The following is a 56,799-nucleotide window of genomic DNA, read 5'->3' on the forward strand; positions in this document are numbered from 1 at the left end:
ACGCTGGCCGAACGCAGGCTTTGGAGCGTGGGTAACCCGGCAGGACGCCGGGTTAGCCGCGCTGGGCCAAGGATGGCCCATCGCGGCGGCCCACGGTCCAAAGCCGGAGTGCGGGCACACCGAGCCCTAGCGAGGTGCCGAGTGGTGGGGCAAGAGCGTTTTGCTTACTTTTGCGCTCTTCAAAAGTGAGCCGCTGTAAGAGCGGAACCATAAGCGGCCATAACAAAAATAACGGATATACACCCCACCCCAAACCATTGGCACAGACACACAACCACTTGGCAGCCACAACAATTCTTGCAATCCCCCCACAAGGCAGAATCCACTTGCAAGAATCTGCCAAAGCACCCGCGATTAGCAAAACACAATAATTCAGGGAGTGCCCCTAATGCGAAGCAACAGGATCAACGTACAGTCAGCGCTGGGTCTGGGCCTGCTTGTACTCGGCTTGAACAGCGCCCAAGCGGACCTACCGCCAGACACCATCGGCCAGACCACCCTGGCCTTCCCGCCGGAAGCCCACCGCGCCTTCGTAGTAGACGTCGAATTCGAAAGCTTCGTCGTAGGCCGCGTCACCGTCGTCGACCCCGACAAAAAACGCGTCCTCGGCATGGTCCCCACAGGCTTCGCCGCCCCCTCGGCCCTGAGCCACGACCAAAAGACCCTGTACAGCGCCGATATCTACTATTCCCGCGGCACCCGTGGCGATCGCACCGACGTGCTCACCGCCTGGGACAGCTCCAGCCTGTCGCCGTCGTGGGAAGTACTGATCCCGAACAAACGCGCCGAATCCCTGACCCAACGCTACGGCCTGAAAACCAGCGGCGACGACCGTTTCGTCTACGTCTACAACTTCACCCCGTCCACCTCGGTCACCGTGGTCGACACCCAGTCCCGCGCCGTCACCGCCGAAATCGCGATCCCCGGCTGCGTGCTCAACTACCCGGTCGGCACCCGCCGTTTCGCCTCCCTGTGCGGCGACGGCAGTCTGCAAGTGGTCACCCTGAATGACCAAGGCCAGGAAACCTCGCGCAACCGCACCCACTTCTTCGACCCCAACGCCGAGAAGCTCAACGAGCGCGCCGTGAACGTGGGCGACACCTACTACTTCACCACCACCACCGGCACCATACGCCCCGTCGACTTCTCCGGCGATGCCCCGAAAATCCTGCCATCGTGGTCACTCACCACCGATGCAGAAAAGAAAACCGGCTGGGCCCCGGGTGGCTGGCAACTGATGGCCGTGGCACCAAAGCTCAACCGTATGTACGTGCTGATGCATGACAACCACGAACCCATGAAGTGGGAAGACCCAAGCACCATCATTTGGGCCTACGACCTCAAGACCCAGAAAAAGATAGCCACCCTGGAAGCCCCGACGCCGGTCTGGAGCATGCAGGCCACCGGCGACGACAAGCCCCTGTTGCTGGGCGCAGACGTCGAAGGCGGCTTGCAGATCTTCGACCTGAAGACCAACAAACTCACCGGTAGCATGGCCAAGGTGGCGAAGACCGCCACCCAGATCATGAGCTACTAAAGAGGTTCGGCCATGCATATCGACCCGATCTTCATCATTGCCAGCGCCCTCGCCATTGCGGTGTTGCTGGCCAGTGCCGCAACCCACGAGTTGCGCGCACCGGCACGTTTCGCCCGGCAACTGGCGGACTACCAGTTGCTGCCCGAGGCATTGACCCGTCCCGGCGCCCGGGTGATCCCGCTACTGGAGTTGGTGATTGCCTTTGCCCTGCTGGTGCCGGCCACTCGTTCCTGGGCAGCCTTCAGTGCCGCCGGCCTGATTGCGCTGTACGCCGCCGCCATCGGCATCAACCTGTGGCGCGGTCGCCGGGACATCGACTGCGGTTGCGCAGGCCCCGACCAGGCGCAGCCGTTGCGGCCGATCCTGCTGCTGCGCAACGGCGCACTGGTGGCCGTGGCCTTGCTGGCCTGCGTGTCGCCGATTGCCCGTGACCTGGGTTTTTTCGACGGTTTCGTCACCGTCGCCGCCAGCGCCGTCGCGCTGCTGATTTACGCCGCCGCCGATGGCTTGCTGGCGAACTCCCCTCTTCTGCTCAAACTGATTGGTAGGTGATCAATGGAAGGCCTGATTGTTTCTAACGTACTGCTGTGGGTCCTGCTGCTGGCGCTGGCGTTCGCCGTGATGGGCCTGGTGCGCCAGATTGGCGTGCTGCACGGGCGCATCGCCCCGGCTGGCGCGCTGATGGTGGACAAGGGCGTGGCGGTGAATGAGCCGGCACCGCAAGTCACTGCTTCCGACCGCAAGGGTCGCCCGGTGAACTTCGGCTATGCCGGTGAGAAGAACCAGTTGCTGTTCTTCCTCTCGCCGACCTGCCCGATCTGCAAGTCCCTGTTGCCAGCGATCAAATCCATCGCCAAGGAACAGGCCGACCGTCTCGATGTGGTGTTTATCAGCGACGGTGACATGGAAGCCCAGCAAGCACTGATCACCGAGCACAAGCTGGACGACGTCACCTACGTGGTCGGTCCGGAAGTCGGCATGACCTACCAGATCGGCAAGCTGCCGTACGCTGCACTGATCGACAAGAGCGGCACCTTGCGCGCCAAGGGCCTGGTCAATTCCCGCGAGCACCTGGACAGCCTGTTCGAAGTCGAACACCTGAAAAGCGCCACGCTGCAGCAATACCTCAACAGCCAGCCGCAGCCCCACGACCACAGCCACGGCCATAGCCACTGATTAAGGCAGGGAGACTCTCATGAAATTGCTGGATCTGTTATTCGAGCGCTCGACCCGTCGCCTGGCCGACACTACGTCACGGCGCAAACTGTTGGCCCGCATGGGTTCGCTGATGGTCGCAGGCGCCGCGTTGCCCCTGCTGCTGCCCCTGGACCGCACCAGCAAGGCGCTGGCCGCCGACAACCCGAAAGCCGGTGACCCAGGCGATCCGAACAGCTGCGACTACTGGCGCTACTGCTCCATCGACGGCTTCCTGTGCAGTTGCTGCGGCGGGTCGGTGACGTCCTGCCCACCGGGCACCGAGGCGTCCCAGGTGACCTGGATCGGCACCTGCCGCAACCCGGCGGATGGCAAGGACTACATCATTTCCTATAACGACTGCTGCGGTAAGCAAAGCTGCGCCCAGTGCGCGTGCACGCGTAACGACAGTGAAGAGCCGGCGTACCGGCCGTTCAACAACAACGATGTGAACTGGTGCCTGGCGGCCAAATCCCACATCTACCACTGCACGGTCTCGATCATTCGCGGCGTCGCGGTTTAACTCACCCTTGTGGCGAGGGAGCTTGCTCCCGCTGGAGTGCGAAGCGCTCCCAAAGATATTGGGGCCGCTGCGCAGCCCAACGGGAGCAAGCTCCCTCGCCACAGGTCAGTGCAAGAGGCTTGTCATGCGTACGTTGTTTTTGCTGAGCTTGATGTGTGTCTTCACCGCCCCGCTCGCCCAGGCCCGGGCGATTCCCAATCCGAACCAGAAGCACGCACCGGGTAATGAGTCGCCGCAAACGCCCATCGCCCAGGCCGGGTACAGCGTGGCGACCAACTATCAGCTGCAGTGTGCCGGCTGCCATTTGGGCAGCGGCATGGGCTCGGCGGCGAACGACACGCCGAGGATGACCGGGTTTGTCGGCAACTTTCTGAAGGTGCCGGGTGGCCGGGCGTTTTTGGTGCGGGTGCCGGGGATGTCGCAGTCGGCGCTGAACGACGGGCAACTGGCGGATCTGCTGAACTGGCTGATGCGCCCGGACGGGATGGCGGGCAAGAGTACGCCGGTGGATTACCAGCCTTATAGCGCTGCGGAAGTGACTGAGTTGCGGCACAAGGCAATGCTCAACCTGCCGGGGACGCGGGCGGGGTTGATCAAGGAGATGCGCGCGCAAGGGATTGCGATCGAAGACGGAATGCCCAACTGAACCCTGTGGGAGCTGGCTTGCCTGCGATAGCGGTGGGTCAGCCAGGAATGGGTAGCTGACACTCCGCTATCGCAGGCAAGCCAGCTCCTACAGTTCAGGCGTGTTGTTTGCGGTACTCACCCGGCGCAATGCCAAACCGCGACTTGAACGCCGTCGAAAAGTAACTCGAATCCGAAAATCCCCACGAGTACCCCAGCACCGAAAGCTTCTCCTCCACCCTGGATTGGCGCAGCGATTCAGCACACAAATCCAGCCGCCGGTTCTTGATGTACCGCGCCACCACCAAACCCTTGCGTGCAAAGATCCGGTACAGCCCGCGCACCGACATTCCCACCTCCCGCGCCAGCCATTCAGGGCACAGTTCTTCGGAGCGAATGTGTTGGTCAATGCACTCCAGGGTCTTGCGAAACACCCGCTCGTGAGCATCACCGACTTCACCCGCCTGGCTGATGGCCGGGCGCAGCAGGTTGATGATCGCTTCCAGCGTCGCCTCGCTTTCCTGCAAGGTCAGGTTGTCTTGCTGGGTGGCCTGCAAAATCAGTTGCCGGGACAGCATCGCCATCGGCGACGTGGCCTCGATGCGGTGCCCGCATTTGACCGGGTTGAAGCGCAAGGTCTGCTCCACCAGGTACGCCGGCAGGATCAACGACAACTGCCGCGAGTTCTCGCTGTAGGTGAAGTCGCTGGGGTGCGCCGCATCGATCAGGGTAATGTCGCCGGCGCGCAACAGCGCCTTGCTGTCGCCCTGGGCCATGCCCGCCGTGCCGTCGAGCTGGAACACGGCAAAGTACTTGCCGCCCTCGCCCGCCGCGATTTGCGTGGGGGTGCGAAACAGCCGCGCCTGGCAGGCGTCGACAAAGCTGAGCTTCAGCGCGCCGCTCTGGTATTCGCGGATCTGCCCGGAAAAACCATCCCCCAGGACTTGCGCATCAAACGCGCCGCAGATCTGATTGATCTGATGGATCCATTGGTCGAACCCATCACAGCGCTGTGCAATTGAAGACATCATGTTCAGGCCTCACGCAGGCTTATTTTTATTCTCTACGCCACATCACTCCACCCGTTCTCCTGAACAGCGTCGCTCCTTATTTCAGGCCTCCGAACCGCCGGTAAAAACTTTCGCCCACGTCCGGCAACGGGCCGTCGGCAGTTTCCAGCGCGCTGTTCAGCCATTCCTCGGCCTTGGCGTAGATCAACCGGTAAATATTGCGGCACAACTGGCGGGCGGCGCGGCCTTCCCAATCGCCGGGAAGCAATTCGTCGGGCAATTGCGGGTCGCGCAGCAGCAGTTTGCGGTATTCATGAATAAGCAGGACCCGTGCCAGGAAACAATCCGCAGGCGCAAGCTGTTCCTGTTCGCGAAGCGCTTGCCAGAGCGGTCGGAACAGTTGGATGAACTCGCTGTAATGGGCCGCCAGTTCCTCGATGTTCCAGCTCTCGCGCACCTGCACTCGCAGGGCTTTGGAGGCCAGTACATCTTGTGCCGTGGTCTCGAAGACGATGGTGTCTTCCTGGGCGCCGAGGTCGAGCAAGGTGGCGTTGACATCGGCGCGGTCGCTGCGCGGGCAGGCCAGCACGGTCGGGGCTATCGCACCAAAACCTTGCCATTCCAGTTCTTCACGCACCTGTTTGCGCTTGTCCTGGGTCAGCTGTGTGAGCATCACCAGGCACCACGAACCATCCCACGCCGGCACGCTGGAGCTGTAGACCCGCTTGAAGGCCTTGTCGAAACGCCGGCGCCCGGCACCGGTCAGGCTGTAGTAGCTGCGGCGCCCGACTTTCTCGGCGGTCAGCCAGCCTTCCTTGGTCAGGCGGAAGATCGAGGTGCGGATCAGCCGTTCGTTGATGCCGATGGGCTCGAGCAACTGGATCAGACTGCCCAGCCACACCGTCCCGCCGTGGGGCTCGATGGCGTCCCCGTACAAGGTAATGATCAAGGAACTGGCGCGAATCGGCGTCTGCTCCTGGAAGCGGGTGATCAGTTGGTTCAGGGGTGTCAGTGACGACATGGGCGTACCGAGGCAAAAAGAGAAAATATACCGTTTTTAGCGGCGTCGGGATGCAGGCGATTCATGTGCCCTTGGGTCGCAGGCCGCTGTCGCTGATCCGTGGCCGGTCGGCTTCAGGCTCGCTCAGGGGGGCGCACTCCTGCATCTGCTCCAGGCAGCGCTGGGCCAGGCGCTGGTATTCGCGGGTGCCGGTTTGCTTCCAGTGCACCTCCTCGTCGCTGAGGTTGCGCTTGACGCTGGCCGGCGTGCCCATCACCAACGACTGCTCGGGGCACTCGAAACCGGCTTTGACAAACGCCGCCGCCGAGACAAAGGAGCGAGCGCCAATGCGCGCGTTGTCCATTACTACGGCATTCATGCCCACCAGCGCATCGGTGCCGATCCGGCAACCGTGCAGCACCGCGCCATGGCCAATGTGGCCGTTGCGCTCCACTACCGTGTCGCTGTCCGGGAAGCCGTGCATCACGCAGGTGTCCTGCAGGTTGGCCCCTTCTTCGAGGACGATACGCCCGAAGTCGCCGCGCAGACTCGCCAGCGGCCCCACATAGCAATGAGGGCCGATGATCACATCGCCGATCAATACCGCCGAGGGATGAACGTAGGCCGTGGGGTCGACCACCGGGGTGAGGCCGTCGAGGCTGTAGCAGGTCATGGAGGATTCCTTTTATGGCGTATTCGCAAAGCGATGCCGATCTTGGCTTATTTTGTATCACATCATTTTATAAGCACAAAGCTGAAAAAGCGTATCGCTTGGATCACCTATCGGCCAAGCAGCCTAAAACGCCCTATATATTCGATTTAAAGCCAATAAAATATGGGATTTATCAGGTGTTTACCGGCCAACAACCTGACCAATCCATTTTCAAACCTTCCAAAACAAGACACACCAAATCAATTTTATCATTGCATTTATGTATCACGTTAAAGCTATACTCCGGCAAAACCGGCAGACCTTGCCGATCCAATAATGAGCCGGCTGACCGCCGAGCGTGCACCGTGAGGGCCTCACGACCATGAACTTCGAACACATCCTGTTTTCCATCGAGGCCGGCGTCGCCCTGCTCAGCCTCAATCGCCCCGACCAGCTCAACAGCTTCAATGCCCAGATGCATGGCGAGGTCCAGCAGGCACTGAAGCTGGTTCAGGAAAACCCCGACGTGCGCGTGCTGCTGCTGACCGGCGAAGGTCGTGGCTTCTGCGCCGGGCAAGACCTCAGCGACCGCAACGTGGCACCCGGCAGCGCGGTGCCGGACCTGGGTGAATCCATCGAGAAGTTCTACAACCCGCTGATCCGCCAACTGCGCGACCTGCCCCTGCCGGTGATCTGCGCGGTGAACGGTGTAGCCGCCGGGGCCGGCGCGAACATACCCCTGGCCTGCGACCTGGTGTTGGCCGCCCGCTCGGCGAGTTTTATCCAGGCGTTCTGCAAGATCGGCCTGATCCCCGACTCCGGCGGCACCTGGACCCTGCCGCGCCTGGTGGGCATGGCCCGCGCCAAGGCCCTGGCCCTGCTGGGCAATCGCCTGAGCGCCGAACAAGCCGAGCAATGGGGCCTGATCTACCGCTGCGTGGACGACGCCGAACTGCGCAACGAAGCCCTGACCCTGGCCCGCCACCTGGCCACCCAACCGACCTACGGCCTGGCGCTGATCAAGCGCAGCCTGAACGCCAGCCTGAGCAACACCTTTGATGAACAGCTGGAGCTGGAGCGCGACCTGCAACGCCTGGCCGGGCGCAGCGAGGATTACCGCGAAGGCGTCGCCGCCTTCATGGAAAAACGCAGCCCAAGCTTCAAGGGCCGCTGAAAGGAGCGCACTGCATGACCAACCATGAAGCCATGAACCTGGCCAACCAATGCGCCCAGGCCATGTTCAGCCGCGACGCCGCAAGCCAGGGCATGGGCATGCGCCTGCTCTCGGTGGCGCCGGGCTGCGCACGCCTGGGCATGAGCGTGCGCGCCGACATGATCCAGGGCCACGGCACCTGCCACGGCGGCTACCTGTTCGCCCTGGCGGACTCGGCCTTCGCCCTCGCCTGCAACAGCTACAACGACGCTACCGTGGCGCTGGGTTGCAGCATCGACTACATCGCCCCGGCACACCTGGGCGACACCTTGAGTGCCGACTGCCGCGAGCAAAGCCGCTCGGGCCGCACCGGCAACTACGACGTCCGTATCGAAAACCAACTGGGCCAGCTGATTGCGCTGTTCCATGGCAAATCCTACAAAGTGCGCGGCACGGTGCTGGCGCAGGAGAATCCGAATGAATGACGCCTTGATCATCGACGCGGTACGCACCCCGATTGGCCGCTACGCAGGCGCCTTGAGCAGCGTGCGCGCCGACGACCTCGGTGCGGTGCCGCTGCGCGAACTGCTGCGCCGCCACCCGCAAGTGGACTGGAGCCGCGTCGACGATGTGATCTACGGCTGCGCCAACCAGGCCGGCGAAGACAACCGCAACGTGGCCCGCATGTCGGCGCTGCTGGCCGGGCTGCCGGTGAGCGTGCCGGGCACCACCCTCAACCGTTTGTGCGGCTCGGGGCTGGACGCCATCGGCAGCGCGGCCCGGGCGATTCGCTGCGGCGAGGCCGGGTTGATGCTGGTGGGCGGTGTGGAATCGATGTCCCGTGCGCCGCTGGTGATGGGCAAGGCCGAGCAGGCGTTTGCCCGCGATGCGCAGCTGTACGACACCACCATCGGCTGGCGTTTCGTCAATCCGCTGATGAAAAAAGCCTACGGGATCGACTCGATGCCGGAGACCGCCGAAAACGTCGCCGAGCAGTTCAACATCTCCCGCGCCGACCAGGATGCATTTGCCCTGCGCAGCCAGCAACGTGCAGCGGCGGCCCAGGCCAGCGGGCGCCTGGCCAAGGAAATCGTCGCGGTGGAAATCCCCCAGCGCAAAGGCCCGGCCAAGGTGGTGGAACACGACGAACACCCACGGGGCGACACCACCCTTGAGCAACTGCAGAAACTCGGCACGCCGTTCCGCGAAGGCGGCAGCATCACCGCCGGCAACGCGTCCGGGGTCAACGACGGCGCCTGCGCCCTGCTGCTGGCCAGCGCCGAAGTTGCCAAGCGTCACGGCCTGGTTGCCCGCGGCCGGGTGGTCGCGATGGCTACCGCCGGCGTAGAGCCACGGATCATGGGCATCGGCCCGGTGCCGGCGACCCGCAAGGTGCTGGAACTGGCCAACCTGAGCCTGGCGGACATGGACGTGATCGAGCTCAACGAAGCCTTCGCCGCCCAGGGCCTGGCGGTGTTGCGCGAACTGGGCCTGGGGGACAACGACCCGCGGGTGAACCCCAACGGCGGCGCCATCGCCCTCGGCCATCCGCTGGGGATGAGCGGCGCACGGCTGGTGACCACCGCCCTGCATGAGCTGGAAGAACGAGGCGGCCGCTACGCCCTGTGCACCATGTGCATCGGCGTGGGCCAGGGCATCGCACTGATCATCGAGCGGTTGTCCGACTAAAGATTCGCGATTCCCGAGGAACCTAGCGGTATCCTTGGGGCATGCACTCAAAGCCCACGGTGTGCGGTGGGCTGATACACAAAAATAATTCGAGTGAACTCATGAACATGCCTATTCCAAACGCCGTGCTTAACCCTGTGCTGGACCCGCTGGAAACCGCCAGCGTCGACCAACTGCGCGCCCATCAACTGGAGCGCCTGCGCTGGAGCCTGCGCCACGCCTACCAGAATGTGCCGCTGTACCGTCAGCGTTTCGACGCGCTGGGGGTGCACCCCGATGACATCAAGTCCCTCGACGACCTGGCCAGATTCCCGTTCACCACCAAGAGCGACCTGCGGGACAGCTACCCCTACGGCATGTTTGCCGTGCCGATGAACGAGGTGGTGCGCCTGCACGCCTCCAGCGGCACCACCGGCAAGCCGACGGTGGTGGGTTACACCCAGAACGACATCGACACCTGGGCCAATGTGGTAGCGCGCTCGATCCGCGCTGCCGGTGGCCGGCGTGGCGACAAGGTGCATATTTCCTATGGCTACGGGCTGTTCACCGGCGGCCTCGGTGCTCACTACGGCGCTGAGCGCCTGGGTTGCACGGTGATTCCGATGTCCGGCGGGCAGACTGAAAAGCAGGTGCAACTGATCAAGGATTTCCAGCCGGACATCATCATGGTCACGCCCTCGTACATGCTGAACATTGCCGATGAAATCGAGCGCCAGGGGATTGATCCGCACAAGTTGGCGTTGCGTTTGGGGATCTTTGGGGCCGAGCCGTGGACTGCTGAGTTGCGCAGTGCCATCGAGGCGCGGCTGGGGATCACTGCGCTGGATATCTACGGGCTCTCGGAAATCATGGGTCCGGGTGTGGCCATGGAGTGTGCGGAGACCAAGGACGGGCCGACGATCTGGGAGGATCACTTCTACCCGGAAATCATCGACCCGGTGACGGGTGAAGTGCTGCCGGATGGGCAGATGGGTGAACTGGTGTTCACCTCCTTGAGCAAGGAGGCGCTGCCGATGATTCGCTATCGCACCCGGGACCTGACGCGGTTGCTGCCGGGGACTGCGCGGCCGATGCGGCGTATCGACAAGATCACCGGGCGTAGTGATGACATGCTGATTATTCGTGGGGTGAATGTGTTTCCCACGCAGATTGAGGAGCAGGCGCTCAAAATAAAACAGCTTTCAGAGTGTTATGAGATACATCTGTATCGTAATGGGAACCTGGACAGCGTTGATGTGCATGTGGAGCTTAAGGCTGAGCATCAGCATCTCAATGATGAGCAGCAGAAAGCTGTGGCCAGTGAGTTGAGCAAGCACATCAAGACGTATATCGGGATCAGCTCGCGTATCGTTTTGCAGCCGCTGCATTCGATCAAGCGGTCTGAGGGCAAGGCTTGCCATGTGATGGACAAGCGCCCTAAAGCATGACTGCTGCACCTTTTTGGCCCCGCATTTGTGGGGCTTTTTTTTGCTCGTTTGGGTGGGGTACATATCCGTTATTTGGGTTGTTTCTGATATGGATTCCGCTCTTACAGCGGCTCACTTTTGAACAGCGCAAAAGTAAGCAAAACGCTCTTGCCCCACCACTCGGCACCTCGCCTAGGCTCGGTGTGCCCGCACTCCGGCATTACTCCGCGGGCCGCCGCGACGGGGCGTCCCTGCCCCGTCGCGGCTAAACCGGCGTCCTGCCGGTTTACCCGCTCCGTAATACCTGCGTTCGGCCAGCGTGGTTTAACGGGGCGCCTAAGATCAAGATCAAAAGCAGATCAACAGCACAGCGGCCTACAGGCCGGCTTGAGTGTGGTGAAGCAAAGGCAACATCAAGATCAAAAGCTACAGCGGGCACGGTCAACTGTAGGAGCTGGCTTGCCTGCGATGGCATCACCTCGGTGTATCTGATGTACCGAGTCGCCTGCATCGCCGGCAAGCCAGCTCCTACAGAAAAGCAGCTCTGCATTCGCATTAGCATCAGTTTCAGATTTGGTTTTCGCTGTGGCTTTTGATCTGGCTTTTAACACTCAGGTCGGCTTTCAGGCCGCCGTGCTGTTGATCTTGATCTTGCTTTTGATCTGACTGCCCCATTCAGCCCGAGGCCGAACGCAGGGATTGAGGAGCGGGTAAACCGGCAGGACGCCGGTTTAGCCGCGACGGGGCAGGGACGCCCCGTCGCGGCGGCCCGCGGAGCAATCCCGGAGTGAGGGAACACCGAGCCTAAGCGAGGTGCCGACAGGCGGGGCAGAGCCCTTTGCTTACTTTGGGGCTTTTCCAAAGTGAGTCGCTGTAAGAGCGAAACCATAAGCCGCCGTTACCGAAGAAACGGATATACACCCCATCCAAAGCGATACAAAACCAAATACCGACACTAAATTTTGTGTTTGATATTAATTTCCGTATCGCTTATAAAGTTCTCCATGCCTACGACAAAACACAAGGCGGGAGACCCCCCATGTACGCACAGCTTGTAGAAACCGGAGTAAAGCGCATCAAGGACCTGTCGGAGATGTCCGACCAGGAGCGCGCCTTCCAGGAAAAGATCGACGCCGAAATCAAGATCGAAGCCAAGAACTGGATGCCCGACGCCTACCGTCAAACGCTGATCCGCCAGATCTCCCAGCACGCCCACTCGGAAATCGTCGGCATGCTGCCCGAAGGCAACTGGGTCACCCGCGCCCCCACCCTCAAACGCAAACTGCAACTGATGGCCAAGATCCAGGACGAAGCCGGCCACGGCCTGTACCTGTACAGCGCCATGGAAACCCTGGGCGCCGACCGCGACGAAGAAATCGCCAAGCTCCACAGCGGCAAGGCCAAGTACTCCAGCATCTTCAACTACCCGACCCTCAACTGGGCCGACATGGGCGCAGTGGGCTGGCTGGTTGACGGTGCCGCCATCGTCAACCAGGTGGTGCTCCAGCGCACCTCCTACGGCCCCTACTCCCGGGCCATGGTGCGCATCTGCAAGGAAGAAAGCTTCCACCAACGCCAAGGCTACGAACTGCTGCTGACCATGATGCGCCAGGGCACCCAGGCGCAAAAAGACATGGTCCAGGACGCAATCAACCGCCTCTGGTGGCCGTCGCTGATGATGTTCGGCCCCAGCGACGAACACTCCCCCAACAGCGCCCAGTCCATGGCCTGGAAGATCAAGCGCCAGAGCAACGACGAACTGCGCCAGCGCTTCATCGACCAGACCATCCCGCAGCTGGAACTGCTGGGCTGCACCTGCCCCGACCCGGACCTGAAGTGGAACCCCGAACGCGGCCATTACGATTTCGGCGAGATCCAGTGGAGCGAGTTCTACGAGGTGCTCAAGGGCAACGGCCCGTGCAACCAGGAACGCGTCGCCACCCGTCGCAAAGCCATTGAAGACGGTGCCTGGGTGCGCGAAGCCGCCGTGGCCCACGCCCGTAAAAAACAGAACAAGAACGCCGCCTGATCGGCCACCTGATGTGGAGTCACCGTTATGTCTGAATGGACCCTGTTTGAAGTTTTCGTGCGCAGCAAGCACGGCCTTAATCACAAGCACGTGGGCAGCGTGCATGCCGCCGACACCACCATGGCCATCGAGAACGCTCGGGAGCTGTACACCCGGCGCAGTGAAGGCGTGAGCCTGTGGGTGGTGCCTTCCGCGCTGATCACCGCCTCGTCTCCGGACGAGAAAGACCCGCTGTTCGACCCGGCCGACGACAAGGTCTACCGCCACGCCAGCTTCTACGAGCTGCCGGCCGAAGTCGGACACATGTGAGGTCGACCATGAACACTAAAACCGATCTGATCGAATACCTGCTGCGCCTCGGCGACAGCGCCCTGATCCAGGGCCAGCGCCTGTGCCAGTGGTGCGGCCACGCGCCGGCGCTGGAAGAAGAGCTGGCACTGATGAACGTCGGCCTCGACCTGGTGGGCCAGGCCCGCAACTGGCTGGAATACGCCGCCGAGCTGCTGGACGACGGGCGCGACGCCGATCACCTGGCCTTCCGCCGGGATGAGCGGGCCTATCGCAACCTGCTGCTGGTAGAGCAACCCAACGGCGACTACGCGGTGACCATTCTCAAGCAATTCCTCTATGACGCCTGGCACTTGCCGGTGTTGAACGGCCTGGCCCAGTCCAGCGACGAACGCATCGCCGGCATCGCGGCCAAGGCCGTCAAGGAAGTCACCTATCACCTGCGCCGCTCCGGCGAGTGGGTGGAGCGCCTGGGGGACGGCACCGAGGAAAGCCACAAACGCATGCTCGCGGCGATCCCCGAGTTGTGGCGGTTCACCGTGGAACTGACCAGCGCCGACGACAGTGAACAGCGCCTGCACGCCGCCGGCATCACGCCGGACACGGCGCAAGTGGCTGCGGCGTGGCAGGCCAAGGTCAGCGAGATCTTCACCAGCGCCACCTTGCCCGTGCCGCCTGCCGCGAGCTATTTCTACCTGGACGCCCGCCGCGGCCTGCACAGCGAGCACCTGGGGATTCTGCTGGCAGAAATGCAATTCCTGCCCCGAGCGTACCCCGATGCAACCTGGTGAGCTGATCGCCAGCGACCAGGGCGCACGGCCGGCGCAACCCACCGACCTGGCCGCGGCGTGGGCCACCCTCGCCCAGGTCATGGACCCGGAAGTGCCGGTGGTGAGCGTGGTCGACCTGGGGATAGTGCGCGACCTGGACTGGCAGGCCGGCCATCTGCATGTGGTGGTCACGCCGACTTACTCCGGCTGCCCCGCCACCGAAGTGATCGAGGGCGATATCCGCGATGCCCTGGAACTGGCCGGTTTTCGTGCGCCGCAACTGGAACGCAAGCTGACCCCGGCCTGGACCACCGACTGGATCACCAGCAGCGGCCGCGAACGCCTGCGGGCCTACGGCATCGCACCGCCCCAAGGCAGTAGCAGCAAGCGCAGCCTGCTCGGCGAAAGCCCGGTGATTGCCTGCCCGCAATGCGGCAGCACCCACACCGAAGTGCTCAGCGAATTCGGCTCCACCGCCTGCAAGGCGCTGCACCGCTGCCGCGACTGCCTGGAACCGTTCGACTATTTCAAGTGCATCTGAGGGGCCAGCGGCCCGCTTGGTTGGAGAACAACAATGAGCAAATTTCATAGCCTGACCATCAAGGATGTGCGCAACGAGACCCGTGACGCGGTGTCCATCGCCTTCGAGATTCCGCAGCACCTGCAAGACAGTTTCCACTTCACCCAGGGCCAGCACCTGGTGATGCGCACCCAGCTGGATGGCGAGGAAGTGCGCCGCTCTTATTCGATCTGCACCGGGGTCAATGACGGTGAACTGCGCATCGCCATCAAGCGCGTGGCCGGAGGGCGGTTCTCGGCGTTTGCCAATGAGCAGCTCAAGGCCGGGCACAGCCTGGAAGTGATGCCGCCCGCCGGGCATTTTCATGTGGACCTGGATCCCGCTCGCCACGGTCATTACCTGGCGGTGGCCGCCGGCAGCGGCATCACGCCGATCCTGTCGATCATCAAGACCACCCTGCAAACCGAGCCCCACAGCCGCGTGACGCTGCTGTACGGCAACCGTTCCAGCTCCGGCGCGCTGTTTCGCGAACAGCTCGAAGACCTGAAAAACCGCTACCTGCAGCGCCTGAACCTGATCTTCGTGTTCAGCCGCGAGCAACAGGATGTCGACCTCTACAACGGCCGTATCAACGCTGACAAATGCGAGCAACTGTTCTCCCGCTGGCTCGACGTAAAAGCCCTCGACGCGGCCTTTATCTGCGGCCCCCAGGAAATGACCGAAACCGTGCGCGACAGCCTCAAGGCCAAGGGCATGGCGCCGGAGCGCATTCACTTCGAACTGTTCGCCGCCGCCGGCAGCCAGCACAAACGCGAGGCTCGTGAAGCGGCGCGGCAAGTGGATGCGGCGGTCAGCCAGATCACCGTGATCAGCGATGGCCGCGCCCTGGCTTTCGACCTGCCCCGCAACAGCCAAAGCATTCTTGACGCGGGCAACGCCCAAGGCGCTGAGCTGCCGTATTCGTGCAAGGCCGGCGTGTGCTCCACCTGCAAATGCAAGGTGATCGAAGGCGAAGTGGAGATGGACAGCAACCACGCCCTGGAGGACTACGAAGTGGCCGCCGGCTATGTGCTGTCGTGCCAGGCGTTCCCGGTCAGCGACAAGGTGGTACTGGATTTCGATCAGCTTTAAGGACACACCGCTCCCCTGTAGGAGCGAGCTTGCTCGCGAAGGTCGTTAACGATGACGCGGGTAGCCTGAATCAACGCGGCGCCCTCAGGTTTTTCGCGAGCAAGCTCGCTCCTACAGGGCGCAGGTTTAACCACAACAACAATAAAAAGGAGCACACCGCCATGACCCCCGACGCTATCGAACGCATCCGTCGACATCCCGATTTCATCCAGTTGGTACGCCGCAAACAGAACCTGTACTGGTCGCTGTCGCTGATCATGCTGGTGATCTATTTCGGGTTTGTGCTGTTGGTGGCGTTCTCCCCGGCCACCCTCGGGCAGTCGTTGAGCGGCGGCGTGACCACCGTGGGCATGCTGGTGGGTGTGGTGATTGTGCTGCTGGCGTTCGCACTGACCGGCTTTTATGTGTACCGCGCCAACCATGTGATCGACCCGCTGAACGACAAACTCAAGCAGGAGTGCGCAGTATGAGCCGGCTTGTGGCGTGGTTTCTCCTGCCTTTGGCATTGGCCACCGACTTGGCGGTGGCCGCCGACGGTGCATCCCGGCCATTGAACTGGAACGCCATCGGCATGTTCCTGGTGTTCGTGCTGTTCACCCTCGGCGTCACCCGTTGGGCCGCCCTGCGCACCCGCTCCGCCAGCGATTTCTACACCGCCGGCGGCGGCATGAGCGGGTTCCAGAATGGCCTGGCGATCGCCGGCGACATGATCTCCGCGGCGTCATTCCTCGGCATCTCGGCGATGATGTTCCTCAACGGTTATGACGGCCTGCTTTACGCCCTGGGCGTGTTGGCTGGCTGGCCGATTATCCTGTTCCTGATCGCCGAACGCCTGCGCAACCTGGGCAAGTACACCTTTGCCGATGTGGTGTCCTACCGCCTGGAACAAACCCCGGTGCGCCTGACCTCGGCCTTCGGCACCCTGACCGTGGCCTTGATGTACCTGGTGGCGCAAATGGTTGGCGCCGGCAAGCTGATCGAGCTGCTGTTCGGCATCGACTACCTGTACGCGGTGATGCTGGTGGGCGTGCTGATGGTGTTCTACGTGACCTTCGGCGGCATGCTCGCCACCACCTGGGTGCAGATCATCAAGGCGGTGATGCTGCTGTTCGGTACCACTTTCATGGCGTTCATGGTGCTCAAGCATTTTGGCTTCAGCACCGAAGCGATGTTCGCCGGCGCCACCGCTGTGCACGCCAAGGGCAACGCGATCATGGCGCCGGGCGGCTTGCTGTCGAACCCGATCGATGCGATTTCCCTGGGCCTGGGCATGATGTTCGGCACCGCCGGGCTGCCGCATATCCTGATGCGCTTCTTTACCGTCAGCGACGCCAAGGAAGCGCGCAAGAGCGTGTTCTACGCCACCGGTTTCATTGGCTACTTCTACCTGCTGCTGATCATCGTCGGCTTTGGCGCCATCGTCATGGTGGGCACTGACCCGAGCTTCCGGGATGCCAATGGCGCAATCATCGGCGGCGGCAACATGATCGCCGTGCACCTGGCCCAGGCCGTGGGCGGCAACCTGTTCCTCGGGTTCATTTCGGCGGTGGCCTTCGCGACCATCCTGGCCGTGGTGGCCGGGCTGGCGTTGTCCGGCGCATCGGCGGTGTCCCATGACCTGTATGCCTGCGTGATCCGCAAGGGCCAGGCCAGTGAGCAACAGGAAATCCGCGTGTCGCGTATCGCCACGCTGTGCATCGGCGTGCTGGCGATCATCCTCGGCCTGCTGTTTGAGTCGCAGAACATTGCGTTCCTGTCGGGCCTGGTACTGGCAATCGCCGCCTCGGTGAATTTCCCGGTGCTGTTCCTCTCGATGTACTGGAAGGGCCTGACCACCCGTGGCGCGGTGACCGGCAGCCTGGCGGGGCTGGTCTCGGCCATCGTGCTGCTGGTGCTGAGCCCGGCGGTGTGGGTCAACGTGCTGCATTACGACAAGGCGCTGTTCCCGTACTCCAACCCGGCCCTGTTCTCCATGAGCCTGGCGTTTTTCAGCGCCTGGGTCTTTTCCGTCACCGACCGCTCGCCCCGCGCCGCCATTGAGCGCGGGCGTTACCTGGCGCAGTTCATTCGCTCCATGACCGGCATTGGTGCCGCAGGCGCCAGCAAACACTAACTCTCTTTATTCAACCCGGAGAAATCGTGATGCCTCACGCCCCTACCCTGCAAAGTTTTATCGCTGGCCGCTGGATCGGCCAACACGGCGCCCAGGTGCTGCGCAGCGCCATCGACGGCCACGAACTGGCACGCACCCATGAAGAGCGTCCGGACTTCGCCGAAGCCATCGAGCATGGCCGTCGCCAGGGCGTCAGCGGGCTGATGGCCCTGGACTTCCAGCAACGGGCCCAGCGCCTCAAGGCCATCGCCCTGTACCTGAGCGAGCGCAAGGAAAAGCTCTACGCCCTCTCCCACCACAGCGGCGCGACCCGTGCCGACAGCTGGATCGACATCGAAGGCGGCAACAGCACCCTGTTCACCTACGCCAGCCTCGGTTCGCGGGAGTTGCCATCGGGCAATATCGTCCACGAAGGCCCGGCAATGCAGTTGAGCAAGCTGGGGAGTTTCGCCGGTACGCACATCCTGGTGCCCCGTGGCGGCCTGGTGGTGCACATCAACGCGTTCAACTTCCCGATCTGGGGCATGCTGGAAAAATTCGCCCCGAGTTTCCTGGCGGGCATGCCGTGCATCGTCAAGCCGGCCAGCGCCACCAGCTACCTGACCGAAGCCGTGGTGCGCCTGATGGACGAATCCGGGCTGCTGCCAGCGGGCAGCCTGCAACTGGTGATCGGCAGCACCGGCGACCTGCTCGACCGCCTGCAAGGCCAGGACGTGGTGACCTTCACCGGCTCCGCCGACACCGCCGCCAAGCTGCGGGTCAACCCTAACCTGATCCGCAACTCGGTGCCGTTCAACGCCGAGGCTGACTCGCTGAACTGCGCGATCCTCGCCCCGGACGTGAGCCCGGACGACGAAGAGTTCGAGCTGTTCATCAAGGAAGTCGCCCGGGAAATGACCACCAAGGCCGGGCAGAAATGCACCGCCATTCGCCGCGCCATCGTGCCGGCCAAACACATCGACGCCGTCGCCACCCGCCTGCGGGATCGCCTGAAAAAAGTCGTGGTGGGCGACCCGTCGGTGGAGGGCGTGCGCATGGGCGCGCTGGCCTCCCACGACCAGCAGAAAGACGTGGCCGAGCGCCTGGAAAGCCTGTTGCAGAGCAGCGATATGTTGTTCGGCGCCCGCGACGGGTTTGAACCCCGCGGCGAAAACGTCAACCAGGGCGCGTTCTTCGCCCCGACCCTGCTGCAAGCACGAGACCCGCACGCTGAGGGTGGCGCACACGACATCGAGGCCTTCGGCCCGGTCAGCACCTTGATGGCCTACGACGACCTGGACGAAGCCCTCGCCCTCGCCGCACGGGGCAAAGGCAGCCTCGTCGCCAGCCTGATCACCAAAGACCCGCAGATCGCCGCCAAAGCCATTCCAGTCGCGGCTGCGTGGCACGGCCGCCTGCTGGTGCTCGACCGCGAATCCGCCGCCGAATCCACCGGCCACGGCTCGCCGCTGCCACAGCTCAAACACGGCGGCCCGGGCCGCGCCGGTGGTGGCGAAGAACTCGGCGGCTTGCGCGCGGTGAAACACTACCTGCAACGCGCGGCAGTCCAGGGCTCGCCCACCATGCTGGCGGCCGTCACCGGCGAATACGTGCGCGGCGCCAAGGTCATCGAGACCGAAGTGCACCCGTTCCGCCGGTTCTTCCAGGACCTGCAGATTGGCGAATCACTGCTGACCCACCGCCGCACCGTCACCGAGGCCGACCTGGTGAACTTCGGCTGCCTGTCGGGCGACCACTTCTACATGCACTTCGACGACATCGCCGCCAAGGAATCGCAATTCGGCAAGCGCATCGCCCATGGTTATTTTGTGCTGTCGGCGGCGGCCGGGCTGTTCGTGTCCCCGGCACCGGGGCCGGTGTTGGCGAACTACGGGTTGGACACCCTGCGGTTTATCAACCCGGTGGGCATTGGCGACACCATCCAGGCGCGGCTGACCTGCAAGCGCAAGATCGACCAGGGCAAGAAGAGCCCGCAGGGCATTCCGCAAGGCGTGGTGGCGTGGGATGTGGAGGTGACCAACCAGCTGGGTGAGTTGGTGGCCAGTTATGACATCTTGACGTTGGTGGTGAAACGCGAGGACTGATCGCTCAGAACAATGTGGGAGCTGTCGAGCTCCAGCGAGGCTGCGATGCAGGTGCTGCGGTCTGGCAGGTACAGCGCGGTGATCCCATCGCAGCCTCGCTGGGGCTCGACAGCTCCCACATTTGATCTCATTTGATCAGGAGAGTGTGTTCGTATCCCGGGACGCCCGGCGGTAAATCAGCGTATCGCGTACCCCGAAGTACTCGCAGCGACGCGCGCCTTGAAGGGTTTCCACCCATTCAAATCCCGCAGCCTCAGCCAGTCGTTGGCTGGATAGGTTCGCCGAGGAAGTGGTCAGACGCAGTGTGTGCCCGGTCAACTGCGAAACCAGAGCAGCCAAAGCCTCCCTCATCAGCCCCAGACCGGCGTGAGCCTGATTGCCCCAATAGCCAACTTCGTAGCTGTAAACCTCATCGACCAGCGGCAGCAGGCCGATACAGCCCACCAATGCCTGGGGATCGTCGCGAGATAACAGAAAATATCTTTTCTCCCCGGCAGGTTCATCGAAGTCTTTTGTCGCCCGCTGCAAGCTTTCCTGCGTGTCCTCCAGCGTCCAGTGCGGCTTGCTCCATACGAGAAACTGACGGTGCAATGCGTAGCTGGCGTTCAAGGCATCGGCGAGTTTTTCAGCGAGCACCACATCAGGCACAACCAGGGTCATCCGGGCAGTTTGCAGGGTTGTGGGCAGCGGAGCCTGTTGTTCGATGGTTTGCACCCATACGAATCCTTCGTCTTCACTAGGCGTCTCAAGCATATTGAACACGCTTTTCAACGCCTCCTCCGGCACTCTCTTGTCAGCGCTGCGTTGTGCGTTTCGCGCTAACGCCAGCTCCAAGGGTGCACTCACCAGGATGCCCGTTACCGGGATTGCATATTCCCTGACAATGGAAAGCAGCTCCTCCCGATGACGCCGCGCAGGCAGGGCCGCATCGAAGACGATCGCCCCACGACCCAACCGCTCAAGGTTTTCCGACACCCAGCGCGACTTGCCAGCCCCCTGCACGCCCATGACCACGTAAACATGAGCACCCGCTTCGGCTTCCGACAGTACGTGCCTCAACCGTGCATACGCGAGCTGCCATGCCTGTCGATTTCGCTCAGGCGTGAATTCCCTGCCGAACTCGGTTTCCAGATAGTCGTCCGGGTTGATCACCAAGGGCAGGTCCATCGACTGATCCTCCATCAAAAAGGCACGTCACCCAAAATCGTCGCGCGGTGCATCACCCGCCTTTGCGGCCGGTAATCATCAATCGCGTAATGCTGGGTAATGCGGTTATCCCAGAACGCTACATCATTCGCCTTCCACCGCCAACGCACGGTAAATTCCGGGCGGCTCACGTGGCTGAACAACAGCCGCAGCAGCGCCTCACCTTCTGCCGCCTCAAGCTCGTTGATTCGCGTGGTGAAGCCTTCATTCACAAACAATGCCTTGCGACCCGTAGCGGGATGGGTCCTGACCACCGGGTGTGACAGCGGCGGGTGATCCTTCCTGGCTTTTTCGTAGCGTACCAATGCTTCGGGCGTGCTGCCAAACCGTTCGGTGGGAAAGGACTTGGTCAACTCGTGGGTAGCGGTCAGGCCATCAAGCAGATGCCTGATGGGGGCCGATAACGCTTCGAACGCTGCCACGCCATTGGCCCACAACGTATCCCCGCCAAAGGCCGGCACTTGCCTGGCCGCCAATACGGAGCCCATCGCCGGCGCGGCGAGGAAGGTCACGTCGGTGTGCCAGATGGCGTTGTCGCGCACATCGGTCACGGCGGTGTCGATCAGCAGCAGTTCCGGGTGCTGGTCAACGTGCGGATAAATCGGATGCCGGTGCAAATCACCAAATCGCGCGGCAAACGCTACGTGCTGCGCGGGGGTAATGGCCTGGTTACGGAAGAACAACACCTGATGCTGCAGCAGTGCTTGCTCTACCCAGTCGTGCTGTTGATCAGTCAAAGTCAGGGACATATCCAGCCCCTCGACCTCGGCGCCGATGGCAGGGCCAAGGGGATGAAGCGTCAGGCCCATGATTACTCTCCGATGAACTTGTCGCTGACAAAGGCTGAATAGTCCGGCAGCACCTTTTCGATTTTCCCCTGTTCCTTCAGAAACTCGGCGGTCTTGGCGATTTCCTTGGCCGTACCGCCGGCGAGGTATTGCGCGCTTTTCTGTTCGGCGGCTGTCGGGAACGAAGAGCCTTCCAGCAACTCGGGAATATCCGCAGCGTTAGCCCCGGTGAGCCGGGCGATGCTCTTCACAGGGGCAGAGTCGGCAGTCCAGTCTTTTTTATGCGCCGCATAATCGGCAATGGCTGCCAGGCTGACCTTGGCAAAGTCGGCCACGATCTTGGGGTTCTTTTCGGCGAAATCCTTGCGGGCGACCCACACTTCAAAGGTCGGCGCGCCCCAGTTTGAAACCTCGCCAGCGTCGGTGAGGATCTTGCCGGTCTTGCGGATTTCTCCCAGGGCAGGCGACCAGGTAAACGCCCCGTCGATATCGCCACGGGCCCACGCGGCGGTGATTTGCGCCGGTGTCAGGTTGACGATGTTGACCTTGCGCGGGTCCAGGTTCCAGTGCTTCAGCGCACCCAGCAGGCTGTAATGGGAGGTTGAGACAAACGGCACGGCGATGGTTTTGCCGATCAGGTCGTCAGGAGTCTTGATCCCGCTGCCGTCGCGCACCACCAGTGCCTCGGAACTGCGGATCTGGGCGCTGACAATGAATGCCACCAACGGCATGTTGCGCGAAGCCGCTGCGGCCAGCGGGCTGGAACCCAGGTTGCCGATCTGTACATCGCCGGACGCCATCGCCGCCAACACGGCCGGGCCCGCATCGAATGCGCGCCAATCGATTTTCTGGCCAATGCCCTTTTCATATTCGCCATCGGCAATCGCGCGCTTGATCGGGTCGATGCCGTTGATGTAGCCGAAGGTCAGGTCAGCGGATTGAGCACTTAGGGAAAGGACAGCGAGGCCCACGGCCGAGAAGAGATTCCGGGCCAGTTTCAGCGTTTTCATTTTTATAGATTCCTGAGCGGATAAGACTTGAGCAGCGCGGTTCCCGGCTCTTCAAGGGTCAACTCAGTTAGATGATATTGATCTATAAAAAATAAAATAAATAATTTTATGGAATTAGCTTAGAGCCTCTGTAGGAGCGAGCTTGCTCGCGAAAAACGTCAACGATAACGCTGGCATCCTGAATGCACGCGGTGTCCTCGAGTTTTTCGCGAGCAAGCTCGCTCCTACAGGGTTTTACTCTTGAACGTCCATGAACTCTTTGGCCCAGTTCACGTAGGTATCGGGGAAGGTGTAGGTATGGGTTAACTCGCTGGCCGTCAGGTTTGACGTGCTGCGGGTGAGGTTGCGCTGTTCGCGAAGGCTGTCGTAGGTGGCCTTGATCGAGGCGAAGTAGGCGCCGTGGCCGGCCACCACAATCCGCACGCCCAGTTTGGCCAGGCGTTCATTGTCATTGAGGTTCGGGTTGGCGTAGGTCACCAGCATCAGCGGCACCGTCAGGCCTTCGGCGATCTGTTCAAGGTGGTCGAAGTCACGGATACCCACCATGCAGATGCCGTCTGCACCCGCCTCTTGGTACGCCTTGGTGCGATGGATAACGTCGTCCACCGGCAGCACGGCGGCGTTGGTCCGGGCGATGATCGAAAGCTGCGGATCAACCCGCGCCTCCAGCGCCGCCTTGACCTTGCCCACGCCCTCTTCGGTGCTGATGAGGTCGGTGGATTTACGCCCGAACTGCGCAGGCAGCAAGGTATCTTCAATCGTCAGCGCCGAAACGCCCGCACGCTCCAGCTCCTGCACGGTGCGCATCACGTTCAGCGCATTGCCGTAGCCGTGATCGGCGTCGGCGATTACCGGCAGTTGTGCAACCCGGCCGATCCGGGTGGCCTGCTCGACGAATTCACTCAGGGTAATCAGCGCGAAGTCCGGTGCAGCCAGGACCTGCAGCGACGCCACCGAACCGCCCAGGATACCGACTTCAAAGCCCAGGTCTGCAGCGATCCTGGCCGACATCGGGTCAAACACCGAAGCGGTATGAAAGCAGTGTTGGGAGGCGAGCAACTCGCGAAACGAGCGCCGTAGATCGTGGTGGGAAATTTTCGACATGTTCACTCCTCACTGTCGCCGTGTACGCGGGAACGACCAGTGCCAATTCAAAAGTAACGCTAGCGTATCACGCCCAAAATAAATGGTTGATGACGTTTGAGAAACTTAGAGATCACGTTTGGCAGAGACGTTTCAGACCCAACCCCCATCCACAATAAAATTCTGCGCCGAGCACATCGCCGACACATCCGACGCCAGAAACAGCGCCATGTTGGCGATATGTTCCGGCTGCACACTGCCCGGCAGGCACTGGCTGCGGCTGATCAGTTCCCGGGCCGCGTCGTCCACCCACAGCGCCAGTTGTTTTTCGGTCATTACCCAACCCGGCACCAGCGTGTTGACCCGGATCCGGCTGGGCCCCAGCTCTCGTGCCAGGGCGCGGGTCATGCCGTGGGCCGCAGCTTTGCTGGCGGCGTACACCGGGTAGCCGCTGGAGGCCATCATCCAGCCGACGGACCCCAGGTTGATGATCGAGCCGTGCCCCGCCGCCTTCATCATCGGTACCACGGCCCGGGCGGCAAAAAAGGCGTGCTTCAGGTTGACTGAAATCAGTTGGTCGAACAGCTCTGAGTCGATTTGATCCAGAGTGTGCCGAACGTCATTGGCGGCGTTGTTCACCAGCACGTTGATCGGCCCCAGGGTTTGCGCAAGGCGCCCGATCGCGGCCTTGTAGGCGATCTCGTCGGTGATGTCGCAATGGGCGAACTCGACGCTATGCCCCTCGGCCGACAGTACCGCCGCCAACCGGTCACCCTGCCCTTGCGCCCGGTCCACGAACGCCACCCTGGCACCCTGGCGTGCAAAGGCTCGCACCATGGATTCGCCAATCCCGGAAGCCCCTCCGGAAATCAACACCGTCTTATCCCGCAGGTCCGGGTACGTGGCTTGGGCGACAGGCTGTTTTTCAGTGTGCATGTGACGGTCACTCCGCTCTATTTAGTCTTATTTTATATTGCAAATTTTGCGATTTTGTCTATATATCAGCACGGCACTTGATCGAAATACGATAAATAGTCGAACTATTTAATTAACAACAATAAAGGTAGCTCAGTCATGCGGCAATCCCGATTCCTGCTTACCAGCCTTGGCCTCTCCCTGGCGATGGCCAGCCTTGGCGCTCATGCCGCTGGCTTGTCCAGCGAACACAAACCCTTCGGCAAGACCAACGACGGCACCGCCGTCGAGCAGTACGTGTTGCGTAACAGCCATGGCATGCAAGCCACGGTCATCACCTACGGCGCTGTGCTGCAGTCGCTCAAGGTACCGGACAAACACGGCCAGTTCGCCGATGTGGTACTGGGCTTCGATAACGTCCAGGGCTATCAGGCCGGCACTGCGTTCTTTGGCGCGACCATCGGCCGTTTTGGCAATCGCCTGGCCAAAGGCGCGTTCGAACTGGACGGCAAACGCTTCCAGGTGCCCCTCAACGACGGGCCAAACTCGTTGCACGGTGGCCCGCAGGGCTTCGACAAGCACGTTTGGAAAGCCCAGCCGGTCAAGCAGGATGACTCGGTGGGCGTGACCCTCAGCTACCTGTCGAAGGACGGCGAGATGGGTTTTCCCGGCAACCTGAAAGTCGATGTCACCTATAGCCTCAACGACAACAACGAGTTGCACATCGACTACAAGGCCAGCACCGATAAACCCACGGTGCTGAACCTCACCAACCACAGTTACTTCAACCTCGCCGGCGCCGGTAACGGTGACGTGCTCAAGCAACTGGCCACCCTGCATGCCAGCCATTACACCCCGGTCAACAGCACCTTGATTCCCACCGGCGAACTGGCCCCGGTGGCCGGCACGCCGATGGACTTTCTCAAACCTACCGCCATCGGCCAGCACATCAAGGACGATCATCCCCAGCTGAAATACGCCGAGCCGAAACAAGGTGGCTTTGACTTCAACTGGGTGCTGGACACCCAGGGTGACCTCGGCAAACTGGCCGCCGAGGTGCACGACCCGCAGTCCGGGCGCCGCTTGCAGCTATATACCAGCGAGCCCGGCGTGCAGTTCTATACCAGCAACTTCCTCGACGGTTCGATCAAGGGCAAGGGTGGCAAACCCTACGCCCACTGGAGCGCGTTTACCCTGGAAACCCAACACTTTCCCGACGCTCCCAACCAGCCGAATTTCCCGTCCACCCGCCTCGACCCTGGCCAGACCTACACCCAGAACACCGTGCTGAAATTCTCTGCCAACTAAACGGGTGAGAGCTGTCGAGCTGAAGCTCGACAGCTCTCACCAGGTTCAACGTTGCTTCATGCGATCAATCACCACCGCCAGCAGCAGGATCGAACCCCGGATCACGTACTGGTAGAAGGTATCGATGTTCTTCAGGTTCATCGCATTCTCGATGATCGCCAGGATCAGCACCCCGGCAATCACGTGGCGAATCATGCCTATCCCGCCGCTCAACGAGACCCCGCCCAGCACACAGGCCGAAATCACCGTGAGTTCAAAACCCTGGCCAATCATCGGCTGGCCGGAGGTCATGCGCGAAGCCAGGATCACGCCGGCCAGGGCGCCAATCACCCCGTGCACGGCGAAGATGATGATCTTGGTGCGATCCACGTTCACCCCCGCCAGCAACGCCGCCTCCGGGTTGCCGCCGATGGCCATGGTGTTGCGCCCGTAAGTGGTGTAGTTGAGCAGCCAGCCGAAGAACAGGAAGCACACGATGGTGATCAGGATCGGCACCGGCACACCCAACAATTGGCCATTGCCGAAGACAAAGAACGAATCCTGGGACACGCCCACCGCCTTGCCGTTGGCAAAGATATAGGCCAAGCCGCGCACGATCTGCATGGTCGCCAGCGTGGTGATCAGCGCATTCACCCGCAGCTTGGCGATCACGATGCCGTTGATCAATCCCACCACCAGGCCCATCAGCAGCGCCGCACCGATGCCCAGGAACACGCTGTCGGTGTCGCGCATCACGATCGCTGCCACCACCCCGGCGCAGGCAATCACCGAGCCTACCGACAGGTCGAAATGCCCGGACGCCAGGCAATACAGCATGGTGCACGCGGCAATCCCGGTGGTGGAGATCGCCAGCCCCAGGCCACGCATATTGAGGGGCGAGAGGAAGTTGTCGATCAGCAAGGTGCAGAGCACGAAGATCCCCACCGCTGCCAGCAGCATCGCCCAGTTGTCCAGCAGGCTGCGCAGGTCCAGGGGCTTGCGCGCCGTGGGCAGCGCCGTGTTTTGGCTTGTCATAGTCACCTCGTCAGTTCCCGGCGCGTTGGCGCGGCAGGGCCATTTGCAGCAGGTTGGATTCATTGGCGTGTTCGCGGCTCATCTCGCCGCGCATCGCGCCTTCACACAGCACCAGGATTCGGTCGGAAATTCCCATCACTTCCATCAGGTCGCTGGACACCACGATCACCGCAATCCCGCGGGCCGCCAGGTCATGGATGATCTGGTAGATCTCGGCCTTCGCGCCGATGTCGATGCCCCGGGTGGGCTCGTCCAGCAGCAGGACTTTCATCGGCATCGACAGCCAGCGCCCGAGAATGGCCTTCTGTTGATTGCCACCGGACAGGTACATGATTTTCTGCGCGGCCGTGGGCGTCTTGACCTTCAGCGCCTGGATCTGCCGGGCGGCGTTGTCCTTCTCCCAACGGCCGCGCAATAACCAGCCAAACCGCGAATGGGCACTGCGCGCGCTGATATTGATGTTCTCGGCAACGCTGGACAGCGGCACGATGCCCTCCTTCTTGCGGTCCTCGGGGCACAGCAGGATGCCGGCGTCGATCGCGTCGCGGGGTGAGCGCAGGCGCAAGGCTTCACCGCATAAATCGAGGCTGCCGGCGGTGGTGCGCGCAAGGCCGCCCAGCAGCCGCAGCATCTCGGTACGCCCGGCGCCCACCAGCCCGAACAGGCCGAGAATCTCGCCCTGGTGAACCTCGAAACTCACCGGTTCACGCAAGCCGTGGCCCAGCACGCCGTTGACCTTGAGCGCCACCGCACCGCGCGCACGTGGGCGGTAGTCGTAGATGTCCTGGATGTCGCGACCGACCATGCAAGTCACCAGTTGATCGTGGGTCAGGCTGCTCATGTCCTCGAAGGTGCGCACGTAGCGCCCGTCCTTGAACACGGTCACCGCGTTGCAGAGGCGGAACACCTCTTCCATGCGATGGGACACGTAAAGCACCACTTTGCCCTCGTCCCGCAGGCGACCGATGATTGCCATCAGCCGGTCGATCTCCCGCGCCGACAGGCTGCTGGTGGGTTCGTCGAAAGCAATCACATGGGCGCCACGGGACAACGCCTTGGCGATTTCCACCAACTGGCGCTGGCCCAGGGACAGCCGCCCGACTTTTTCCTCGGGGTCGATTTCATCCGCCAGGCCCTTGAGACACGCCAATGCCTGCTGGCGCAACGCACTGCGGTTGATCAAGCCAAAGCTGGCCGGCAGGTGCCCGAGGAACAGGTTTTCGGCCACGCTCATTTCCGGCACCAGGTGCAACTCCTGGTGGATCACCGCGACGCCGCTGGCGATGCTGTCGGCCGCGCACTTGAAGGCCAGGGTGTGCGCGCCGATCTGCAGGCTGCCGCTGCTGGGCTGGTAGGCGCCGCCGAGGATTTTCAGCAGCGTGGATTTGCCGGCGCCGTTCTCGCCCATCAAGGCGTGGACCTGCCCGGGGTGGGCGCTGAAGCTGATGCCGTCCAGCGCCTTGACCCCGGGAAACGTCTTGCCGATACCGTTGAAGCACAGGCTGGCGCCGGCGCTCTCGGGTTGTTTCAGTTGCGCGTGCATAACCACCTCGTCACACAGGTCAGGCAGCCCCGCCACCAGGGCCGCCGGGGAACGTCAGCGGTCGTCAGTTCCACAGACCGATCTTTTCCAGCTCCTGCTTGAAGTTCTCGCGGGTGATCAGCGTGACCTCGTCCATCGCGGTGTACTTCGGTGGTTCCTTACCGGTGGTGATCCACTCGAACATCATGCTCGCGGTGTTGTAGCCCTCGATGTGCGGGCTGGGCAGCATGGAACCGAAGAAGCCGCTGTTGGCTTTCTTCAACTCGCCGATGGCGTCGGTGCCGTTGATGCCGATACCGATGACATTGGCCGCGGCAAAGCCGGCGCTTTCGGTGGCGCGCACGCCGCCGAGCACGGTGTTGTCATTCATGCCGCCGATGATCAGGTTTTTCGCGCCGCCGGGCAGTTTCACCAATGCCGAGTTGGTGGCGTCCATGCTGCCAGGCACGTCGAGGGTCTTGAGGGCCGCATACAGGATGTGGTCGTCTGGAATGCCGGCGGCTTTCAGGGATTTGACCGAACCGTCGGTGCGCTTCTTGCCGGTGTCGAGTTCGTTGTAGGTGTTGATCACCGCGTAGGTGTCCTTCCAGTCCCAGCCGCGTTTTTTCGCCTCGGTGGCCATGGCGCTGCCCTGCTTCTCGCCCACTTCAAAGGCGGCCATGCCCAGGTAAGGCACGTCTTCCATGAAGTTGCCCTTGGCATCCACAAAGCGGTCATCCACGGCGATCACTTTCAAGCCGTTGGCCTTGGCCTTGGCCATGATGGCCGGGCCCAGGGACACGTCCGGCGGGCAAATCACAAAGCCCTTGGCGCCGTTGGCGGCCAGGCTGTCGATGGCCGAGAGGGTTTTCTCGCCGTCGGGCACGGCGATCTTGATCACTTCAAAGCCCTTGTCCTTGCCGGCCTTTTCGGCGAAGGCCCATTCGGTCTGGAACCACGGTTCTTCGGCCTGCTTGACCAGAAAGCCGATTTTCACAGGCTCAGCCGCCAGCAACAGGCCGCTGAGGCTGAACGCAGACGCCGCCACAGCGGCGCAGCACAGGGAACGGATACCACGACGACGATTCATAGGGTGACTCCTTGTTGTTGTTTTTGAGTGGGTTGAACAGCGGTGAAGCCTGTGGGTTATCCGGCGAACCGGTGGCAGATTTTCCCCGGTACATCGACCTCGATGGCCAGTACCGCACCATCCAGCGGGTGATTCAGCGGGCTGGCGGCGCTGGTGATGTACAAGGTCTTGAGGTCCGGGCCTGCGAACACGCAACTGGTGGGACGGCTGACCGGCAGCTCGAGCACCCGGTCGACCTCGCCACCCGGGGTCAAGCGCAGCAGGCAACTGCCATCCCAGCGGGCGTTCCAGATATAGCCTTCGGTGTCCATGGCCGAACCGTCCGGGCCGCCGCGCGGGTGAGGCCCGAACCAGGTTTGTGCGGGGGCGAGCTGCCCCTCATCGGTGATCGAATGTCGATACAGCGTGCCGTCCAGGCTGTCGCCGAAATGCACGTGGGTGCCTTCGTCATTCCACAGCAAGGTGTTGGGAATCCCCAAGCCGTGCAGCAACGGTGTGACGTGACCGTCGGCATCCACCCGGAACAGCCCGCCGGAACGCCGCAGCACCGGCAGGTCTTCACCCTGGGCGCCGATGTTGTTCTGCATGGTGCCCAGCCATAGCCGGCCCCGGGCATCGCAGCGGGCTTCGTTGGCCCGGTTGCCCGGGTGCGGGTCGGCGACGCAAAGCAAGGTCAGGCGTGGGTCGGACTGCGGCGAATCGAGGTCGAGCCGGTACACGCCGCTGCTCAGGGTCACCAGCGCATCGCCACTTGCACACGGGATAAACGCCGAGACCGGTTCGGGCAGTTGCCAGGCGTGCAGTTGCCCGCCCTGCAGGCGCAACGCCTGCCGGCCGATGATATCCACCCAGTACAGCGCCTGGCCCGGCACGTCCCAGAACGGGCCTTCGCCCAGTCGAGCCCGGTGCGGTGTGACTGCGGTCCACGACATGAAACCTCCTGCGTTCTTGTTGTTTTCAGGTGGTAATGAACTTGCTCGCGTTACAGCGCTTCGCGAGACGGCTGCCCATCTACCAGACGCTGAATGCGCAAGGGGTTGGCATTCTTCAGGGCGTCGGGGAGCAGGCTATCAGGGTAATTTTGAAAGCACACAGGTCGCAGGAAACGATCGATGGCCAAGGTGCCCACCGAGGTGCCACGGGCATCGGACGTCGCCGGATACGGCCCGCCGTGGACCATCGCATCACACACTTCGACCCCGGTAGGGTAGCCGTTGAGCAGGATGCGCCCGACCTTTTGCTCCAGCAGCGGCGTCAACTCGCTGAACTCAGTGAAATCCGCCGGTTCGCCAATGATCGTCGCCGTGAGCTGGCCGTGCAGGCCGTGCAACGCGGCAGTCAGTTGCGCCTGGTCGGCTACCGCCACAAAAACGGTGGTGGGGCCGAACACTTCTTCCTGCAGCACTTCATCACCGTTGATCAGCAGGCTGGCATCCGCCTTGAACAGCTGTGGCTGTGCCTGATTGCCGGCTTGCGCCTCGCCCGCCAAGTGCTCGATGCCAGGGTGGGCGCGAAGGGTTTGCAGACCTTTGCCATAGCTGCTCAACGTGCCGGCATTAAGCATGGTTTGCGCCGGTTGCCCGGCCATCAGTTGCACGACCTGATGGGTGAAGGCGCGAAATGCAGGCGAAGCAATGCCGATCACCAGGCCCGGGTTGGTGCAGAACTGGCCGCAGCCCTGGACCACCGAGGCCACCAGGTCACGGGAGACGCTGCCTGCCCGGGTTTGCAGGGCCTGGGGCAGGACGATGACCGGGTTGATGCTGGACATCTCGGCAAACACCGGGATCGGTTGCGGGCGGGCGGCCGCCATGTCACACAAGGCCCGACCGCCCTTGAGCGAGCCGGTAAACCCCACCGCCTGGATCGCCGGGTGCTTGACCAGCGCCTCCCCCACACCGCCGCCGTAGATCATGTTGAACACGCCGTCGGGCATGCCGGTGCTGTGGGCCGCCCGCAGGATCGCGTCGGCCACCCGCTCGGCGGTGGCCATGTGGCCGCTGTGGGCCTTGAACACCACCGGGCAGCCGGCGGCCAGCGCGGCGGCGGTGTCGCCACCGGCCGTGGAAAACGCCAGGGGAAAGTTGCTCGCCCCAAACACCGCCACCGGGCCAAGACCGATGCGGTACTGGCGCAGATCCGGGCGTGGCAAGGGCTGGCGATCCGGCAGCGCCTGATCGATACGCGCACCGTAGAAATCACCGCGCCGCAGTACTTTGGCGAACAGGCGCATCTGGCCGCTGGTACGGCCGCGCTCGCCCTGGATGCGCCCGGCGGGCAGCGCCGTTTCGCGGCAGACTAAGGCGACGAAGTCATCGCCCAGGGCGTCCAGCTCATCGGCAATTGCTTCCAGGAACGCCGCGCGATGCTGCGCGCTCAGGGTGCGATAGGCCGGGTAAGCCGCCGCCGCAGCGTTGGCCGCAGCGTCGACTTCCTGCGCCGTCGCCTGGTAGAAATCAAAGGGCAAGGCCTCGCCGGTGGTGGCGTCAACGCTCTGGAGCGTGACGCTGCCGGCCGCGCTGCGCCGCCCGCCGATGTAGTTGTGGCCGATAATCCGGGTCATGCCTGTCTCCTTAAAGGGTGCCTACGCGACCGGGTTCCAGGCCGCCGTCGACCCGCGCAATGCCGTTGATCAAGGGCGCGCCGAACTCAGCCTGGCTGATTTCGAATACATCCCCGGGCTGGGTCCGAATGCCCTCGGCAAACGACAAGGTGGCGGTGCCGAAGAAATGGATATGCACGTCCCCCGGGCGCAGGAACTGGCTGTATTTGAAATGGTGGTATTCCAGGTTTTCCAGGCTGTGGCACATGTTGGCTTCGCCACTGAGGAATTCGTTCTGCCACAGCACTTCGCCGTCGCGCAGGATACGGCTGGTGCCCGCCAGGTGCCGGGGCAGCTCACCCAGGCGCAACTCGGGACCATAGCTGCAACTGCGCAGTTTGGAGTGGGCCAGGTACAGGTAATTCTTGCGCTCCATCACGTGGTCGGAAAACTCATTGCCCACCGCGTAGCCCAGGCGATACGGCCTGCCGTCGTGGCCAATCACATACAGCCCGGCGATTTCCGGCTCTTCGCCGGCGTCCTCGGCAAACGCCGGCACCGGGAACGGCTGCCCCGGGCGCACCACCACGCTGCCGTCGCCCTTGTAGAACCACTCCGGTTGCACACCGGCCTGGCCCGAGGCCGGTTTGCCGCCCTCCACACCCCATTTGAAGATGCGCATGGAGTCGGTCATCGCGCTCTCGTCACCGGCCTGCTGGTGCATCTTGTCCCGGGCCGACGCGCTGCCCAGGTGGGTCAGGCCGGTACCGCTGACCAGCATATGCGCCGGGTCCGGATGATCCAGCGGCGGCAGGATGCGCTGCCCGGCCAGCAGCTCGGCATAGTCGTGGCTGGCCCCGAGGCCGAGGCGCTCCACCTGCTGTTGCAAGGTGACACCGGCCTCGATGGCGGCGAGCGCCAGGTCGCGTACCGAGCGTGCCGATTGCACCTCGCGCACCTGCCCGCCCTCGACCACGCCCACCCGGCGTTCGCCATTGCTCAATTCAAACTGCACTAAACCCATGAGTGTTCTCCTGATTGCCAATTAAGTACGCGTGGCGCCACGGGCGCTGGCGGCGAACTGGTCGGGCGGCAGCACGTGCTTGCGCTCCAGCAGCCGATACACCACAGCGGTCAACACCACCCCGAACAGCATCACGCACGCCAGGAAGTACAAGCCTGACGCGAGGTTGCCGGTGTATTCCTTGAGGGCACCGATCACGAACGGGCCGATGTAGCCGCCCAGGTTGCCCACCGAGTTGATCAAGGCGATGCCCGCCGCCGCACTGGCGCCGGCAAAGAACCGCCCGGGCAAGGTCCAGAACACCGCCGTGCAAGAGAACAGCGCGAACGCCACCAGGCACAGCGCTGCCAGTTGCCACACCGGTACGGTCAGCCAGGCGCTGAAGAACAGGCCGATGGCGCCCAATACATAAAGCACCGCCAGGTGCCCGTAGCGATCATTCAGGCGGTCGGAACTGCGCGGGACGATCAGCAAACCGATGATCCCGAAGATATACGGCACCGCCGATACAAAGCCGGTGGTCAGGTCGCTGCCGCCGAACTGTTTGATCAAGGTCGGCAGCCACAGGCCCAGGCCATAAATGCTCAAGGTCACCGGCAGGTAGAACAGCGCCAGCAGCAAAACGCGTTTGTCCTTCAGCGCATGCAGCGGGTTGCCGTGCCGGGTCTGGCCGTAGGCTTGCAGGTCTTTGGCCAGCTCGCCGGTGAGCCAGTCCTTCTCGGCCTGGTCCATCCATTTGACCTGTTGCGGCCCGTCCGGCAGGTAGCGCAGCACCGGCCAGGTCAGCAGGATCGCCGGGGTGCCGATGACGATGAACAACCACTGCCAGCCATGCAGGCCGAGGACTCCGTCCATGCCGAGCAAGCCACCCGCCACGGGCCCGGTGATCATCATGGCGATGGGTTGGGAGAGGATGAACAGCCCGAGGATCTTGCCGCGGTGACGCACCGGGAACCATTGGGTGATGTAGTACAGGACGCCCGGGAAGAACCCGGCTTCCGCCGCGCCCAGCAGAAAGCGCATCACGTAGAAACTGTGGGGGCCCTGCACGAACGCCATGCCGATGGTGATGGCGCCCCAGGTGACCATGATCCGCGCAAACCAGCGCCGGGCACCAAAACGGTCAAGCATCAGGTTGCTGGGGATTTCAAACAGGAAGTAGCCAATGAAGAACAGCCCTGCCCCCAGGCCATACGCCGCATCACCGATGCCGACATCCGCGCCCATGTGCAGCTTGGCGAAGCCCACGGCCGAGCGGTCCACGTAGGCAATCAGGTACAGCAGGATCAGGAAGGGAATCAACTTGAGCGTGATGCGACGTATCAGCCGCTGTTCCTGGCTCATGTGAGCGGTCTCCGATTGTTATTTTTATAGAGCGTTGCGGGTCGCCTCTCGCGGAAAACCGCCAGGGCCAGGCCTCGTTGAATCGGACTATATAGTATTACTATTTAATCAACAACACTTCCAAATCGGCGATTTTACGCCTATGTTAAGCCGAGATTAGATCAATATAGTCTTACAATAAGAGAACACATCATGTCCGAGAAAAAGCCCGTCCTGCGCTCCGCCAGCTGGTTTGGTACTGCCGACAAAAACGGCTTCATGTACCGCAGCTGGATGAAAAATCAGGGGATTGCCGATCATCAGTTCCATGGCAAGCCAATCATCGGGATCTGCAACACCTGGTCGGAACTGACGCCCTGCAACGCGCACTTCCGCCAGATTGCCGAGCATGTGAAACGCGGGGTGATCGAAGCCGGTGGTTTCCCGGTGGAGTTCCCGGTGTTCTCCAACGGCGAATCGAACCTGCGCCCCACCGCGATGCTCACCCGCAACCTGGCCAGCATGGACGTGGAGGAAGCCATTCGCGGCAACCCCATCGACGGCGTGGTGCTGCTGACCGGCTGTGACAAAACCACCCCGGCGCTGCTGATGGGCGCGGCCAGTTGCGACGTGCCGGCCATCGTCGTCACCGGCGGGCCGATGCTCAACGGCAAGCACAAGGGCCAGGACATCGGCTCGGGCACCGTGGTGTGGCAGCTCAGCGAACAGGTCAAGGCCGGCACCATCACCCTCGACGATTTCCTCGCGGCCGAAGGCGGCATGTCGCGCTCGGCGGGCACCTGCAACACCATGGGCACCGCCTCGACCATGGCGTGCATGGCCGAAGCCCTGGGCACTTCCCTGCCCCATAACGCGGCAATTCCCGCGGTGGATGCGCGGCGTTATGTGCTGGCGCACATGTCCGGCATGCGCGCGGTGGAGATGGTGCGCGAAGACCTCAAGCTGTCGAAGATCCTGACCAAGGAAGCCTTTGAAAACGCGATCCGCGTCAACGCGGCCATCGGCGGCTCGACCAACGCGGTGATTCACTTGAAAGCCATCGCCGGACGCATCGGCGTGGAGCTCGACCTGGACGACTGGACCCGCATGGGCCGCGGCATGCCGACCATCGTCGACCTGCAGCCGTCCGGGCGCTTCCTGATGGAAGAGTTCTACTACGCCGGCGGCCTGCCGGCCGTGCTGCGTCGCCTGGGTGAAGCCAACCTGATCCCGCATCCGAACGCCTTGACCGTCAACGGCAAGTCCCTCGGCGAAAACACCAGGGAGGCGCCGATCTACGGCCAGGACGAAGTGATCCGCACCCTCGACAACCCGATCCGCGCCGACGGCGGTATCTGTGTGCTGCGGGGCAACCTGGCCCCTCTCGGCGCAGTGCTCAAGCCTTCGGCCGCCAGCGCCGAACTGATGCAGCACCGCGGGCGTGCGGTGGTGTTCGAGAACTTCGACATGTACAAGGCGCGGATCAACGACCCGGAGCTGGACGTGGATGCCAACTCGATCCTGGTGATGAAAAACTGCGGCCCCAAGGGTTACCCGGGCATGGCGGAAGTGGGCAACATGGGCTTGCCGGCCAAGCTGCTGGCCCAGGGTGTGACCGACATGGTACGCATCTCCGATGCGCGCATGAGCGGCACCGCCTACGGCACTGTGGTGCTGCACGTGGCGCCGGAAGCGGCAGCCGGCGGGCCGTTGGCCACGGTGAAGGAAGGCGACTGGATCGAACTCGACTGCGCCAACGGCCGCCTGCACCTGGACATCCCGGACGCCGAACTGGCAGCACGCATGGCCGACCTGGCGCCGCCACAGCAACTGATCGTCGGCGGCTACCGGCAGCTGTATATCGACCACGTATTGCAGGCCGACCAGGGCTGCGACTTCGATTTCCTGGTGGGCTGCCGGGGCGCCGAAGTGCCCCGTCATTCCCACTAATTGGGACGGGAGGAATGCTATGATGCCGCCAATTTCGCCAGAGTAGCCTTCCTGTTATGGACCAGCAGCCGACCAAGCCGCGCAAGAGCATGCACGCCCAAATCGTTCAGGACTTGGGCATGCACATCGTTTCCGGGCGCTTCAAACCGGAAGAACGGTTGCCCATGGAGGCAAGCCTGTGCGAGGAATACAAAGTCAGCCGTTCGGTATTGCGTGAGGCCACCCGGGTGCTGAGCGCCAAGGGCCTGGTGATTTCCAAGCCCAAGGTCGGTGCGATGGTGCGTCCCCGGGCCCAGTGGCATTTGCTGGACCCGGACGTGCTGTCCTGGCTGATGCAGTCGACCCCCCACAGCGAATTTTTCAACACCCTGGCCGGTGTACGGCGGATTTTGGAACCGGAAATCGCCGCCATGGCCGCGACCACCGCCACCGACGCCGACATCGCCACCATCGAAAAAGCCTACCAGGGCATGGAAACCGCGAACACCCACGAAACGCTGTTGCAGGCCGACCTGGACTTCCACCGCGCGATTGCCGACGCCACCCGCAACGACCTGCTTGCCTATATGTGCAACATGCTGTCGCTGCCGCTGCGCGAGTCGATCAACATCACCAACCGCCGCCCGGATATCCAGGGCCTGAGCCTGCCCCGGCACAAAGCGATCCTCACCGCGATCAAGAACCGTGACGCCCTCGGCGCCCGACATGCGTCCCTGGTGCAGCTGGACGACACACGCGTGGCGCTGGACACCGTGATGAATGTGCTGACCCCGCTGTAAGGCGGGCCTGGTCCCGCCCTCCACGCCAATAGCCTCCTGCCCTTGCCGGCCTGCTCCCCGACAGGCCGTACTGCTCAATCGAGCCACCGGTTTAACCCAGACCTTCACGAAAAACGGCGCCAAGTATCAGCTATCTTGATACTCACACGACGCCTGCTGATTTCGTGAAGTCGTCGCCCTAGACTCGCTCTCACCGGCTGCTGATGCACCGGATCCCACACCTATAAAAAAGCAAGTGGAGAGACGAATGAGTGGTCAAGTAGCGTTCGAAGACCTTCCGCTGAGCCGCTTCCATATCCGGACGGTGTTCAGCGGCACGGGTGGCCAGTTCAGTGACGGGTTCGTGCTGGGCATTATCGGGATCGCCGTGAGCATGGCGGCAGGGCCCCTGCAATTGACCGCGTTGTGGATGGGCCTGCTGGGTGCCGCGTCCCTGGCCGGGTTGTTCCTCGGCAGCCTGTTTGCCGGCCCGATCGCCGACAAGTTTGGCCGGCGCACGATTTTTGCCTGGGACATGTTGTTGTTCGCGGTGATTTCCGCCTCGCAGTTCTTTGTCACCTCCCCCGAGCAACTGCTGGCGCTGCGCCTGTTATTGGGCCTGGTGCTGGGGTTTGACTATGTGGTGAGCAAATCCCTGGTGACCGAGTTCGCTCCCCGCCGGTATCGGGGGCGCTTGCTCAGTGTACTGGCGGCTGCCTGGGCGGCGGGTTACGTGGCGGCGTACCTGGCTGGGTTTGCGGTCCGCGATATCGGCCCGGATGCCTGGCGCGTGATGCTCGCCCTCAGTGGCATCCCCGCGCTGTTGATCTTGCCGCTGCGCCTGGGGGTTCCGGAGTCGCCGATCTGGCTGATGGCCCGGGGGCGCAACGAAGAAGCCTCGGCCGTGGTGCGCAGCAAGTTCGGGCCACACGTCTATCTGCCCGCACCGGCCGCCCAGGCCTCTGCGCAAAAGCCACGCGGCAGCTGGAGCGAGCTGTTGAGCCCGCGCTGGCGCAAGAACACCTTGGTGGGCTGCGTGTTCTATACCTGCCAGGTGATTCCGTTCTTTGCCTTGGGCACGTTCGCACCCAAAGTCCTGGAAGCGTTGAACGTGCAGGACAAGTTCGTCGGTGGCCTGGTCTACAACGTACTGCTGCTGGTCGGCGCCCTGCTCGGTTTGCTGGTGATCGACCGCATCTCTCGCCGCGTGTTTCTGGTGGGCACCTTCTACCTGAGCGCTGCCGGCCTGGCCGTGTTGGCCTACGCCGGTTTCGGCCCGCTCGGCACCATCCTCGCGTTCGGCTTTTTTGCCTGCGTGATGGCGGCCGCGGTGAACCTGGAGTTCGTCTATCCACCGGAGCTGTTTCCCACCCACCTGCGGGCCTCGGGGATCGGCCTGGCCGTGGCCGCAAGCCGGTTTGGCTCGGCGGTGGCGACCTTCCTGCTGCCGGTTGCGGTGCAACATGTGGGGGTTCATGCGGCATTGGGCGTGTGCGTCGGTGTGCTGATCGTGGGCGGCGTGTTCTGCCACTTGTTTGCACCGGAAACCAGCAAGGAAGACTTGTCGGGCGTCACGCCCGATATCGACCCGGGCTTGTCGCCGGTGCTGTCCAGCCCCGTGGGGCGCACCCCGAAGTAAACCGTTGAAGAGGGATGACGATGTCAGCGAACAGGCTTATCGACATGTATGCGGTCCAGGTATTCATCGCGGTTGCCGAAGAGGGCAGCATGTCGGGAGCCGCCGCGCGCATGGGCATTTCCCAGTCCGGCGTCTCGCAGATGGTGCGCCAGCTGGAAGAGGACCTGGGGGTGGTGCTGGTGGACCGCACCACCCGCCCGCTCGCCCTCACTTCGTTCGGCATCGCCTTGCGTAACCGGGGCTCGGTGTTGAGCGAGGAACTGTCCCATCTCAAGGCCCAGGTGATCGACGCCGGACGCGGCGTGAACCCGGACCTGCGCATTGGCCTGGTGGACTCCTTTGCAGCGACCTGCGGCTCGGTGTTCACCAAACAATTGCTGGGCAAGGTCGCGCAGCTGTCGATCCGCACCGGGCTCAGCCCGCAACAAGGCGAATCCCTGCTGCGCCGCGACCTGGACCTGATCGTCACCAGCGACCCGCTGATGGACGCCAACGATGTGATTCGCTACCGGCTGTTTTCAGAGAAGTACTTTGTGATCACGCCCAGCCAGCTGCGCACCGAAATCAACACGGTCGAGGACGTACGGGCGCTGGCCAATGTGCTGCCGGTGGTGCGTTTCAACCGGATGTCCCAGGTCGGCCTGCAGATCGAACGCCATCTGCGCAGCCTGAATGTACGGGTGCCCAACCGCCTGGAACTGGACAACGCCGATGCATTGACCTCGATGGTCGCCGAGGGCATCGGATGGGCGGTGACCAGCCCGATGTGTTTTTTGCAGGCCTCTTCGTGGGTGGACAAAGTGACCGCACACCTCACCCCGGACCTGCAGCTGGAGCGCTCGCTGTACCTGGTAGCGCGACGCGATGAATACAGCGCCTTTTTCGCCGATGCCTGCGAAACGGCGCGCAATGTGATCCTCCACTCCTTCCTGCCCAGGCTAAAGGCCCTGGACAAAGGGGTGGAGGCGTTAATCCAAATAGATGAGGGTGATGCTCGTGAGTACTTTTGATTCTGCCGCTGCACGACTGGAAACCGATTACGTCGGTGATGTGCACATTCCGGCCGGCAAGTTGTATGGGGTGAACTCGGTACGCGGGTTCGACAACCTCAGCGTGTCACCGTTGACCATCGCCCACTACCCCGCCTTTCGTGATGCCTTCGCCCAATGCAAATCGGCGGCCGCGCTGGCCAACCACACCTGCGGCGTCATCGCCCTGCCCCAGTGCGAGGCCATTGTGCAGGCCTGCGGCGAGGTGATCGCCGGCCAGTGCGACGACTCGCTGATCGTCGACCTGCTGGAAGGCTCCGGCGGCACGTCCACCAACATGAATTTCAACGAGGTGATTGCCAACCGCGCCCAACAGTTGATGGGGCATGCCGCCGGTTCGTATGAGGTGGTGCACCCCAATGACCATGTGAACGCCTCGCAGTCGACCAACGATGTTTACCCGGCCGCCCTGAAGATCGCCACGTACGCGATGCTCGGCCCGCTGATCGATGAAGTGGAACAACTGGCAACCCGCTTCGACCAGAAAGCCGAACAGTTTGCCGATGTCCTGCACCTGGGCCGCACCTGCTTGCAGGACGCCCAGCCGATGCGCCTGGGCCAGGTGTTTTCCGGGTATGCCGACCTCACCTATCGACTGGGCGCGGAGCTTGCCAGCGTGCGCGACAAACTGCGCACCCTGCCCCTGGGCGGCACCGCCATCGGCACCGGGTTCGGCGCGCCGGCGGCGTATCGCGCCTCGGTGTACCGGCACCTGGTACAGATCACCGGCATTGAGTACCAGGCACCGTCGAATGCCTTCGACGCGATGCAGAACATGGATGTGTTCTCCCGGGTTTCCGCCGAACTGCGCACCTGCTCGGCGTCCCTGGCCAAGATCGCCTCGGACCTGACCCTGCTGTCGTCCGGCCCTGTCGGCGGAATTGGCGAACTGAAGCTGCCCGAAGCCCAGGCCGGCTCGTCGATCATGCCCGGCAAGGTCAACCCGGTGCTGCCGATGGCCATGATTCAACTGAGCTTCGCGGTCATCGGCAACGACGTGGCGGTGGCACAGGCGGTACAGGCTGGCCAGTTGGAGATCAACCACTACGAGCCATTGGTGGCTTCCCGTGTATTCGACAGCATTGCGCTGCTGACCCAGGGCATCCAGCGCTTCCGCGAAAAATGCGTCAGTGGGATAACGGCTGATGCGCAACGCAATGAACAACACCTGACCGACTCGATGGCGGTAGCCACCGCGCTGGTGCCGAAACTGGGGTACGCCCGCGTCAGCCAGCTGGCACGCCAGTCCGTGGCGCAAGGTCGCTCACTGCTGTCGATCCTGGAAGAGTCCGGGTTGATGAGCCAGGCCGAAGCCATGGCCGCGATCGAGCGCTCCTCACGACCTGTATTCGAGGACTGAGGCCGCTGGCCTCCCCGCTCCACTTAAACACCCCCTCCAGCCTCAAGTACGTACCCCCGCAGTCGATATACAGGGGGTACGCATGGCTGACACCGCCCCACCACAACACATGCGACGCTCGACCCTACTGTTTTCTCCTTGCCAAAAACTATAAATACCCGCGGGTGAAGTCATGAATATCAAGCAGAAGCTGACCTGGGCCTTTGCGGCCATCGCGTGCCTGCCGGTCATCCTGGTGGCCGTGCTCGTCGTACTGAATGTGCGCGACGGGGCCTTGGCCAATTTCCTCGACAGCAGTGGTCGCGAGATCCGCCAGATCGACAATGGCATGAAGCAGTTCTTCGACGGCATCAGCCAGAACGTCGACTATGTGGCCAAGGACCCGCGCGTTGTCGCGGCCAAGGACCTCAAGAGCTACGCCGGCGCCGACGCCGCGCAAATCCCGCTGACCCCGACCAATAAAGACCTGCTGGCGATTTTCGACCAGTTCGCCAAAAGCCATCCGAGCACCGCCTACCTGTCCCTGGGACTGAGCGACGGCGGCTATGCCAGTTGGCCTGACGACACCAAACTGAACAACTACGACCCGCGTGTGCGGCCCTGGTACAAAGCCGCCATCGCAGCGCCCGGCACTACCGTGCGCACCGGCGCCTACTACTGGGCACCGGACGATGTGACGCTGATCGGCACCGTGCACACCGTCGCCGACGCTACCGGCAATATCCTCGGAGTCGTCGGCCTGGATGTATCCCTCAAGCAGCTCACCGAACTGGTGCGCAATATCAAGCTGGGCGACAGCGGCTATCTGATGCTGGTGGAAGCCAACGGCAACGTGCTGGTGGACCCGAGCGACGCCAAGCACAACTTCAAGCCCCTGGCCGACCTGGGCCCCAGCTACGCCGAACTGGCCAAGCGCGGCGATGGCGTGACCCAGGTGGAAATTGACGGCGTGCCGTACATGGCCAACGTGGTCAACTCCCAGGGCCTGGGCTGGCGCTTTATCGGCCTGATCAAGCGTGACGAAGTGATGGCGGGCGCGACGCGCCTGACCTGGCTGATCGTCGCCATCGCGGCGGCATTGGCGGTGGTCTTCGCCATTGTCGGCGCCAGCTTCGCCCGGGTGATCGTGCGCCCGATTCGTGGCGTGGCCGACGGCCTGCAGGAAATCGCCGAAGGTGAAGGCGACCTCACCCGCCAACTCAAGGTCCAGGGCAAAGACGAAACCGCCACTCTGGCGGGCTGGTTCAACCAGTTCCTGAGCATGATCGCGCAGTTGGTGCAGCGCATCGGCAACGCCTCATCCGACCTGCAAACCGCAGCGGCCGACACCCGTGAAGTCGCACACAACATGAACCAGGCCGCCGGCCGTCAGCGCGAAGCCGTGGAGTTGGTGAGCACCGCGTTCAACGAAATGGTGGCCACCGCCAACGAAGTCGCCCGTTCGTGCAGCGCGGCGGCCTCGAGCGCCGACGAAGGTTATCGGGATGTGCACGATGGCCAGCAGCACATCGGCGAAGCCACCGGCAGCGTGCTCAAGCTGAGCGAAGACCTGCAAAAGTCGACCCAGACCATGCAGTTGCTCGAACAGGACAGCAAGAACATCAACACCATCCTCGACACGATTCGTTCGATTGCCGAGCAAACCAACCTGCTGGCCCTCAACGCGGCCATCGAAGCCGCACGGGCCGGTGACCAGGGCCGTGGGTTTGCGGTGGTGGCCGACGAAGTCCGCGCCCTCGCCCGCCGCACCGCCGATTCCACCGGCGAGATCGACAGCCTGCTGGGCAACCTCGCCCGCCGCACCCAGGAAGTCACCCTGCAGATGCAAGGCAGCCTGCAGGTGTCCCACACCAGCGTGGAACGCATCCAGCAGGCCCGCGACAGCTTCGACAAAATCCGTGGCTCGGTGGACTCGATTCGCGACCAGAACACCCAGATCGCCACGGCCGCCGAGGAACAGCATCAGGTGGCCGAAGAGATCAACCGGCACATCGCGCAGATCCATGCCGATGCCCAGCTGGTTGAAGGCTTTGCTCATTCGGCACAGACGGGCTCCGGGCGGTTGACGGATATTTCCGGCCAGCTCAAGGGCCTGGTCGGGCGCTTCAAGTTCTAACCCCGCCTACAAGGCGGTGACGTGCTCACCGCCTCCCCACCCCATCACGCCTGTCCAGCCTGCCCCGCCTAGCGCGGGCGGGCTCGTTGCCGGCCATTTGTCAGCTTGCCCCAAGGCAACGCACATCACGCTATTGCGCTTCTCGTATTATGGTATACCATCATACGCAAATCACCTGCGTCAGATGGAGCCGTTCATGAGTTTCGAAATCCGCAAAATCGTCAGCTATGTAGAAGAAACCTTTATCGAAGGCGGCAAAGCCTCGGACACCCCGGTCAAAATGGTCGGCCTGGCCGTTGTGCTTAAAAACCCGTGGCTGGGCCGCGGTTTTGTCGAAGACCTGAAGCCGGAAATCCGCGCCAATTGTTCCGACCTGGGTGCGCTGATGGTCGAGCGCCTGGTGGGCATCATCGGCGGCGCCGAGAAGATCGAAGCCTACGGCAAGGCGGCCGTGGTGGGTGCCGATGGAGAGATCGAACACGCCTCGGCGATCATCCACACCCTGCGCTTTGGCAACCACTACCGTGAAGCGGTCAAGGCCAAAAGCTACCTGAGCTTCACCAACAAGCGCGGCGGCCCGGGCACCTCGATCCAGATCCCGATGATGCACAAGGACGACGAAGGCCTGCGCTCGCACTACATCACCCTGGAAATGAAGATTGAAGACGCGCCCCGCGCCGATGAAATCGTCGTGGTCCTGGGCTGTGCCGACGGCGGTCGCCTGCACCCGCGCATCGGCAATCGCTACATCGACCTGGAAGAGCTGGCGGCTGAAAAAGCCCAGTAAGCAAGACCCGTCACTCAAACAAAAAGGCATGCAGGAGCGCTCCATGATTCGGCTCACCGCTGAACGTACCCCGGCTGGCACCAGTTACCTGGCGACCGGCCAAGGCCAGCCTGTGGTTTTGATCCACGGCGTGGGCCTGAATAAAGAAATGTGGGGCGGCCAGGTGGTCGGCCTCGCCACCCGGTACCGCGTCATTGCCTATGACATGCTTGGCCATGGCGCCAGCCCGCGCCCGCAGAGCGGTACGCCGCTGCTGGGCTACGCCGACCAACTGCTGGAACTGCTCGATCACCTGCAATTGCCCCAGGCGACGGTGATCGGGTTTTCCATGGGCGGCCTGGTGGCTCGCGCCTTTGCCCTGCACTACCCGGAGCGCCTGCAAAGCCTGGTGGTGCTCAATAGTGTGTTCAATCGTAGCCAGGAGCAGCGCGCCGGGGTGATCGCACGCACCGCCCAGGCCGCCGAACACGGGCCCGACGCGAATGCCGAAGCCGCCCTGTCGCGCTGGTTCAGCCGTGAATACCAGGCCGCCAACCCGGCGCAGATTGCCGCGTTGCGCCAGACCCTCGCGGGCAATGACCCTCAGGGTTACCTGACCACCTATGAATTGTTCGCCACCCAGGACATGTACCGCGCCGACGACCTGGGCAGCATCAAGGCGCCGACGCTGGTGGCCACCGGCGAGCTGGACCCCGGCTCGACACCGCAAATGGCCCGGCAACTGGCCGAGCGCATTCCCGGTGCGACCGTGGCCGTTTTGCCCGAGCAACGGCATATGATGCCTGTCGAATCGCCGCGTCTGGTCAACCAGCTGTTGCTGGACTTCCTCGAAACGGCACACTCCCAACAACACCCGATAAAGGGGATCGTGGCATGACACTTGAACGCTTCCAGATGTGCATCGGCGGCGAATGGGTTGACGCCCTGTCCGGCAAGACCTTCGACAGCCTGAACCCGGCGCTGGCCGAGCCCTGGGCGCAGTTGCCCGATGCTGACGAGACTGACGTGGAGCGCGCCGTGAGCGCCGCCCAAAGCGCCTTCGAAAGCCCGGCCTGGCGCGGCCTGACCGCCACCGCGCGGGGCAAGCTGTTACGCCGCCTGGGCGACCTGATTGCCGAGAACAAAGAGCAACTGGCCCAGCTCGAAAGCCGCGACAACGGCAAGCTGATCCGTGAAACCCGCGGCCAGGTCAGTTACCTGCCGGAGTTTTTCCACTACACCGCAGGCCTGGCCGACAAGCTCGAAGGCGGCACCCTGCCGCTGGACAAGCCCGACCTGTTTGCCTACACCGTGCACGAAGCCATGGGCGTGGTTGCCGCGATCATTCCATGGAACAGCCCGCTGTACCTGACCGCGATCAAACTCGCGCCCGCCCTGGCGGCAGGCAACACCATTGTGATCAAACCGTCGGAGCACGCCTCGGCGACCATCCTTGAACTGGCGCGCCTGGCGCTGCAAGCCGGCATCCCGCCGGGTGTGGTCAACGTCGTGACCGGCTACGGCCCGAGCACCGGCGCCGCCCTCACCCGCCACCCGCTGGTACGCAAGATCGCCTTCACCGGCGGCGCCGCCACGGCACGGCATGTGGTGCGCAGCAGCGCCGAGAACTTCGCCAAGCTGTCCCTGGAACTGGGCGGCAAATCACCGAACATCATCTTTGCCGACGCCGACCTCGACAGCGCCATCAACGGCGCCATCGCCGGCATCTATGCCGCCTCCGGGCAGAGCTGCGTCTCCGGCTCGCGCTTGCTGGTGCAGGATGAAATCTACGACGAATTCGTCGAGCGCCTGGTGGCGCGCGCCCAACGCATTCGCATCGGTAACCCTCAAGACGACGCCAGCGAGATGGGCCCCATGGCCACCGCACAGCAACTGGCCGTGGTCGAAGGCCTGGTGGCGGATGCCATCGCTGAAGGCGCGCGCCTGCGCACCGGCGGCAAACGCCCGCAGAACCTCGGCGAAGGCTGGTTCTACGAGCCGACCTTGTTCGAGTGCGACCGCAATTCGATGAAGATCATGCAGGAAGAAGTGTTTGGCCCGGTGGCGTCGGTCATTCGCTTCAAGGACGAAGCCGAAGCCCTGGCCATCGCCAACGACTCGCAGTTCGGCCTGGCCGCCGGTATCTGGACCCGCGACCTGGGCCGCGCCCACCGGCTGGCGCGGGATGTGCGCTCGGGCATCATCTGGGTCAACACCTACCGCGCCGTATCGGCCATGGCGCCCATCGGCGGCTTCAAGAACAGTGGCTATGGACGCGAAAGCGGCATCGATTCGGTGCTGGCCTACACCGAGCTGAAGACGGTGTGGATCAACCTTTCCCAGGCGCCGATGCCTGATCCTTTCGTGATGCGCTAAGAGACCACAACCATGATCGAACCCGGCATTTACAAAGACGTGATGAGCTCGTTTCCCTCCGGCGTCACGGTGGTGACCACCCTGGACCCGGAAGGCGGCATCGTCGGCATCACCGCCAGTGCGTTCAGCGCGCTGTCGATTGACCCGGCCCTGGTGCTGTTCTGCCCCAACTATGCGTCGGACACCTACCCGATCCTGCGGGACAGCAAGCGCTTTGCGATTCACCTGCTGTCCGCCGACCAGACTGCCGAGGCCTATGCGTTTGCCAGCAAAGGCAAGGAAAAAGCCAAGGGTATCGAGTGGCACCTCAGCGACCTGGGCAACCCGCTGCTGGCCAAGGCCACGGCGATCATCGAGTGCGAGTTGTGGCGCGAATACGACGGCGGTGACCACGCGATCATTGTGGGCGCGGTGAAAAACCTGATTCTGCCCGACCAGCCGGTGACGCCGATGATCTACCACAAAGGCAAGCTGGGCCCGTTGCCTACCCTGGCGTGAGGCGGCTGCCGGGGCCATTTGTGGGGCCGTGAGGGTTTGTCGCTTAAAGAACACAGCGTGATAAACTTGCCGAAGATTTTGGCCCTCAATCGGCCCGGCTGGCCCCTGAAGCCTTCGCCAAAGCCGGTGCCGAGGCCTCCAGTTAACCGCCCCATTCAGAGCAGACCCCATGAAACGCCTGCCACTCGACGACAGCTTCAAGGTCAATCACAACCCGGTCACCCTGCGCGAAATCGTGCTGGAAAAACTGCGCAGCGCCATCATGAACTTCCAGCTGTTGCCGGGCGACCGCCTGGTGGAGCGCGACCTGTGCGACCGCCTCGGCGTCAGCCGCACCTCGGTGCGCGAAGCCTTGCGTCACCTGGAGTCCGAAGGCCTGGTGGAGTTCGCCGACGCCAAGGGCCCGCAAGTCGCAATCATTACCCTGGCCGATGCCGTCGATATCTATGAACTGCGCTGCGTGCTCGAAGGCTTGATCGTGCAGTTGTTCACCCTGCGCGCCAAGGCCAAGGACATCAAGGCCCTGGAAAAAGCCCTCGAGGAAAACCGCAAGGCCCTCAAGGACGGTGAACTGCAACAGGTCATCGACTCGGTACAGGGTTTCTACGACGTGCTGCTGGTGGGCTCCGGCAACCATGTTGCCGCCACCCAGTTGCGTCAGTTGCAGGCGCGTATCAGCTACCTGCGGGCCACGTCGGTGTCCCAGGAAAACCGTCGCGGTACCAGCAACCAGGAAATGGAGCGCATGGTGCAGGCGATCAAGAGCGGCGACCCGCTCGCGGCTCACCAGGCCTGCGTCGACCATGTGCGCGCCGCCGCCGCCGTTGCCCTGGACTACCTCAAGCGCAAGCAGGAAGAGACCGGCAAGATCCCCGAGATCACCCTGCCCATCGCGCTCAAAGAACCCCGCATAGGTCACTGACCATGTTCACCCCTGGCTTTTGCCCGAAATGCGGCGGCAGTGACCTGGGTCACCAGCTGCCGCCGGGCGATACCCATGAACGCCTGATGTGCCGCGGCTGCGGCTATATCCACTACGTCAATCCGAAGATCATCGCCGGCTGCATCATCGAGCAGGACGGCAAGTACCTGCTGTGCCAACGGGCAATCCCGCCACGCCCGGGCACCTGGACGTTGCCGGCAGGCTTTATGGAAGGTGGCGAAACCACGGAACAGGCGGCACTGCGGGAAGTCTGGGAAGAAAGCGGCGTGCGTGCGGAGATTGTTTCGCCCTACTCGATCTTCAGCGTGCCGAAGATCAGCGAGGTGTACATCATCTTTCGCGCCATTGCGCTGGAGATTACCGGCCAGTTCGGGCCGGAAACCCTGGACTACCAATTCTTCGCGCCCGAGGACATTCCCTGGGACAGCATCTACTACCCGGCGATCCGGCAGATCCTCGAACGCTATATCGAGGAACGCCAGGCCGGGGTCTACGGCATTTACATCGGCAACGACGACAGCGGCAGGATTCACTTTATCCGCTGATGCGCGTCAGAGCGCCAAGCCTTCCACAATGATGATCTGCGCCTGGGCCACGCCCTCACGGTGCGCCTTCGCCTCCTGATATTCCTCGGACTCGTAGCACGCCACCGCCTGGTCGTAGCTGTCGAATTCGATCACCACATTGCGCTGCGTTGCCGGCCCGCCTTCCATCGCGGCGCTGCGCCCGCCCCTGGCCAGAAATCGCCCGCCAAACTTCGCAAACGCCGCCGGTGCGCGCTGGGTGTACTGCGTGTATTGCTCGGCATCCGCCACATCCACATGGGCAATCCAGTAGGCCTTCATCGTGACATCCTCTACGTTAAGTTTTGTGGTATACCATAATACATACAACCAACAACCCGAGCACGTTACATGACCTTCAACAGCATCGCAGAAATCATCGAAGACTACCGCCAGGGCAAAATGGTACTCCTGGTGGACGACGAAGATCGGGAAAACGAAGGCGACCTGTTGCTGCCTGCCGACTGCTGCACCGCCGAGGCGATCAGCTTCATGGCCCGCGAAGCCCGGGGCCTGATTTGCCTGACGCTCACCGATGAACATTGCCAGCGCCTCGGCCTGGAACAGATGGTGCCGAGCAACGGCAGCGTGTTCAGTACCGCGTTTACCGTGTCCATCGAAGCGGCCGTCGGCGTGACCACCGGAATCTCCGCCGCCGACCGCGCGCGCACCGTGGCCGCTGCCGTGGACATGAGTGCCGGGCCGGCCGACATTGTGCAACCGGGGCACATCTTCCCGCTGCGCGCCAGGGACGGCGGGGTACTGACCCGCGCCGGCCACACCGAAGCCGGTTGCGACCTGGCGCGCCTGGCGGGGCACACGCCGGCCTCGGTCATCGTCGAAGTGATGAACGATGACGGCACCATGGCCCGCCGGCCCGATCTGGAAGTATTCGCCCGCACGCACGGGATCAAGATCGGCACCATCGCCGACCTGATTCACTACCGCCTGAGCACCGAGCGCACCGTGGTGCGCATTGGCGAACGCGACCTGCCGACGGTGCACGGCACGTTCCGCCTGATCACTTTCGAAGACCGCATCGACGGCGGCGTGCACATGGCAATGGTCATGGGCCAGTTGCGTCGTGACGAACCGGCGCTGGTACGGGTGCATGTGATCGACCCGCTGCGCGACCTGGTGGGCGCCGAATACAGCGGCCCGTCCAACTGGACCTTGTGGGCCGCCTTGCAGCGAGTGGCCGCCGAAGGCTGCGGCGTGGTGGTGGTGCTGGCCAACCATGAGTCATCCCAGGCATTGCTCGAGCGCGTGCCGCAACTGACCCAGGCGCCCCGGCAATTCAACCGTTCCCAATCGCGCATCTATTCTGAAGTAGGCACCGGGGCGCAGATCTTGCAGGACCTCGGGGTCGGCAAACTGCGCCACCTCGGCCCGCCCCTTAAATATGCCGGTTTGACCGGCTACGACCTTGAGGTGGTGGAGAGCATTGCGTTCACCGAATGACGGATAACCGGTAAGGCAAAATGCTTGCACAAAGTTTGGAATACCATAATATGACATCCCATAGACCGAACGTTTCTGCCAAGTGCACCCGCCAGGGAAAGCACCCATAAAAGCCCTTGGCACGGTCGCCTTCCGGGGCCTCGATTAGAGGCCCTGCTGGACCTACTGCTCCCGATAGGCGGGCACTACCAAGCCCGCTCAATAACAAAACAAATGAGGGCGTGAAAATGGTGTTGAACAAACGTGTCACCGCAGTGCTGTTCGCGGGCTTATTGGCCACGGCCACTCATGCGGCCCTGGCGGCCGAAAGCGTCAATTTCGTGAGCTGGGGCGGTAGCACCCAGGACGCGCAGAAACAGGCCTGGGCCGACCCGTTCAGCAAGGCCAGCGGCATCACCGTGGTCCAGGATGGCCCCACCGACTACGGCAAACTCAAGGCCATGGTCGAAAGCGGTAACGTGCAGTGGGACGTGGTGGACGTCGAAGCCGACTTCGCCTTGCGCGCCGCCGCCGAAGGCTTGCTCGAACCCCTGGATTTCTCGGTGATCCAGCGCGACAAGATCGACCCGCGCTTCGTCTCCGACCACGGAGTGGGTTCATTCTTCTTCTCCTTCGTACTGGGCTACAACGAAGGCAAGCTCGGCGCCGGCAAACCCCAGGATTGGTCCGCCCTGTTCGACACCAAGACCTACCCTGGCAAACGCGCACTCTACAAATGGCCAAGCCCTGGCGTGCTTGAACTGGCCCTGCTGGCCGACGGCGTACCCGCCGACAAGCTGTACCCGCTGGACCTGGACCGCGCCTTCAAGAAACTCGACACCATCAAGAAAGACATCGTCTGGTGGGGCGGCGGTGCCCAGTCGCAACAGCTGCTGGCCTCCGGCGAAGTCAGCATGGGCCAGTTCTGGAACGGGCGCGTTCACGCCCTGCAGGAAGACGGCGCGCCCGTGGGCGTAAGCTGGAAGCAGAACCTGGTGATGGCCGACATCCTGGTCGTGCCCAAAGGTTCGAAAAACAAGGCGGCGGCCATGAAGTTCCTGGCCAGCGCCAGCAGCGCCAAAGGCCAGGCGGATTTCTCCAACCTGACCGCCTATGCACCGGTGAATATCGACAGCGTGCAGCGCCTGGATTCAGTCCTGGCACCTAACCTGCCGACGGCGTATGCCAAGGACCAGATCACCCTCGATTTCGCCTACTGGGCCAAGAACGGTCCGGCCATTGCGACACGGTGGAATGAATGGCTAGTCAAATGAAAATGACCGCAACCACGCCCGCCGGGAGCGCCCTGGGCGCCGCCGGCAAGGCTGGCGGTAAAGTCGTAGCGCCGTCCCTGGCGCAGCGCTGGCGCGGTTCCAGCAACCTGATCCCGGCCCTGTTGTTCCTCGGCCTGTTCTTTCTGGCACCACTGATCGGCCTGCTGCTGCGCGGCGTGCTGGAGCCGGTGCCGGGGCTTGGCAACTATGAACAGCTGTTCGCCAACTCGGCCTATGCGCGGGTGTTGCTCAACACCTTTTCAGTGGCGGGCCTGGTGACCCTGTTCAGCCTGTTGCTGGGCTTTCCCCTGGCGTGGGCCATCACCCTGGTGCCCCGCGGCTGGGGGCGCTGGATCCTGAACATCGTGCTGCTGTCGATGTGGACCAGCCTGCTCGCCCGGACCTATTCCTGGCTGGTGCTGTTGCAGGCTTCAGGCGTGATCAACAAGGCGCTGATGGCGATGGGCATCATCGATCAACCCCTGGAGATGGTGCACAACCTGACCGGCGTGGTGATCGGCATGAGCTACATCATGATCCCGTTTATCGTGCTGCCGTTGCAGGCGACCATGCAGGCCATCGACCCGATGATCCTGCAGGCCGGCTCCATCTGCGGCGCCAGCCCCTGGACCAACTTCTTCCGGGTGTTCCTGCCGTTGTGCCGGCCGGGGCTGTTTTCCGGCGGGCTGATGGTGTTTGTGATGTCCCTCGGTTACTACGTCACCCCGGCGCTGCTCGGCGGTGCGCAGAACATGATGCTGCCGGAGTTCATCATTCAGCAGGTGCAGTCGTTCCTCAATTGGGGCCTGGCGAGTGCCGGCGCCGCGTTGCTGATCTTCATCACGCTGGTGTTGTTCTACTTCTACCTGAAGCTTCAGCCGGAATCCCCGGTTGGCGCCAGCAACGCGAGGTAAGCCGTCATGCTCCTGACTCCCAATGCCATGAGCCGCAGGATGCGCTTGGGCCTGTACACCACCACCGGCGTGATTGGCCTGTTCCTGCTGTTGCCGATCGTGTTCATCGTGCTGCTGTCGTTCGGCTCCTCACAATGGCTGGTGTTCCCGCCGCCCGGCTGGACGCTGAAATGGTACGGCCAGTTCTTCTCCAACCCCGACTGGATGAACGCCGCCGTGGCCAGCCTCAAGGTCGCGGTACTGACCACGGTGTTCGCCGTGGCGCTGGGCCTGCCTACGGCATTCGCCCTGGTGCGCGGGCGCTTTCCGGGCCGCGAATTGCTCTACGGCCTGTTCACCCTGCCGATGATCGTGCCGCTGGTGATCATCGCGGTGGCGGTGTACGCGCTGTTCCTCAAGCTCGGCTACACCGGGACGATGTTCGCCTTTGTGGTCAGCCACGTGATTGTCGCGTTGCCGTTCACCATCATCTCGATCATCAACTCGCTGAAGCTGTTCGATCAGTCAATTGAAGACGCCGCCGTGATCTGCGGCGCCTCGCGCTTGCAAGCCGTATTCAAGGTGACCTTCCCGGCGATTCGCCCGGGCATGGTGGCGGGTGCGCTGTTCGCCTTTCTCGTCTCGTGGGACGAAGTGGTGCTCAGCGTGATGATGGCCAGCCCGACCCTGCAAACCCTTCCCGTGAAAATGTGGACCACCCTGCGCCAGGACCTGACGCCTGTGATCGCCGTCGCGTCGACGTTGCTGATCGGCCTCTCGGTGTTGGTCATGGTGATTGCCGCCGCCGTTCGCCGGCGCACAGAAACCCGGCCCTGAGCCCTGGAGAAGAACATGAGTGCAGTGATCAAAGCGTCCGCGCAAGGCAACGAGCAACCCCTGGTAAGCCTGCGCAACCTGAACAAGTACTACGGCGAGTTTGCCGCCGTGGACAACATCTCCCTGGACATCCAGGACGGCGAGTTCCTCACCTTCCTCGGCTCCAGCGGCTCGGGCAAAAGCACCACGCTGTCGATGCTCGCCGGCTTTGAAACACCGAGCAGCGGCGAGATCCTGGTGGGCAACCAATCCCTGGTCAATGTGCCGCCCCACAAGCGCGACATCGGCATGGTGTTCCAGCGCTACTCGCTGTTCCCGCACTTGTCGGTGCGCGACAACATCGCCTTCCCCCTGGCGATTCGCAAACTGGCGAGTGCCGAGCGCGAGAAGCGCGTCGACGCGATGCTCAAGCTGGTGCAACTGGAAGCGTTTGCCCATCGCCGACCTTCGCAACTCTCCGGCGGCCAGCAACAGCGCGTCGCCATCGCCCGGGCGCTGGTGTATGAACCGCGCATCCTGCTGATGGACGAACCCCTCGGCGCCCTCGACAAGAAACTGCGGGAAGACTTGCAGGACGAACTGCGCCAGTTGCATCGGCGTCTGGGCATCACCATCGTCTACGTGACCCACGACCAGGAAGAAGCCATGCGCCTGTCCCAGCGCATTGCGATTTTCAGCCACGGCAAGATCGTCGGCCTGGGCAGCGGTTTCGACCTGTACCAGAACCCGCCGAACGCATTTGTCGCCTCGTTCCTCGGCAACTCGAACTTCCTCAAGCTCAAGGCCCAGGGCAACGCCGTCGGCGCGTTCGAAGGCCAATCCCTGTCGATCCGCCTGACCACCGGGCTGCACATCGACCAGGACGTGCTGCTGATGGTGCGCCCGGAAAAAGCCCTGGCGCTGAGCGTCGAGCAGGCCGCCGGGCAACCGTTGGCGGCGGGCTGGAATGAAGTGTCGGCGATCGTGGGCGAAGTGCTGTTCCTCGGCGAAAGCCAGACCTGCAGCGTGAAAACCCTGGGCGGCACTTCGATGACGGTCAAGGCGTTGTCCGCCGCGGGCATGCCGCTCAAGGCCGGCGACCCGGTGCGGGTGCGCTGGGCCACGGCGGATGCGTGTGTGTATACGCAGTGGGCGGAGAGTGATCTGAACAAGGCGGCCGGGGCGCATTGAGTCGCCCCCGTGGGAGCGGGCTTGCTCGCGAATGCGGTGTGACAGTCAATAGATGCATTGGCTGATCCACCGCTTTCGCGGGCAAGCCCGCTCCCACATTTTTAATTGTGTTTTACCCGTCAGGTTTTGCGTTCGAAAATCGCCCCCTCGATCCCCAGCACCTCGCGGGTATCGGCATAGATCCCCACGCCCTTCTCCCACACGTGCTTGATCGACTGATCGGCGCAGCGAATCTGATAATTGAGTTCGAACGGCTCCCGCCGCGACAACGCATATTGCACTTCGCGCCAGACGTAGTCGGCGTACTGCGCCAGGATCAGGCTGTTGTAGGTGAACTCATGGTTGTCCACCAGCCGCTCGGCGGGATAACCGGTCAATTGCAGGCACCCGGCACTGACAAACTCCATGGTCCAGTCGCGGTTGTTGCGCCCGCGATAGATCAGCCCCGGCATGCTGTCGAGCAAACTCATGCTGCTGCGCTGGCTGGCCTGCAAGGCAATTTCGCGGCGCTTGTGCGCAGTCACATCCCCGGCCGCCAGGTAGAACCCTTGCGGGCCGCGCTTGAGGCTCACCTCGAACCAGCGTAACTCGCCGCAAGGATGCACAAAACGCAGGCGCTGGTTGAATGACGTATCAGGCCGCCGGCGCAGTTCATTCAAGGCCTGGCGCCATAACGGGCGGTCTTCCTGGTGCACGTAATCCAGCAGATTGCGCTCCGCCCCCGGTTGCCCCATCAGCTCGGCCCAGGCCAGGTTGAAGTGGGCGATCTGGCCATTGTCCCGCAGCTCCAGCAACGCGGCGGGGAAGCGATCCATCAGGTGCACGGGCGGCGTCTGCACAAACGCTTCAGGGCTTTCCCTCATCTAATGGCGCTCCTCGTGTTTCATCAATGCGCCGCTGTGCACCCACGCGGCCAGCTCCAGCCGCGAGTGCAGGCCGAGCTTCTGCAGCAAACTGCGCACGTAGATTTTTACCGTGCCGTCGCTGATCCCCAGTTCCCGGCCGATCTGTTTGTTGCTCATGCCGGCGGCGATCAATGCCAGGGTCTGGCCTTCGCGCTCGGTGAGGTTGTCGCTGCCCGGGGCCTCGCAGTGTTGCGTGGGCTCGGCCTGGTCGGCCAGCAGGGCAATCAGGGTCGAATCCAGCACGATCGCGCCCTTGTGGCAGTTGCGCATATACGCCAGCAAGGCGTCGGGCTCGGTTTCCTTGAGCACGTAACCGCTGGCGCCCAGGCGCAAGGCAGCAAGCAGTTCGGCGCGGTCCATCGACGCCGTCAGCACCACCACCTGGCAATCGAGGCGCAATTGCCGCAGTTCATCCAGCACCTGCAAACCGCTCAGGCCCGGCATGTGCAAATCCAGCAGGACCTGCTGCGGCGTCAGGCTCACCGCCAGGTTGATGCCCTCACGGCCACTGGCCGCCTGCCCCACCACTTCGAAGTCGTCACTGGCACCGAACAACTGCGCCAGGCCTTTGCGAAACAATGGGTGATCATCGATCAGTAATAAGGTCGTGCAATCCATCGAGACTCCCCTGTGGCAGGTCTTGGTTGCGGCGCAGGCCGAGGTGCACGCGCACCCCGTGCGGGCGGATCGCTTCAATGCTCAGCCGCGCGCCGATGCTGGCGGCACGTTCGCGAATAATTGCCAGGCCGAAATGGTTGTCTTCGCCGCAGGCCGGGCTCAGGCCAATGCCGTCATCCTCCACCGACACCGAGGCATCGCCGTCCTGGGTCTGGCGCAGTTCAATGCGTACGTGCCGCGCGTGGGAATGCCGCACCGCATTGGCCAGGGCTTCGCGAATGATCTGCAGGATCTGCAATTCGGTTTCCGGGTTCAACGCATCGTCGGCCAGGCGGTTGTCCAGTTCGAACACGATGATGCAACGCCGCGAGAACTCCGCAACGGAGTCGGCCAGGGCCTGGCGCAGCGAGCGCCCGTCCATGGTCAGGCGTGCGCTGGTGATCAGCTCACGCACCTGGCGCTGCAGTTGGCTCAAGCCCGCGCACAGGTCCTGCAGACTGGCGCGGGCTTGCGCCGGCTCGCCCAGTTGCGACTGCAACCCATGCGCCTGGAACGACAGGTAACCCAGCTGCTGCGCCACCGAATCGTGCAGCTCACGGGCCAGGGCACCGTGCCGGGACGTCGCCTGTTTGCGCTGTTGCTCAAGGGTGTGGCTGCGCAAGCGCACGGTGACACCGACCGCCTGCGCGGCCTCCTCCATGAGTTGCCGCCAGCTGGCACCGGCCCGCCGGGGCGTGTCGAGCAGCAACGCCCCCTTCTGGCCCTCGGACAAGGCGCACACCAGCCGGTGCACGCCCCGTTCCCGGCACGGGCCGCACGCCTGGGGCGTATCGGCCACGGTCGCGTTACGCCAGGGGCAGCCCGCCACGTCCTGGCAGCCCTCGATCAACCCGCGCCGGGCCGGCCCCAGGTCTTCGCCGCCGAGGATCAGGTTGAGCTTGCCGGCGGGCAACAATGCGTCGAAACGGTCCAGGAAAACCGACAAGGCACCGTCAGCGTGCGCCTCGCCCAAGGGCAACCCGGCCAACAGCCTGCGCACGCTACGCGCTTGTTCGGGGCGCACAGGCCCCAACCAGAGCGGCCAGCCTTTTGGTCG

At 62.9% G+C, this 56,799-nt stretch carries 53 protein-coding genes and 2 pseudogenes (1 of these 55 only partly in view); 36 read left to right on the forward strand and 19 right to left on the reverse strand.

Features of this window, described 5'->3' with window-relative positions:
- Nucleotides 1-388 precede the first annotated feature (388 nt).
- From M2400_RS25955 to M2400_RS25975, 5 genes are all read left to right on the forward strand, one after another.
- Nucleotides 389-1,537, forward strand: coding sequence for an amine dehydrogenase large subunit (locus M2400_RS25955; RefSeq protein WP_177049016.1), 1,149 nt, complete (start codon nucleotides 389-391; stop codon nucleotides 1,535-1,537).
- 12 nt (nucleotides 1,538-1,549) lie between these two features.
- Nucleotides 1,550-2,089 (forward strand): MauE/DoxX family redox-associated membrane protein, encoded by a 540-nt coding sequence (locus M2400_RS25960; protein ID WP_259201365.1) that lies wholly within the window; start codon nucleotides 1,550-1,552, stop codon nucleotides 2,087-2,089.
- A gap of 3 nt (nucleotides 2,090-2,092) precedes the next feature.
- The gene (mauD, locus tag M2400_RS25965; RefSeq protein WP_177049014.1) at nucleotides 2,093-2,713 is read left to right on the forward strand and encodes a methylamine dehydrogenase accessory protein MauD; all 621 of its coding nucleotides are present in this window, start codon (nucleotides 2,093-2,095) and stop codon (nucleotides 2,711-2,713) included.
- A gap of 19 nt (nucleotides 2,714-2,732) precedes the next feature.
- On the forward strand, nucleotides 2,733-3,254 hold the full coding sequence (locus M2400_RS25970) for a methylamine dehydrogenase light chain (RefSeq protein WP_003208877.1): 522 nt from the start codon (nucleotides 2,733-2,735) through the stop codon (nucleotides 3,252-3,254).
- Nucleotides 3,255-3,378: 124 nt separating this feature from the next.
- Nucleotides 3,379-3,900, forward strand: a complete 522-nt coding sequence (locus M2400_RS25975; RefSeq protein WP_259201363.1) for a cytochrome c — start codon at nucleotides 3,379-3,381, stop codon at nucleotides 3,898-3,900.
- Between the two features lie 94 nt (nucleotides 3,901-3,994).
- Here M2400_RS25975 and feaR read toward each other — a convergent pair whose 3' ends face one another.
- The 3 genes from feaR to paaY form a co-directional block, all read right to left on the reverse strand.
- Nucleotides 3,995-4,909: a transcriptional regulator FeaR gene (gene feaR, locus M2400_RS25980; protein ID WP_177049012.1), complete on the reverse strand. Its 915-nt coding sequence runs from the start codon at nucleotides 4,907-4,909 to the stop codon at nucleotides 3,995-3,997.
- Nucleotides 4,910-4,985: 76 nt separating this feature from the next.
- A complete protein-coding gene (paaX, locus tag M2400_RS25985; RefSeq protein ID WP_010173615.1) occupies nucleotides 4,986-5,909 on the reverse strand; it encodes a phenylacetic acid degradation operon negative regulatory protein PaaX in 924 nt (307 codons plus the stop codon).
- A gap of 61 nt (nucleotides 5,910-5,970) precedes the next feature.
- The gene (gene paaY, locus M2400_RS25990) at nucleotides 5,971-6,561 is read right to left on the reverse strand and encodes a phenylacetic acid degradation protein PaaY (RefSeq protein ID WP_259201362.1); all 591 of its coding nucleotides are present in this window, start codon (nucleotides 6,559-6,561) and stop codon (nucleotides 5,971-5,973) included.
- 361 nt (nucleotides 6,562-6,922) lie between these two features.
- Here paaY and paaG point away from each other — a divergent pair, with 361 nt between their 5' ends.
- The 12 genes from paaG (at nucleotide 6,923) to paaZ (ending at nucleotide 19,723) form a co-directional block, all read left to right on the forward strand.
- Complete coding sequence (gene paaG / locus M2400_RS25995) at nucleotides 6,923-7,714, forward strand: 2-(1,2-epoxy-1,2-dihydrophenyl)acetyl-CoA isomerase PaaG (RefSeq protein WP_177049010.1); 792 nt, start codon at nucleotides 6,923-6,925, stop codon at nucleotides 7,712-7,714.
- Nucleotides 7,715-7,728: 14 nt separating this feature from the next.
- Nucleotides 7,729-8,178 carry a hydroxyphenylacetyl-CoA thioesterase PaaI gene (paaI, locus tag M2400_RS26000; protein ID WP_008431049.1) on the forward strand — a complete coding sequence of 150 codons (450 nt, stop codon included), beginning with the start codon at nucleotides 7,729-7,731 and terminating at the stop codon, nucleotides 8,176-8,178.
- A complete protein-coding gene (pcaF, locus tag M2400_RS26005; protein WP_259201360.1) occupies nucleotides 8,171-9,382 on the forward strand; it encodes a 3-oxoadipyl-CoA thiolase in 1,212 nt (403 codons plus the stop codon). Before paaI ends, pcaF begins: the two co-directional genes overlap by 8 nt.
- 101 nt (nucleotides 9,383-9,483) lie before the next feature.
- Entirely contained in the window at nucleotides 9,484-10,809 is a 1,326-nt protein-coding gene (gene paaK / locus M2400_RS26010) for a phenylacetate--CoA ligase PaaK (RefSeq protein WP_259201358.1), read from the forward strand.
- A gap of 1,018 nt (nucleotides 10,810-11,827) precedes the next feature.
- Nucleotides 11,828-12,817: a 1,2-phenylacetyl-CoA epoxidase subunit PaaA gene (gene paaA, locus M2400_RS26015; RefSeq protein ID WP_063029019.1), complete on the forward strand. Its 990-nt coding sequence runs from the start codon at nucleotides 11,828-11,830 to the stop codon at nucleotides 12,815-12,817.
- A gap of 27 nt (nucleotides 12,818-12,844) precedes the next feature.
- On the forward strand, nucleotides 12,845-13,126 hold the full coding sequence (gene paaB / locus M2400_RS26020) for a 1,2-phenylacetyl-CoA epoxidase subunit PaaB (protein ID WP_003208899.1): 282 nt from the start codon (nucleotides 12,845-12,847) through the stop codon (nucleotides 13,124-13,126).
- 8 nt (nucleotides 13,127-13,134) lie between these two features.
- Nucleotides 13,135-13,896 carry a 1,2-phenylacetyl-CoA epoxidase subunit PaaC gene (gene paaC / locus M2400_RS26025; protein WP_177079404.1) on the forward strand — a complete coding sequence of 254 codons (762 nt, stop codon included), beginning with the start codon at nucleotides 13,135-13,137 and terminating at the stop codon, nucleotides 13,894-13,896.
- Entirely contained in the window at nucleotides 13,883-14,416 is a 534-nt protein-coding gene (gene paaD / locus M2400_RS26030; protein ID WP_003208903.1) for a 1,2-phenylacetyl-CoA epoxidase subunit PaaD, read from the forward strand. Before paaC ends, paaD begins: the two co-directional genes overlap by 14 nt.
- Nucleotides 14,417-14,449: 33 nt before the next feature.
- Nucleotides 14,450-15,526, forward strand: a complete 1,077-nt coding sequence (paaE, locus tag M2400_RS26035; RefSeq protein WP_177046537.1) for a 1,2-phenylacetyl-CoA epoxidase subunit PaaE — start codon at nucleotides 14,450-14,452, stop codon at nucleotides 15,524-15,526.
- Nucleotides 15,527-15,687: 161 nt separating this feature from the next.
- A complete protein-coding gene (locus tag M2400_RS26040; RefSeq protein WP_177046539.1) occupies nucleotides 15,688-15,996 on the forward strand; it encodes a DUF485 domain-containing protein in 309 nt (102 codons plus the stop codon).
- On the forward strand, nucleotides 15,993-17,639 hold the full coding sequence (locus M2400_RS26045) for a cation acetate symporter (protein ID WP_177046541.1): 1,647 nt from the start codon (nucleotides 15,993-15,995) through the stop codon (nucleotides 17,637-17,639). Before M2400_RS26040 ends, M2400_RS26045 begins: the two co-directional genes overlap by 4 nt.
- A gap of 29 nt (nucleotides 17,640-17,668) precedes the next feature.
- Nucleotides 17,669-19,723: a phenylacetic acid degradation bifunctional protein PaaZ gene (gene paaZ, locus M2400_RS26050; protein WP_259198959.1), complete on the forward strand. Its 2,055-nt coding sequence runs from the start codon at nucleotides 17,669-17,671 to the stop codon at nucleotides 19,721-19,723.
- Between the two features lie 135 nt (nucleotides 19,724-19,858).
- Here paaZ and M2400_RS26055 read toward each other — a convergent pair whose 3' ends face one another.
- The 5 genes from M2400_RS26055 to M2400_RS26075 all read right to left on the reverse strand — a co-directional run bounded on the left by M2400_RS26055 (nucleotide 19,859) and on the right by M2400_RS26075 (nucleotide 24,746).
- Complete coding sequence (locus M2400_RS26055; protein ID WP_259198960.1) at nucleotides 19,859-20,890, reverse strand: GNAT family N-acetyltransferase; 1,032 nt, start codon at nucleotides 20,888-20,890, stop codon at nucleotides 19,859-19,861.
- A 14-nt stretch (nucleotides 20,891-20,904) separates the two neighbouring features.
- Nucleotides 20,905-21,738: a taurine dioxygenase gene (gene tauD, locus M2400_RS26060; RefSeq protein WP_259198961.1), complete on the reverse strand. Its 834-nt coding sequence runs from the start codon at nucleotides 21,736-21,738 to the stop codon at nucleotides 20,905-20,907.
- Nucleotides 21,739-21,740: 2 nt separating this feature from the next.
- Complete coding sequence (tauA, locus tag M2400_RS26065) at nucleotides 21,741-22,727, reverse strand: taurine ABC transporter substrate-binding protein (protein WP_177046554.1); 987 nt, start codon at nucleotides 22,725-22,727, stop codon at nucleotides 21,741-21,743.
- Between the two features lie 234 nt (nucleotides 22,728-22,961).
- On the reverse strand, nucleotides 22,962-23,831 hold the full coding sequence (locus tag M2400_RS26070; protein ID WP_177046556.1) for an oxaloacetate decarboxylase: 870 nt from the start codon (nucleotides 23,829-23,831) through the stop codon (nucleotides 22,962-22,964).
- Between the two features lie 132 nt (nucleotides 23,832-23,963).
- The gene (locus M2400_RS26075; protein WP_177115559.1) at nucleotides 23,964-24,746 is read right to left on the reverse strand and encodes an SDR family NAD(P)-dependent oxidoreductase; all 783 of its coding nucleotides are present in this window, start codon (nucleotides 24,744-24,746) and stop codon (nucleotides 23,964-23,966) included.
- 138 nt (nucleotides 24,747-24,884) lie between these two features.
- Between M2400_RS26075 and M2400_RS26080 the strand changes: the two genes are divergently transcribed.
- Complete coding sequence (locus M2400_RS26080) at nucleotides 24,885-26,033, forward strand: aldose epimerase family protein (protein ID WP_177079409.1); 1,149 nt, start codon at nucleotides 24,885-24,887, stop codon at nucleotides 26,031-26,033.
- A 45-nt stretch (nucleotides 26,034-26,078) separates the two neighbouring features.
- On the opposite strand, the gene araH is transcribed toward M2400_RS26080, so the two are convergent.
- From araH to M2400_RS26115, 7 genes are all read right to left on the reverse strand, one after another.
- Nucleotides 26,079-27,047 carry an L-arabinose ABC transporter permease AraH gene (araH, locus tag M2400_RS26085; protein WP_177046563.1) on the reverse strand — a complete coding sequence of 323 codons (969 nt, stop codon included), beginning with the start codon at nucleotides 27,045-27,047 and terminating at the stop codon, nucleotides 26,079-26,081.
- A gap of 10 nt (nucleotides 27,048-27,057) precedes the next feature.
- A complete protein-coding gene (gene araG / locus M2400_RS26090; RefSeq protein WP_259198962.1) occupies nucleotides 27,058-28,590 on the reverse strand; it encodes an L-arabinose ABC transporter ATP-binding protein AraG in 1,533 nt (510 codons plus the stop codon).
- Between the two features lie 64 nt (nucleotides 28,591-28,654).
- Nucleotides 28,655-29,659: a substrate-binding domain-containing protein gene (locus M2400_RS26095; RefSeq protein ID WP_177046567.1), complete on the reverse strand. Its 1,005-nt coding sequence runs from the start codon at nucleotides 29,657-29,659 to the stop codon at nucleotides 28,655-28,657.
- A 56-nt stretch (nucleotides 29,660-29,715) separates the two neighbouring features.
- Nucleotides 29,716-30,591, reverse strand: a complete 876-nt coding sequence (locus tag M2400_RS26100) for an SMP-30/gluconolactonase/LRE family protein (RefSeq protein WP_259198963.1) — start codon at nucleotides 30,589-30,591, stop codon at nucleotides 29,716-29,718.
- A gap of 50 nt (nucleotides 30,592-30,641) precedes the next feature.
- Entirely contained in the window at nucleotides 30,642-32,222 is a 1,581-nt protein-coding gene (locus tag M2400_RS26105) for an aldehyde dehydrogenase (NADP(+)) (RefSeq protein WP_259198964.1), read from the reverse strand.
- Nucleotides 32,223-32,232: 10 nt separating this feature from the next.
- Entirely contained in the window at nucleotides 32,233-33,225 is a 993-nt protein-coding gene (araD1, locus tag M2400_RS26110; protein ID WP_259198965.1) for an AraD1 family protein, read from the reverse strand.
- Nucleotides 33,226-33,246: 21 nt separating this feature from the next.
- Nucleotides 33,247-34,569 (reverse strand): MFS transporter, encoded by a 1,323-nt coding sequence (locus M2400_RS26115; protein WP_177079413.1) that lies wholly within the window; start codon nucleotides 34,567-34,569, stop codon nucleotides 33,247-33,249.
- A gap of 192 nt (nucleotides 34,570-34,761) precedes the next feature.
- On the opposite strand from M2400_RS26115, the gene M2400_RS26120 reads away from it, so the two are divergent.
- From M2400_RS26120 to M2400_RS26175, 13 genes and pseudogenes are all read left to right on the forward strand, one after another.
- Nucleotides 34,762-36,498 (forward strand): IlvD/Edd family dehydratase, encoded by a 1,737-nt coding sequence (locus M2400_RS26120; RefSeq protein ID WP_010173667.1) that lies wholly within the window; start codon nucleotides 34,762-34,764, stop codon nucleotides 36,496-36,498.
- Nucleotides 36,499-36,554: 56 nt separating this feature from the next.
- Nucleotides 36,555-37,277: a FadR/GntR family transcriptional regulator gene (locus M2400_RS26125; RefSeq protein WP_259198966.1), complete on the forward strand. Its 723-nt coding sequence runs from the start codon at nucleotides 36,555-36,557 to the stop codon at nucleotides 37,275-37,277.
- A gap of 247 nt (nucleotides 37,278-37,524) precedes the next feature.
- The gene (locus tag M2400_RS26130) at nucleotides 37,525-38,895 is read left to right on the forward strand and encodes an MFS transporter (RefSeq protein ID WP_259198967.1); all 1,371 of its coding nucleotides are present in this window, start codon (nucleotides 37,525-37,527) and stop codon (nucleotides 38,893-38,895) included.
- 20 nt (nucleotides 38,896-38,915) lie between these two features.
- Nucleotides 38,916-39,905, forward strand: coding sequence for a LysR family transcriptional regulator (locus M2400_RS26135; protein WP_177046580.1), 990 nt, complete (start codon nucleotides 38,916-38,918; stop codon nucleotides 39,903-39,905).
- Nucleotides 39,892-41,304, forward strand: coding sequence for an aspartate ammonia-lyase (locus tag M2400_RS26140; protein WP_259198968.1), 1,413 nt, complete (start codon nucleotides 39,892-39,894; stop codon nucleotides 41,302-41,304). The genes M2400_RS26135 and M2400_RS26140 overlap by 14 nt, the downstream gene beginning before the upstream one ends.
- Before the next feature lie 172 nt (nucleotides 41,305-41,476).
- A pseudogene (locus M2400_RS33660) lies at nucleotides 41,477-42,556 on the forward strand (cache domain-containing protein); the annotation flags it as partial.
- A 327-nt stretch (nucleotides 42,557-42,883) separates the two neighbouring features.
- Nucleotides 42,884-43,420: pseudogene (locus M2400_RS33665) on the forward strand (methyl-accepting chemotaxis protein); the annotation flags it as partial.
- A 196-nt stretch (nucleotides 43,421-43,616) separates the two neighbouring features.
- On the forward strand, nucleotides 43,617-44,207 hold the full coding sequence (locus M2400_RS26150) for an amino acid synthesis family protein (protein ID WP_177046586.1): 591 nt from the start codon (nucleotides 43,617-43,619) through the stop codon (nucleotides 44,205-44,207).
- A gap of 43 nt (nucleotides 44,208-44,250) precedes the next feature.
- The gene (locus tag M2400_RS26155; protein ID WP_177046588.1) at nucleotides 44,251-45,084 is read left to right on the forward strand and encodes an alpha/beta fold hydrolase; all 834 of its coding nucleotides are present in this window, start codon (nucleotides 44,251-44,253) and stop codon (nucleotides 45,082-45,084) included.
- Complete coding sequence (locus M2400_RS26160) at nucleotides 45,081-46,562, forward strand: aldehyde dehydrogenase (RefSeq protein WP_259198970.1); 1,482 nt, start codon at nucleotides 45,081-45,083, stop codon at nucleotides 46,560-46,562. Before M2400_RS26155 ends, M2400_RS26160 begins: the two co-directional genes overlap by 4 nt.
- A 12-nt stretch (nucleotides 46,563-46,574) precedes the next feature.
- A complete protein-coding gene (locus M2400_RS26165) occupies nucleotides 46,575-47,060 on the forward strand; it encodes a flavin reductase family protein (RefSeq protein WP_177079414.1) in 486 nt (161 codons plus the stop codon).
- 169 nt (nucleotides 47,061-47,229) lie between these two features.
- Nucleotides 47,230-47,982, forward strand: a complete 753-nt coding sequence (locus M2400_RS26170; protein ID WP_177046610.1) for a GntR family transcriptional regulator — start codon at nucleotides 47,230-47,232, stop codon at nucleotides 47,980-47,982.
- Nucleotides 47,983-47,984: 2 nt separating this feature from the next.
- A complete protein-coding gene (locus M2400_RS26175) occupies nucleotides 47,985-48,548 on the forward strand; it encodes an NUDIX hydrolase (RefSeq protein ID WP_177046612.1) in 564 nt (187 codons plus the stop codon).
- 6 nt (nucleotides 48,549-48,554) lie between these two features.
- On the opposite strand, the gene M2400_RS26180 is transcribed toward M2400_RS26175, so the two are convergent.
- A complete protein-coding gene (locus M2400_RS26180; RefSeq protein ID WP_177046614.1) occupies nucleotides 48,555-48,848 on the reverse strand; it encodes a DUF1330 domain-containing protein in 294 nt (97 codons plus the stop codon).
- A gap of 69 nt (nucleotides 48,849-48,917) precedes the next feature.
- On the opposite strand from M2400_RS26180, the gene ribBA reads away from it, so the two are divergent.
- From ribBA to M2400_RS26205, 5 genes are all read left to right on the forward strand, one after another.
- Complete coding sequence (gene ribBA / locus M2400_RS26185; RefSeq protein ID WP_177046615.1) at nucleotides 48,918-50,027, forward strand: bifunctional 3,4-dihydroxy-2-butanone-4-phosphate synthase/GTP cyclohydrolase II; 1,110 nt, start codon at nucleotides 48,918-48,920, stop codon at nucleotides 50,025-50,027.
- Between the two features lie 227 nt (nucleotides 50,028-50,254).
- Nucleotides 50,255-51,280 carry an ABC transporter substrate-binding protein gene (locus M2400_RS26190; protein WP_177046617.1) on the forward strand — a complete coding sequence of 342 codons (1,026 nt, stop codon included), beginning with the start codon at nucleotides 50,255-50,257 and terminating at the stop codon, nucleotides 51,278-51,280.
- Entirely contained in the window at nucleotides 51,277-52,194 is a 918-nt protein-coding gene (locus M2400_RS26195; RefSeq protein WP_177115553.1) for an ABC transporter permease, read from the forward strand. Before M2400_RS26190 ends, M2400_RS26195 begins: the two co-directional genes overlap by 4 nt.
- A gap of 6 nt (nucleotides 52,195-52,200) precedes the next feature.
- Entirely contained in the window at nucleotides 52,201-53,010 is an 810-nt protein-coding gene (locus tag M2400_RS26200) for an ABC transporter permease (RefSeq protein ID WP_177046621.1), read from the forward strand.
- Between the two features lie 15 nt (nucleotides 53,011-53,025).
- Nucleotides 53,026-54,180 carry an ABC transporter ATP-binding protein gene (locus M2400_RS26205; protein WP_177046623.1) on the forward strand — a complete coding sequence of 385 codons (1,155 nt, stop codon included), beginning with the start codon at nucleotides 53,026-53,028 and terminating at the stop codon, nucleotides 54,178-54,180.
- A 119-nt stretch (nucleotides 54,181-54,299) separates the two neighbouring features.
- On the opposite strand, the gene M2400_RS26210 is transcribed toward M2400_RS26205, so the two are convergent.
- The 3 genes in view from M2400_RS26210 to M2400_RS26220 are tightly spaced (each overlapping or abutting the next) and all read right to left on the reverse strand, a layout consistent with a single transcriptional unit that may run on beyond the window.
- Nucleotides 54,300-55,043 (reverse strand): PAS domain-containing protein, encoded by a 744-nt coding sequence (locus tag M2400_RS26210; protein ID WP_177046633.1) that lies wholly within the window; start codon nucleotides 55,041-55,043, stop codon nucleotides 54,300-54,302.
- Nucleotides 55,044-55,703 carry a response regulator gene (locus tag M2400_RS26215; RefSeq protein ID WP_177046635.1) on the reverse strand — a complete coding sequence of 220 codons (660 nt, stop codon included), beginning with the start codon at nucleotides 55,701-55,703 and terminating at the stop codon, nucleotides 55,044-55,046.
- On the reverse strand, nucleotides 55,672-56,799 hold the 3' portion of the coding sequence (locus M2400_RS26220; protein WP_256390427.1) for an ATP-binding protein. Its footprint extends 9 nt past the window's final position; the window shows 1,128 of its 1,137 coding nt (coding positions 10-1,137); its start codon lies off the right edge, out of view; it ends in the stop codon at nucleotides 55,672-55,674. Before M2400_RS26220 ends, M2400_RS26215 begins: the two co-directional genes overlap by 32 nt.

Origin of the sequence: Pseudomonas sp. BIGb0558, from assembly GCF_024807515.1 — a bacterium.
GTDB lineage: Bacteria > Pseudomonadota > Gammaproteobacteria > Pseudomonadales > Pseudomonadaceae > Aquipseudomonas > Aquipseudomonas yamanorum_A.

Coding starts and splice junctions, on each gene's coding strand:
- M2400_RS26175 (WP_177046612.1), top strand. CDS start 47,985: ATGTTCACCCCTGGCTTTTGCCCGAAATGCGGCGGCAGTGACCTGGGT.
- paaE (WP_177046537.1), top strand. CDS start 14,450: ATGAGCAAATTTCATAGCCTGACCATCAAGGATGTGCGCAACGAGACC.
- paaA (WP_063029019.1), top strand. CDS start 11,828: ATGTACGCACAGCTTGTAGAAACCGGAGTAAAGCGCATCAAGGACCTG.
- paaD (WP_003208903.1), top strand. CDS start 13,883: ATGCAACCTGGTGAGCTGATCGCCAGCGACCAGGGCGCACGGCCGGCG.
- mauD (WP_177049014.1), top strand. CDS start 2,093: ATGGAAGGCCTGATTGTTTCTAACGTACTGCTGTGGGTCCTGCTGCTG.
- tauA (WP_177046554.1), bottom strand. CDS start 22,727: ATGAAAACGCTGAAACTGGCCCGGAATCTCTTCTCGGCCGTGGGCCTC.
- pcaF (WP_259201360.1), top strand. CDS start 8,171: ATGAATGACGCCTTGATCATCGACGCGGTACGCACCCCGATTGGCCGC.
- M2400_RS26095 (WP_177046567.1), bottom strand. CDS start 29,659: ATGAATCGTCGTCGTGGTATCCGTTCCCTGTGCTGCGCCGCTGTGGCG.
- M2400_RS25975 (WP_259201363.1), top strand. CDS start 3,379: ATGCGTACGTTGTTTTTGCTGAGCTTGATGTGTGTCTTCACCGCCCCG.
- paaI (WP_008431049.1), top strand. CDS start 7,729: ATGACCAACCATGAAGCCATGAACCTGGCCAACCAATGCGCCCAGGCC.
- tauD (WP_259198961.1), bottom strand. CDS start 21,738: ATGGGCCTGACGCTTCATCCCCTTGGCCCTGCCATCGGCGCCGAGGTC.
- M2400_RS26040 (WP_177046539.1), top strand. CDS start 15,688: ATGACCCCCGACGCTATCGAACGCATCCGTCGACATCCCGATTTCATC.
- ribBA (WP_177046615.1), top strand. CDS start 48,918: ATGACCTTCAACAGCATCGCAGAAATCATCGAAGACTACCGCCAGGGC.
- paaX (WP_010173615.1), bottom strand. CDS start 5,909: ATGTCGTCACTGACACCCCTGAACCAACTGATCACCCGCTTCCAGGAG.
- M2400_RS26155 (WP_177046588.1), top strand. CDS start 44,251: ATGATTCGGCTCACCGCTGAACGTACCCCGGCTGGCACCAGTTACCTG.
- araH (WP_177046563.1), bottom strand. CDS start 27,047: ATGACAAGCCAAAACACGGCGCTGCCCACGGCGCGCAAGCCCCTGGAC.
- M2400_RS26100 (WP_259198963.1), bottom strand. CDS start 30,591: ATGTCGTGGACCGCAGTCACACCGCACCGGGCTCGACTGGGCGAAGGC.
- M2400_RS26070 (WP_177046556.1), bottom strand. CDS start 23,831: ATGTCGAAAATTTCCCACCACGATCTACGGCGCTCGTTTCGCGAGTTG.
- M2400_RS25960 (WP_259201365.1), top strand. CDS start 1,550: ATGCATATCGACCCGATCTTCATCATTGCCAGCGCCCTCGCCATTGCG.
- M2400_RS26115 (WP_177079413.1), bottom strand. CDS start 34,569: ATGAGCCAGGAACAGCGGCTGATACGTCGCATCACGCTCAAGTTGATT.
- araG (WP_259198962.1), bottom strand. CDS start 28,590: ATGCACGCGCAACTGAAACAACCCGAGAGCGCCGGCGCCAGCCTGTGC.
- feaR (WP_177049012.1), bottom strand. CDS start 4,909: ATGATGTCTTCAATTGCACAGCGCTGTGATGGGTTCGACCAATGGATC.
- M2400_RS26170 (WP_177046610.1), top strand. CDS start 47,230: ATGAAACGCCTGCCACTCGACGACAGCTTCAAGGTCAATCACAACCCG.
- paaK (WP_259201358.1), top strand. CDS start 9,484: ATGAACATGCCTATTCCAAACGCCGTGCTTAACCCTGTGCTGGACCCG.
- paaC (WP_177079404.1), top strand. CDS start 13,135: ATGAACACTAAAACCGATCTGATCGAATACCTGCTGCGCCTCGGCGAC.
- M2400_RS26210 (WP_177046633.1), bottom strand. CDS start 55,043: ATGAGGGAAAGCCCTGAAGCGTTTGTGCAGACGCCGCCCGTGCACCTG.
- M2400_RS26180 (WP_177046614.1), bottom strand. CDS start 48,848: ATGAAGGCCTACTGGATTGCCCATGTGGATGTGGCGGATGCCGAGCAA.
- M2400_RS26205 (WP_177046623.1), top strand. CDS start 53,026: ATGAGTGCAGTGATCAAAGCGTCCGCGCAAGGCAACGAGCAACCCCTG.
- M2400_RS26215 (WP_177046635.1), bottom strand. CDS start 55,703: ATGGATTGCACGACCTTATTACTGATCGATGATCACCCATTGTTTCGC.
- paaY (WP_259201362.1), bottom strand. CDS start 6,561: ATGACCTGCTACAGCCTCGACGGCCTCACCCCGGTGGTCGACCCCACG.
- M2400_RS26165 (WP_177079414.1), top strand. CDS start 46,575: ATGATCGAACCCGGCATTTACAAAGACGTGATGAGCTCGTTTCCCTCC.
- paaZ (WP_259198959.1), top strand. CDS start 17,669: ATGCCTCACGCCCCTACCCTGCAAAGTTTTATCGCTGGCCGCTGGATC.
- M2400_RS25970 (WP_003208877.1), top strand. CDS start 2,733: ATGAAATTGCTGGATCTGTTATTCGAGCGCTCGACCCGTCGCCTGGCC.
- M2400_RS26135 (WP_177046580.1), top strand. CDS start 38,916: ATGTCAGCGAACAGGCTTATCGACATGTATGCGGTCCAGGTATTCATC.
- M2400_RS26130 (WP_259198967.1), top strand. CDS start 37,525: ATGAGTGGTCAAGTAGCGTTCGAAGACCTTCCGCTGAGCCGCTTCCAT.
- M2400_RS26045 (WP_177046541.1), top strand. CDS start 15,993: ATGAGCCGGCTTGTGGCGTGGTTTCTCCTGCCTTTGGCATTGGCCACC.
- M2400_RS25955 (WP_177049016.1), top strand. CDS start 389: ATGCGAAGCAACAGGATCAACGTACAGTCAGCGCTGGGTCTGGGCCTG.
- paaB (WP_003208899.1), top strand. CDS start 12,845: ATGTCTGAATGGACCCTGTTTGAAGTTTTCGTGCGCAGCAAGCACGGC.
- M2400_RS26105 (WP_259198964.1), bottom strand. CDS start 32,222: ATGACCCGGATTATCGGCCACAACTACATCGGCGGGCGGCGCAGCGCG.
- M2400_RS26160 (WP_259198970.1), top strand. CDS start 45,081: ATGACACTTGAACGCTTCCAGATGTGCATCGGCGGCGAATGGGTTGAC.
- M2400_RS26055 (WP_259198960.1), bottom strand. CDS start 20,890: ATGGACCTGCCCTTGGTGATCAACCCGGACGACTATCTGGAAACCGAG.
- M2400_RS26080 (WP_177079409.1), top strand. CDS start 24,885: ATGCGGCAATCCCGATTCCTGCTTACCAGCCTTGGCCTCTCCCTGGCG.
- M2400_RS26190 (WP_177046617.1), top strand. CDS start 50,255: ATGGTGTTGAACAAACGTGTCACCGCAGTGCTGTTCGCGGGCTTATTG.
- M2400_RS26120 (WP_010173667.1), top strand. CDS start 34,762: ATGTCCGAGAAAAAGCCCGTCCTGCGCTCCGCCAGCTGGTTTGGTACT.
- M2400_RS26195 (WP_177115553.1), top strand. CDS start 51,277: ATGAAAATGACCGCAACCACGCCCGCCGGGAGCGCCCTGGGCGCCGCC.
- M2400_RS26075 (WP_177115559.1), bottom strand. CDS start 24,746: ATGCACACTGAAAAACAGCCTGTCGCCCAAGCCACGTACCCGGACCTG.
- M2400_RS26150 (WP_177046586.1), top strand. CDS start 43,617: ATGAGTTTCGAAATCCGCAAAATCGTCAGCTATGTAGAAGAAACCTTT.
- araD1 (WP_259198965.1), bottom strand. CDS start 33,225: ATGGGTTTAGTGCAGTTTGAATTGAGCAATGGCGAACGCCGGGTGGGC.
- M2400_RS26125 (WP_259198966.1), top strand. CDS start 36,555: ATGGACCAGCAGCCGACCAAGCCGCGCAAGAGCATGCACGCCCAAATC.
- paaG (WP_177049010.1), top strand. CDS start 6,923: ATGAACTTCGAACACATCCTGTTTTCCATCGAGGCCGGCGTCGCCCTG.
- M2400_RS26200 (WP_177046621.1), top strand. CDS start 52,201: ATGCTCCTGACTCCCAATGCCATGAGCCGCAGGATGCGCTTGGGCCTG.